Here is a 54,870-nt window from a genome sequence, read left to right on the forward strand (position 1 = left end):
GCCACAGCCAGATCATCAGCGGCAGCAGCCACACCCAGTGGTGGGTCCACGAGATCGGTGACAGCAGCAGGCCGAACAGCTGCACGATCACGATGGCGCCCAAGCGGTCCGCGCTGCCCCCGATCGCCCGCCACGCCAGCAGCGCCAGGATCGCGGTGACGACGATGGCCGCGACGACCACCGGGCCGTATCCGGCGTCGTACCCGACGATGCGGGAGATGCCCCCGCGCCAGGACTGGTTGAACGACGTGCCGATCGGGCCGACGCGGTCGGCGTCGCCGAGCAGATCGGTGAAGTAGTACCGCGCCTGCTGGCCCACCACGGCCACGGAGACCGCGACGGTGCCGGCGAACACCACCGCCGAGAAGACCGCGGCCTTCCAGCGCCGCGCGCCGACGAAGTACAGGCCCGACACCGCGGGCGTGAGCTTGACCCCGGCCGCCAGGCCGACCAGCAGGCCCGACCACCACCACCGGGAACTGTGGACGGCGGCCAGCACCGCCAGCACGAGCAGCACGTTGACCTGCCCGTAGTCGAAGGTGCTGCGCAGCGGCTCCAGCCAGATGCCGATCGCGGTCCACAGCATCGCGGTGCGGCGGTCACCGCCGTCGGCGAGCAACCGTTGACTGAGGCGGACCACGCCGTACAGCGCGGCGATGATGCCGATCTGCCACGCGAACGCGACGAATCCGAACGGCAGCAGGTGCAGCGGATAGAAGATCACCGCGGCGAACGGCGGGTAGGTGAACGGCAGCGGGAAGTCGGGTGTCTGGTCGGCGTAGACGTAGTCGTAGAGCGTCCCCGGCTGGTCGAGCGCCCCGGCTCCGCCGACGTAGACGTGCAGATCGACGAAGTTCGCGCCGTTGGCGGCGAGGTAGGTCCACGCCAGCCGCGCCGCAATGCTCAGCATCAGCAGCACGGGCGCCGCCGCAGCCAGTCGGCTCGGCAGTCGGGTGGGGGTCGCCGCGTCGGCGGTGGGGGCGGTGGAGTCGGTTATCCGCCCGACTCTACTGATCCGGTAACCGATTCCCGTCACCTCCGTAACGGTTGAATAAATGCCACACATGTCACTTGAGTAACACCAGTAACTGCGTAGCGTCGGGCGCAGACGTGCTGTCAACGGATTGGGAGATCCATGAAACTCACCAGAAAAACCCTCGTGACCAGCGTGATTGCTGCGGCCGGAGCGGTTCCGATCGCTCTTGCGCTCAGTGCGCCCGCCGCCGCCCAGCCGGCAGCGCCCGCACCGCCCGCGCCGGGCATTCCGTTCCTCGATCAGCTGGGCAACGCGCCGCAGTTGCTGCAGACGTTCGCCTCGGCCCTGGCCGGCACCGGCATGCCCGCCTCGACCCCCGCGACCCCCGCAGCGCCGGCCGCCGCACCGGGCGCGACGGCGTCGATCACGCTGCCGCAGACCCCGGCGCTGCCCGGCGCGGCGTCGGCGTTGCCGGGCACCCCGGCCGCCACCTCACCGCTGCCCGGGGTGAACGTGCCGACCGGCCTGGCCTCGCTGATGCCGGCGGGCTCACCGCTGACCAGTCTGCTGCCCGCGGCGACGCCGGCCGCACCGGCTGTCGGCGCACCGCCCGCGGGAGGAGCGGCCGCCCCGGCCACTCCGCCGATCTTCCCGGTCTCAGCCCTGCCCTGATCACCGCCCGATCGACCGTGCCCTGACCGAAACTCGCGAGGAGTGACATGTCACCGACTCGAACTCTGTTGACGACCGCGGCCGGGCTCGGCGCGTCCGTCGCGCTGCTTCTCAGCAGTGCGACGGCCACCGCCGAGCCCGCTCCCGGGCTTCCGATCGACGCGCTGCAGGCGCCCGGTCTGCCCGCGATGGAAAGCCTCGGTCCGGTCATCCAGCAGGCGGCGTCCGACCCGAACAACGCCGCCTCGATGCTGATGGCCGCAGCCGCCGTGTTCGCCGGAGATGCGGCGGCGCCCGCCTCGTCACGCGACGTGGCCTCGGCGGTCAACCAGTTCGTGGCCGATCCGGCAGCGCACAACCCGGCTCCGGGCGCCGTCCCGGGGACTCAGGCGCACCTGCCCGCAGGGGTCAACCCGGCCCACGCGGTCGGTCCCCTGCCGGCGGGCGCCACCCCGCCCGCACCGGGTCCGGACGCCGCCGCACCGGTGGTCGATCCGGTCGCGGTGCCCGCGGCCGCACCGGCACCGGCACCCGCGGCGGCTCCGGTCGGGGCGCCCGTCGCTGCCCCGGTTGCTGCTCCGGTCGCCGAGGCCGCCGGAGCGCTGCCCGGGCCCGCGCCTGCGCCCGCGCCGGCACCCACACCGGGTCCGCCGGGATTCGGCCCGGACGCCCCGCCGACGCAGGACTTCATGTATCCGTCGATCAGCAACGGGTGCCTGAAGGACGGCGGAAACGTCCTGGCGACCGCGATCTCGGTGGCCGGGCCGGCCAAGATCCCGGCACCCGGGCCGGGGCCCGGCCAGACCGCGTACGTGTTCACCGCGGTGGGCACGCCGGGGCCCGCGGCCGAGCAGAAGCTGCCGCTGAACGTGACGTGGGTGAACCTGACCACCGGCAAGTCCGGCAGCGCGACGCTCAAACCGCGTTCGGACATCAACCCGGAGGGCCCGACGACGCTGACCGCCATCGTCGACACCGGATCGGGCAGCATCATGTCGACGATCTTCGGTCAGGTCACCACCACCGAGAAGCAGTGCCAGTTCATGCCGACCATCGGTTCGACGGTCGTGCCCTGACGCCTCGCGCGCTGACGTAGAGACGACGAATCCCCGGTCGCGATCGCGGCCGGGGATTCCTCATCGAGGGGCTTGGGCGGAATTGGCCTAGTAGGCCATGAACAGGATCGCGTCGCGGTCGTACTCGCGGCCGGGATGGGCCTCGGACAGATGCTTCTGCGCCTTCTCGACCAGGTCCTCTTCGTCCTTACCGGTGATGGCCTCACCACACGGACAGTTCAAGTGTGTCTTCATGTGCCTCAGCCTATTCGCCTTTCGGCATATGAGTCACGAGACGGCGCACTAACCTTTCGCCGCGTCGGCCCGATCCTTCGCGGCGGCCTTCGCCTGCTTCTTGTAGGAGCGCACCTTCTCCAGCGCACCGGGGTCGGTCACATCGGCGATCGACATGTAGGTGCCGGCCTTGCCGTAGTCGCCCGCGGCCTCACGCCAGCCCTGCGGTGTCACGCCGTACTGCTTGCCCAGCAGCGCGAGGAAGATCTTCGCCTTCTGCTCGCCGAACCCCGGCAGCGCCTTGAGCCGGCGAAGCACCTCGGCCCCGTCGGGGTCGCCGGAGGTCCACAGCGCGGCGGCGTCACCGTCGTAGCGGTCGACGACCAGTTGCGCCAAGGCCTGGATGCGCTTGGCCATCGACCCGGGAAAGCGGTGCACCGCAGGAGTTGTCGAGCACAGCGCGGCGAACGCCTCCGGGTCGTGGTCGGCGATCTCGCGGGGGTCGACGCCGCCCATCCGGTCGGCGATCTTCTTCGGCCCCGCGAACGCCGCCTCCATCGGGTACTGCTGGTCGAGCAGCATGCCGACCAGCAGCGCGAACGGATTGGCCTCGAGGAGCGCGTCGGCCGCCGGATCCTGAACAAGCTGCAGTTTCGCCACGGGAGCCAGTTTAGGACGCCTCGTCGCCCGAGTAGTCGGAGCCGACCGGCACTTCTCGTGCCTCGGTCAGGTCGGTTCGGGGGTGAGTGTCGCTCGGGTGTGCAATCGTGAAGGCCATACCGGTGGATGCGTCCCTAGGAGACGGACATGAGACGGGTCATTGCACCCCTTGTTGCGGCGGTCGCCACCGCCATCGCGTTGGCCGGCACAGCGCACGCAGTGCCGGACCAGGGCACACCGGAATTCGACGCCTACCTGCAGGGCCTGCAACGCAACGGCTACTTCTTGAATCCCGATACTGCGTGGCGTGTTGCTCACCAGGCCTGTGTGGGTGGAATACCGGGATACATCGGCTTGGAACTGGCAGCTCAAGGCGTCGTGGGCCCCGGAGCACAGCAGCGGGTGATGGACGTGGCCAGAAAGTACGCTTGCCCCGTCCAGTAGGTGCGACCACCGCGCATCGCGTTACGTGTGAACCTGAATGCCCTATGCCGCAATGGTATTGACGTTTCACAGGGGCAGATCGAGGTGAGATGTCCGGCGAACTCGCGATAGTCCTGGCGGCGGTACTGATCGTGGCAGCCGTGGCCGCCGCGGTGGTCGTCGTGCGCACCCGGCGCGTGGTGGCCACCCCGACCGAACGCGCCGTCCACGCCGCGCTGCACACGGCGTCGCAGGCCGCGCGCGCGTTGCGCCAGGGTCTCGACACCACCTCCGCGGAGTCGGCGGCGCCCTTCCTTCGCGAACTCACCGGCACCGACGGGATCGCGCTGTTCGACGGCGACGGCGAGCTGCTCGCCCGCGAACCCGAGGACGGCGCGATCTGGACGTCCGACGTGGCCGACGACGCGGCCCGCACCGTCCGCGAGTCGATCGCCGGCGAGCGCCGCGTACTCACCTCCGTGCGCGCCGCGACGGTCATCGCCCAACCCCTGCTGACCGATGCCGGCGACCTGCTCGGGGTGCTGGCGGTCGTCACCACCCGCGATCCGGGCCCCGGCATGCTCGGCGCGGTCGGGGAGGTCGCCCGCTACGCCGCGGGACAGCTCGAACTCGCCGAACTCGACGCCTCACGGGCCCGCCTCGACCGTGCCGAAGTGCTCGCCCTGCGGGCGCAGATCAGCCCGCACTTCATCTACAACGCGCTCAACACCATCGCCTCGTTCGTGCGCACCGACCCCGACCGGGCCCGCGAACTGATCCTCGAGTTCGCCGACTTCACCCGCTACTCGTTCCGCGCCGCGGGGCAGTACACGACGCTGGCCGAGGAGTTGCGCAACATCGACCGCTACCTGACGCTCGAGCGCGCCCGCTTCGGGACGTCGCTGGACGTGCGCCTGCAGGTGGCCCCCGAGGTCCTCGGCGTCGTGGTGCCGTTCCTGGCGCTGCAACCGCTCGTCGAGAACGCCGTGCGGCACGGGCTGGCCGGCCGCGGCGGCGGCTCGATCGAGATCGTCGCGCGCGACGAGGGCTCCGACTGTGTCATCACCGTCGAGGACGACGGCGTCGGGATGGACCCCGCCGCGCTGCGCACCGGGACCGGCGATGCGTTGGGTGGCGACGGTTCGGCGGCGCACGTGGGCCTGACCAATGTCGACCATCGCCTGCGGGCGTCGTTCGGCAACGATTACGGTCTGGTGGTCGAGACGGCGATGGGGGCGGGCACGAAGGTCATCATGCGGGTACCGAAGTTCCGGTCCGGGGTGCGGGCATGAGTGCCGGCCTGACCGTGCTCGCCGTCGACGACGAGATGCCCGCGCTCGACGAACTGGCCTACCTGCTGGGCCGCCACCCCGACATCGGCGAGGTGTTCCGCGTCAACGACGCCACCTCCGCGCTGCGTGAGCTCAACCAGCGCACCATCGACGCGATCTTCCTCGACATCAACATGCCCGGGCTGTCCGGCATCGAATTGGCCGGTGTGCTGGCCAACTTCGCGCAGCGGCCGGCCATCGTGTTCGTCACCGCCCACGACGACAAGGCGGTCGCCGCCTTCGACGTCGGGGCGATCGACTACCTGCTCAAACCGATCCGGCAGGACCGCCTCGACGAAGCCGTCCGGCGGGTGGTCGCGGTGCGCAGCGCCGAATCGGCCGCCGCCGACGAGGAGCCCGACTCCGACGTCGTGCCTGCCGAACTCGGCGGGATCACCCACCTCGTCCCCCGCGACAGCATCGGCTGGGTCGAGGCCGAGGGCGACTACGCCCGGCTGCACTCGGCGTCGGGGTCGCATCTGGTGCGCATCCCGCTCAGCACCCTCGAAATCCGCTGGCGGGACCGCGGATTCCAGCGGATCCACCGCTCGTACCTGGTGGCGCTGCGACTGGTGACGGGGTTGCGTACCAGCGACGGTGCGGTCCTCGTGCGGTTGCGCGCCAACGGTTCCTCGCCGGCCGTCGAATTGCCGGTGAGCCGCCGCCAGGCCCGCGAACTGCGGGACAGGTTGGTACGAGACCCGCTGCGGCACCTGCGACCCGCCGGCGGCGATGACTGAGCCGGGCCGCCCGCAGCGCGAGCGGGTCGTGCTGGCCCACCGCCGCGGCGCGCGCATGGTGCGCACCAGGGTCGAGGTGCAGGAGCAGACCCAGGTGGGTGACGCGCTCGTACGGGGCCTGGTGCGGGCGCAATTGGGCCTGGCGTTGCGGCTGGCGACCGTGGTGGTGTGCGTCGTCGCGGCGGTCCCGTTGGCGTCGGCGGTGTTCCCTGGCTGGACGGCGCTCACCGTCGCGGGCGTCCGGCTCAACTGGCTGGTGCTCGGACTGCTGGCGTATCCCCTGCTGTACGGGGTGGGCCGGTTGTACGTCCGGCTGGCCGAACAGGCCGAGCGCGACTTCGTCCGCGTCATCGACAGCGAGCCATGACCGGATCGGCGTTGACGGCGGCCGCGCTGCTCGCCGCGGCGGTGGCGACCATTGCGATCGGCGCCTACGGCGTCCGGTTCTCCCGCACCACGTCCGATTTCCTGGTCGCCTCCCGCACCGTCGGGCCGCAGTGGAACGCCGCCGCGATCTCCGGCGAATACCTCTCTGCGGCATCGTTTCTCGGGGTCGCCGGGCTGATCGCGAAATACGGCGCCGACGCACTCTGGTACCCCGTCGGCTTCACCGCGGGTTATCTGGGCCTGCTGCTGTTCGTGGCCGCGCCGCTGCGCCGTTCGGGGGCCTACACCGTGCCCGACTTCGCCGAGTTCCGGCTCGGGTCACCGCGGTTGCGCAAGGTCGCGATGCTGGTCGTCATCGTGATCTGCGTGGTGTACCTGGTACCGCAGTACCAGGGGGCCGGCCTCGCGCTGAAGACGCTGCTGGGCATGCCGGTGTGGATCGGCCCACTCGTGGTCGGCGGCATCGTGATCGCCAACGTGGTGGCAGGCGGCATGCGCTCGATCACGTTCGTGCAGGCCTTCCAGTACTGGCTCAAGCTGACCGCCATCGCGATCCCGGCGCTCGCGCTGCTGGGTCTGTTCTTCACCGACCGCGGTGAACTGGGCGGTCCGCTGCCGCCGGTCGTCACGCAGGAGACCACCGTGGCCGTCGAGACCGCCGTCGTCGTCCAGGTCACCGAACCGGCCGGCATCACGGTGACCGGCACCCTCGACGGCAGGCCCGTCACCGCCGCTCCCATCGGCGCGCCCGGCGAACACGAACTCGGCGCGAACACGACGCTGATGCTGGCCGACGGCACGGCCACCCCCGTGCTGGCCGGCACACCGGCGGCGGGCGGCGACTGGTTGGCCTCCGGCGGTGGCCTGGGCGGTGCGCATCCGCTCTACCAGGTGGTGTCGATCATCGTGGCGACGTTCCTCGGCACGATGGGACTCCCGCACGTGCTGGTGCGCTTCTACACCAACCCCGACGGCCGGGTCGCCCGCCGCACCGCGCTGGCGGTGATCGCGCTGCTCGGCCTGTTCTACCTGTTCCCCACCCTGATCGGCGTCTTCTCCCGGCTCTACGTGCCGCAACTGCTCATCACCGGCGCCGCCGCCGCCGCGGTGCTGCTGGCGCCCGGCGCCGCGATCGGTGGGGTGTTCGGCCAGTTGCTCGCCGCGCTCGTCGCCGCAGGCGCGATCGCGGCCTTCCTCGCGACGTCGTCGGGCCTGCTGGTGAGCATCGCCGGCGCGCTGGCCACCGATGTGCTGCGCGGACGGGTCCGCGACTTCCGGATCGCCGCGCTCGTCGGCGGGCTGATCCCGATTCCGTTGTCGCTCATCACTTCCGGGCTGGAGCTGTCACGCAGCGTCGGGCTGGCGTTCGCGGTGGCCGCGTCCACGCTGTGCCCGCTGCTGGTGCTCGGCATCTGGTGGCGCGGGCTGACCGCGATCGGCGCGTCGTGCGGCCTGGTGGTCGGCGGGCTGGCCGCGGGTTCGGCGGTGGCTCTCGCGATCGCCGGTGCGGTCGACGAGCAGGCGCTCGGCGGGTGGGCCGCGGTGGTCGTCGGCTACCCCGCCGCGGTCACCGTCCCGCTGGCCTTCGCGACGATGATCGCCGTCAGCCGGCTCACCCGGCGCAGCGTTCCGCCGGACGTCGCGCAGATCTTCGCGCGGATGCACGTGCCCGAACGGCTGGGCATGGGCGTCGAACGCCTCCCCGGGGGTTGACCCCGGCGCCGTTCGTCGCCGTCAGGCGACCGCTCACCGCACCGCTGCCGGTGTTCACCGTGTGACCGGGCGAAGGTGCGGGTATGTGACCTGCATCTCATCTAGTTTCAGCCGAGAACTGGTTCACACGACGAGGTCAGGAGTCACGGTGTCCGAAACGGATCTTCCACCGCGGGAGGCAGCGATGCCCAGCGGTGACCAGTATCTGGCCATGCAGGCCAGCCCTGAGTTCCAGGAGTTGCGGAACAGGCTGCGCCGCTTCGTGTTCCCGATGAGCGCGGCGTTCCTCATCTGGTACACCACGTACGTCCTGCTGAGCACCTTCGCCACCGACTTCATGGCGATCCGGGTGTTCGGCAACATCAACGTCGGCCTGCTGATCGGCATCGGCCAGTTCGTCACCACCTTCCTGATCACGGGTATCTACGTCCGCTACGCCAACAAGGTGATCGATCCGCGCGCCGCGGAGATCCGCGCAGAACTGGAAGGCCACGCACCGTGACCGTGCTCGCCGCCGAGACCATCGGCAACCCCGTTGCCAACATGGCGATCTTCGCGCTGTTCGTCCTCGTGACGCTCTTCATCGTCATCCGGGCCAGCAAGAAGAACGCCACCGCCACCGAGTTCTTCACCGCGGGCCGCGCTTTCACCGGCCCGCAGAACGGCATCGCGATCAGCGGTGACTACCTGTCGGCCGCGAGCTTCCTCGGCATCGCCGGCGCCATCGCCGTCTACGGATACGACGGGTTCCTGTACTCGATCGGCTTCCTCGTCGCCTGGCTGGTGGCGCTGCTGCTGGTTGCCGAATTGCTGCGCAACACCGGCAAGTTCACCATGGCCGACGTCCTGAGCTTCCGGCTCAAGCAGCGTCCGGTGCGTCTCGCGGCGGCCACCAACACCCTGGCCGTGTCGCTGTTCTACCTGCTTGCGCAGATGGCAGGCGCGGGCGTGCTGGTCGCGCTGCTGCTCAACATCGAAAGCGGCCTCGGGCAGTCGATCGTGATCGCCGTCGTCGGCGTGCTGATGATCGTCTACGTCCTGGTCGGCGGGATGAAGGGCACCACGTGGGTGCAGATCATCAAGGCGGTGCTGCTGATCGGCGGCGCCGGCATCATGACCGTGATGGTGCTGGCCAAGTTCGGTTTCAACCTCTCCGAGATCCTCGGCGCCGCACAGTCGATGGTCAGTGGCAGCGAGGACACCAAGGTCGCCTCGCGCGACGTGCTGGCTCCCGGCGCACAGTACGGCGCCTCGCTCACCACACAGGTCAACTTCATCTCGCTGGCGCTCGCCCTGGTGCTCGGCACCGCGGGTCTGCCGCACGTGCTCATGCGCTTCTACACGGTGCCCACCGCCAAGGAGGCACGCCGGTCGGTGGTCTGGGCGATCGCGCTGATCGGCGCCTTCTACCTGTTCACGCTGATCCTCGGCTACGGCGCCGCGGCGTTGGTCGGTCCCGACCGCATCCTGGCCGCACCCGGCGGCGTGAACTCCGCTGCGCCCCAACTGGCGTTCGAACTCGGCGGCGTCGTGCTACTGGGCGTGATCTCGGCGGTGGCGTTCGCGACCATCCTCGCGGTGGTCGCCGGTCTGACCATCACCGCGTCGGCGTCCTTCGCGCACGACATCTACGCCAGCGTCATGAAGAGCCATCAGGTGACCGAGAGCGAACAGGTCAAGATCTCGCGGATCACCGCGGTGGTGCTGGGGACGCTCGCGATCGGGCTCGGCATCCTGGCCCGCGAACAGAATGTCGCATTCCTGGTGGCGCTCGCGTTCGCGGTGGCGGCGGCGGCGAACCTGCCGACCATCCTCTACTCGCTGTACTGGCGGCGCTTCAACACCCGCGGTGCGCTGTGGAGCATGTACGGCGGGCTGACCTCCACGATCGTGCTGATCGTGTTCTCACCGGCGGTCTCCGGCACCGCGACCTCGATGATCAAGAGCGTCGACTTCGCGTGGTTCCCGTTGGCCAACCCCGGGATCGTGTCGATCCCGCTGGCGTTCCTCCTCGGCATCGTCGGGACGCTGACCTCGCCGGACGACGAGGATCCGGCGATCGCCGCCGAGATGGAGGTCCGCTCGCTGACCGGCGTGGGTGCGGAGAAGGCCGTCGCACACTGACGGGCCCGCCGAGCCGACGCGATGCCGTTGTCGACCGTCCCCTACCGTCGGATGCCGTGCCGCGTCCCCTGAGCCGGTTCGCCTTCGCCCTGCTGGCCTACGCGTTCGCGGTGACCATGCTCGGCACCACGGTGCCCACTCCGCTCTACGCCCTCTACGCCGAGCGGATGGACTTCGCGTTGTTCACCACCACGGTGATCTACGCGGCGTATGCGGGCGGTGTGCTGGTGGCGCTGCTGGCGTTCGGCCGGTGGTCCGACGCCGTCGGCCGGCGGCCCATGTTGCTGGCCGGCGTCGGGTTCGCGATCGCCAGTGCCGCGGTGTTCCTGGTCGCCGATTCGGTGGCCGCACTACTGGTCGGGCGTGTGCTGTCGGGTCTGTCGGCCGGCCTGTTCACCGGGACGGGGACCGCGGCGGTCATCGAGGCCGCCCCGGACCGCTGGCGCTCCCGGGCGGCCGCGGTGGCGACGGTCGCGAACATCGGCGGGCTGGGGGCCGGACCGTTGTTGGCCGGGCTCCTCGTCCAGTACGCCCCGCAGCCCCTGGATCTGGTGTTCACCGTCCACATCGCGATGGCGGTCCTGGCCGGTGTCGCCGTGCTCGTCGTTCCCGAGACCTCGCCGCGCAGCGGCCGCATCGGGTTTCAGCGGCTCTCCGTTCCGCCCGAGGCGCGGCCGGTGTTCGTGATCGCGGCCCTGGCGGCCTTCGCCGGATTCGCCGTCACCGGGCTGTTCACCGCGGTGGCGCCGTCGTTCCTCGACGAGGTCGTCGGCATCGAGAATCACGCGCTGGCCGGCGCGATCGTCTGCTCGATCTTCGCCGCCTCCGCGGTCACCCAGGTCGCGGCCAACCGGGTCCCGCCGCCGCGGGCGGTGGCCGTCGGTTGCGCGGTCCTCGTGGTCGGGATGACGGTTCTCGCTGTGGCGCTGCGCTTCTCGTCGCTGCCCGGGCTGATCGCCGCGGCGGTGATCGCCGGCGCCGGTCAGGGGATGAGCTTCAGCCGCGGGTTGGCCGCGGTCGCCGAACGCACACCGCCCGAACGGCGCGCCGAGGTCAGCTCCACGTACTTCGTCGTCGCCTACGTGGCGATCGCGCTGCCGGTGATCGGTGAGGGCCTGGCCGCGCAGGCGGTCGGGTTGCAGACCGCGGGTGTCGGGTTCGCGATCGCCGTCGCCGTTCTCGCCACGGTGTGCCTGATCGCCATCCTGGCGCGGGAGCGGACCCGGGTGCGTTAGCCGCTCTTGCGGCGGAATTCGCGGCGGTTCTCGACCGGACCGTGCGCCTTGGGTTGTTTCGGTCCGCCGTTGCGCTGTCCGGCGGCACCACCCGAATTGGCCTTCTTGCGTTCGAGGGCCTCCCGGAACCTGCGCTTGGTGTCGTCGTCCGGTTGCTCAGCCATGCCGGCAGCGTATCGCGTGCCCGCACCCGCCGTCGTCTCGTTTTCCCGCCGCGCTCACCTCATGCCAGGGGGCATCCCGTACAGATGGCTGATCGGCAGGGTGAGCAGCACCCGACGGTCGTCCACCATCGCCCGCCGGTAGTCGTCCCAGTCCGGATGTTCTCCGGCGATGTTGCGGTACAACGTGATCAGCGCTTCGACGGTGTCGTCGTCGGGTGAGGCGGCGGGCGCTGTGAGGATCGCGTCGCCCTCGGCGACCGCGTAGGACCATCCGTCGTCGGAGCTGACGTGGATCGACGCCCGCGGATCGCGGCGCAGGTTGCGGGTCTTGGCCCTGGGCTCGGTGATCGACACCTCGAGCGCGACCGCCCTGGCGTCGAAGTGGTACGAGACGTTCGACAGTTGGGGGCGGCCGTCGCGTTTGATCGTCGCGAGCACGCCCAGCGAGTTACCGCTGATCACGGCCAACAGTTTGTCGTCGAACACCTGGCGCACCATGCTGCGAGCCTACGTTCCATACTCGGCACATGACGGCTATCGACGGCAGCATTCTGCAGGGCGTCTCGGCGACCACGTTGTGGACGCTGCACAACCGGGCCACGGAGGCGAAGCGCTCCGACGGGACGATCCGCGACCCGTGGGCCGTCACGCTGCTCGACGCGATCGACTACGACTACCTCAAGTTCGGCAAGCCGAACCAGTCGCACGCGCTGCGGGCGCGTGCCTTCGACACGGCCACCGCCGAATACCTCGCCGCGCACCCGAAGGCGTCGGTGGTCGCGCTCGCCGAAGGGTTGCAGACCAGCCTCTGGCGGCTGGACCGGATGGGGGTGGCCGACGAGTTGACCTGGTACTCAGTCGATCTCCCACCGGTGATGGCGTTGCGTGACAGGCTCCTGCCCGCCGACGACCGCATCGTCGCGCTGGCGCAGTCCGCGCTGGACCTCACGTGGACCGGCCGGGTCGAGACCGGGCAGGGGGTGTTCATCACCGCCGAGGGGCTCCTGATGTACCTCGAACCCGAGCAGGTGGTGTCACTGATCACCGCATGTGCCGCGCGCTTCCCCGGCGGCCGGATGATGTTCGACTCGATCCCGCACTGGCTGAGCCGGCGCACCCGCAGGGGCCTCAGACTGTCCGACCGGTATGTGACGCCGCCGATGCCGTTCGCCCTCACCGCCGACGAGGGCCTCGCCCTGCCCGGCCGGATCCCCGGCGTCGCGGCCGCCCACGACATTCCGATGCCGCGCGGGCGCGGGCTGTTCAACGCGCTGTCCTGGCCGCCGCTGGACCGGGTGCCCGTGCACCGCCGCGGCAGACCGAGCATCACCCTGCTGGAGTTCGCGTCATGACCCGCTACGTGGCCTTCCTGCGAGGGGTCAACGTCGGGGGCGTCAACCTCAAGATGGCCGACGTGGCGGCCGCGTTCGAAGACGCCGGCTTCACCGCCGTCAAGACCATCCTCGCCAGCGGCAACGTCCTGCTCGACAGCGACACCGACGTGGCGGCCGTGCGCCGCACCGCCGAGCAGGCGCTGCGCGAGCGGTTCGGCTACGACGCCTGGGTGCTGGCCTACGACGTCGCCACCGTGGCGGCCGTCTCGGGGGCGTACCCGTTCGAGCGCGACGTCGAGGGCCACCACTCCTACGTCACGTTCGTCACCGACGAGCAGGTGCTCGACGAACTCGCGGCGCTGGCGGACGCCGCCCGCGCCGAGGAGAAGATCGCGCGCGGCGACGGCGTCGTCTACTGGCAGGTGCCGAAGTCGGGCACGCTCGAGACCACCATCGGCAAGACGATGGGCAAGAAGCGCTACAGGTCCTCGACCACCACCCGCAATCTGCGCACCCTGGACAAGGTGCTGCGTTCGGTAGATTCGGCGAAGTGACGAACACACCGCCGAAGGTGGACGGCAGCGCGCTGACCGGGGTCTCGGAGACGGCGCTGCTCACCCTGCAGGTCCGCGCCAACGAGGCGCGCCGCCCCGACGGACTCATCGACGACCCGATGGCGATCCGTTTGGTCGAGTCGATCGACGTCGACTTCGGCAAGTTCGGTCCGAGCCGCCGCCAGGACATGGCGTTGCGGGCCAAGGGGTTCGACGAGTACACACGGCGCTATCTGCGCACCCACCCGCGAGCGACGGTCGTCGCGCTCGCCGAGGGGTTGCAGACCAGCTTCCACCGGCTGGACGCGTCGGGCGCGGGTCACGAGTTCCGCTGGCTGACCGTCGACCTCCCGCCGATCGTCGAGCTGCGGCAGAAGCTGCTGCCGCCGTCGGACCGGGTGGAGGTCTGCGCCCAGTCGGCGCTGGACTTCACCTGGATGGACCGGGTCGACGACTCCGAGGGCGTGTTCGTCACCGCCGAGGGACTGCTGATGTACCTGCAGCCCGAGGAGGCCATGTCGCTCATCAGCGCGTGCGCGCAGCGGTTCCCGGGCGGCCAGATGATGTTCGACCTGCCGCCGTCGTGGTTCGCCTGGTGGGCCCGCAACGGTATGCGGACGTCGTTGCGCTACAGGGTGCCCCCGATGCCGTTCAGCCTCAGCGCCGGTGGGGCCGCCGCGCTGGTGGACAGCGTGCCCGGTATTCGCGCGGTGCACGACGTGCCGCTACCGGAGGGCCGGGGACGGGTGCTCAACGCGCTGCTGTGGACGGTCCAGCGGCTCCCGGTCTTCGACCCCGTGCGACCGGTCTGGACGCTGCTCGAGTTCGGCTGACCGCCCGGCCTCAGTCGAACGCCGACTCGACGTAGCGCAACGCCTCGGACTTCTCCACGCCGAGCGCCCTGGCCGTGTCGACGAAGCTCTGCGCGGCGGTCGCCATCGCGGCGTCCGCGGGGTCCACGCGCGAGACGAAGGTGCCGAACCGTCCGCGGGTCTCGAGGACACCCGCGCTCTCCAGTTCGCGGTATGCCCGCGCCACCGTGTTGACCGCGAGGCCCATCTGTCCGGCGAGTTCACGCACCGTCGGCAGCCGGGTTCCGGGCAGGAGTCGGCCGTCGCGGACGGCGTCGATGATCTGCGTCCGCAACTGGTCGAACAGGGGCCGGGCCGCTCTCGCGTCGACCGACAACCACTCCCCCAAACCGGCCACGTGCCCAGTATCTCGCACACCGGTTAAGTTGGACATGTGCAGGTGACGGTGCTCAGTGGGGCCGGCATCTCCGCCGAGAGCGGGGTGCCGACCTTCCGTGATGTCGAGACGGGTCTGTGGGCCAAGGTCGATCCGTACGAGATCTCCAGCGCCGAGGGGTGGCGGGCGAACCCCGAGAAGGTCTGGGCCTGGTACCTGTGGCGCCACTACATGATGGATGCGGTGCAGCCCAACAACGGCCACCGCGCCGTCGCGGCGTGGCAGGACCACGCCGACGTGCACGTGGTCACCCAGAACGTCGACGATCTGCACGAGCGGGCGGGCAGCCGGAACGTGTATCACCTGCACGGCAGCCTGTTCGAGTTCCAGTGCGACGCCTGCGGCTCACGCTTCGAGGGCACGCTGCCGACCATGCCCGAACCCGTCGAGGCGGTCGACCCGCCGCAGTGCCCGTGCGGTGGGCTGATCCGCCCCAATGTGGTGTGGTTCGGCGAGGCGCTGCCCGAAGCCGCCTGGCAGCGCTCGGTCCACGCGGTCCTCACCGCCGACGTGGTGGTCGTCGTGGGCACATCCTCGATCGTCTACCCGGCCGCGGGCCTGCCCGAGATGGCGCTGGCCCGAGGGACGGCGGTCGTCGAGATCAACCCGGAGCGCACACCGCTGTCCGACAGCGCGACGGTGTCGCTACGAGAGACCGCCGTGGGCGCACTGCCGACGCTGCTGCAACGCCTCCCCGAGCTGCTGCCGTAGCCCGCGGCCGCTCAGGCGGGCCGCACCGCCCGGCCGATCGCCACTTCCGACACCGGCAGCGGCACCCAGGACGGGAACATCCGTTCCCGTCGGGCGGCCTCGACTCCGAAGCCCGCCGTGGTGATCGCCGTTTCGGTGTGGCGGTGGGTGTGGCAGTTGCCCAGCATCCTCGGCCACACCGTCGCGTCGGCGAACTTCTGCAGTCCGGCCCGCGCGCCGGTCCCGGCGATGTGCTCGAGGTAGCGCAGTTCGCCACCGGGCCGCAGCAGTGAGAACAGTTGTCGCAGAACGCTGTCCGGATCGTCGACCGAGCACAGCACCAACGAGCACACGACGGCGTCGAAGGGCTGCGCGGGGCTGAAGTCCTCGATGCTCTCCATGGTCACGGTCACGGGCACGGGCGCATGCGACGCGGCGTCGCGGGCGTGCGCGGCCAGACGGCGCTCCGGTTCGATGGCGACCACCTCGGTCACCGACGGCGGATAGTGCGCGAAGTTGGTTCCGGTGCCCGCGCCGACCTCCAGCACCCGGCCGGTGAGTCCGGCGAGGTTGTCGCGGCGCATTCGCCGCATCTGTTCGGTCTCGTGACCGGACATGGCCGTCCACAGGCGGGCGAAGAACGGGTTGTCGACGTCGGCGCTCACCGGTCCCATCCTCTACTCAGGCCGGGCGCGCCGCCACCGGTTCGGGGTGCTCGGTCTGCTCGGATTCGCTGATGCCGAACCGTTCGTGCAGTCGGGCCAGCGGCTTCGGCGCCCACCAGTTCCAGCGCCCCATCAGGTGCATGAAGGCCGGCACCAGCAGCATGCGGATCAGCGTCGCGTCGGCGAGCACCGCCAGCGTGAACCCGACCCCGAACATCCGCATGAACGACACCTGCGCGGCGATCAGCGCGGCGAACGAGATCGTCATCAACAACGCCGCGGCGGTGACCACGCGACCGGTCCGGGCCAGGCCCAGCGCAACGCTCTCGTCATTCCGGACGCGGGGGGCGGGTACGGTCCCGTCCGCGCCGGGGCGGCCCGACTTCAGCCAGAACTCCCTGATCCGCGACATCAGGAAGACCTCGTAGTCCATCGACAGACCGAACGCGATGCAGAACAGCAGCACCGGCATGTTGGCGACCAATGTCCCCGTCGGCGTGGTGCCGAGCGCCCCGAGGTGGCCCTCCTGGAAGACCCACACCAGCGCGCCGAACGCCGCCGACAGCGACAACACGTTGAGCAGCAGGGCCTTCAACGGGAGCACGACGCTACCGGTCAGCAGGAACAACAGCACGAAGCTGATCCCGGCGATGATGCCGAGCACCAGCGGCAGCCGGGACGTGATCGACTGCGAACTGTCGCGGTTGGTCTGCGCGGTGCCGGTGAACTGCACGTCCTGCCCGCCGGGAGTCGCGACGGCATGGAGGGCGTCGAGTTGGCGTTCCGAGGCGTCGGAGAACAGTTCGGTGTTGGTGGCGACGGTCAGGTAGGCGCTTCCGGCGTTCAGCCCGCCGGCCGCCGAGGGCGGGCCGACCCGGGCCCCGGTGACGTAGGTGCCGCCCGGTGCGGCGACGCTGAGCACATCGGGGACCCGGGAGAGGTCCGCGGCGTACCCGTCGATGTCGGCCGGCGTCAGACCGCCGGTGTCCGGGACGCCGACGGTGACGTCGGTGGCGGTGTCGACGGCGAAGTCGTTGCGCAGTTGGTCGCCGACCTGGCGTGCCGACGACGACTGCGGCAGCACCCGGTCGTCAGGGAAACCCCACTTGATGCCGAGGAACGGTGCACCGAGCACGAGGAGCAGCGCCACGATCGCCACGCCGATCGGAATGGACCGGCGCTGGACGTACTTCGTCGACCGGTACCAGAACGTCTGCTCCACGGCCTTGGGCGTGGGTTCGGGTCTGCCCCGCAGGCGTCGCAGCAACCGGCGCACGTCGAAGGCGTCGAGGCGGTCCCCGAGCAGCACGATCGCCGCCGGAGCGACCACGATCGCGGCCGTCGCGGCGAACCCCACGACCGCGAGGCCGGCGTAGGCGAACGATTTGAGGAAGTACATCGGGAACAGCACCATCGTCGCCATCGACAGCGCCACGGTCAGCGCCGAGAACAGCACGGTGCGGCCGGCGGTGGCCATGGTCCGGATGAGCGCGCGTTCGCGGTCGGCGCCGTCGGCCAGTTCGTCGCGGAACCGGCTCACGATGAGCAGGGTGTAGTCGATCGCGAGGGCCAGACCCATCGCGATCGACAGGTTGAGCGCGAAGATCGACACATCGGTGACCATCGTGAGCAGCCGCAGCACGGCCATCGTCCCGACGATCGCGATCAACCCGACCACCACCGGCAACGCGGCGGCGAGCAGCCCGCCGAAGACCCACACCAGCACCGCGAAGCTGAGCGGGATCGCGATCAGCTCCATGGTCAGCAGGTCCTTCTCGGTCTGCCGGTTGATCTCGACGTAGGTCATCGCCTCACCGCCGGCGCGGACGGTCACGCCGTCGCGGTCGTAGACCAGCCGGTCGGTGAGCTCCTTGGCGTGCTTCTGCGCACCGCTCTCGCCACCGGTGATCCCGGCGATGATAAGACCGGTCCTGCGGTCCTGGCTGAGCAGGGCCGGGACCGCTTCTCGCGGGGCGGTCCAGGTGGAGGCCACCCCCGCGACGTGCGGGGAGGCTTCGAGTTCGGCGGCGATGGCGGTGCCGACGGCCGTGGCCGCCGGACCCTGGGCGCCGGCGTCGGACGTCACGCTGATGATCAGGTCCATATCGCCCTGGTCGAACTTGTCGACGAGCGTCTGGGTGGCGCGTGCCGACTCCGAGGTGGGGTCCTGGAATCCGCCCGCGGACAGGCTCTGGCTCACCGACAGCCCGAAGAGGCCGGCCGCCGTCACCACCAGGGCGGCGATGACCAGGATCCGTTTCGGCGAGGCGATCGCCGACCTGGCAATTCGTGACAGCACTGCGCGCGTCCTCTCGCCCGAACCGATTGGCTACTTGTAACCACGGAAACGGTTGGCGAATCTTTCAAACCCGTGACGCCGACCCGGCGATGAGAAGTGACGCGCCGGCCGGTCTAGACGATGATGGGAACGGCTCCCAGTAGCAGTCGACACACAAGGTACGGAGACCATGGCCAGCACAGATGTGGACACCACCGTCACCACTCAGACCTCCACCGGCACCGACATCGCGTTGGTGGTGCTACGTCTCGGCGTCGGCGCGACGATGCTGCAGGCGGGCCTGATCAAGGCGTTCGATTTCAGCACCACCGCCGGTTTCATGGAGGCCGGCGGATGGCGCCTGCCCGACCTGGCGGCGTTCATGGTCACCGCGGCGGAGACGCTCGGCGGTATCGGACTGCTGCTGGGGGTGCTGACCCCGCTGGCGGCGACGGCGGTGGTCGCCGCGATGCTCGACGCCTGGGCGGTCAACGTGTCCGGCGCGGCGTTCTGGTCCGAGCCGTTCAACGTGCCGTTCCTGGTGGCGATCGGGGCGACGGCGCTGCTGTTCGCGGGGGCCGGCGCCTACTCCGTCGACGCCCGGGTGGCGACCAGTATCCGCTGGTCGACGCGTACGGCGTGGATTCTCCTGGGGGTGGCGGTCGTGGCCGCCGTCGTCACCTGGATCGCGCTGAACGGGACCAATCCCCTGCACGTCACGGCACCTACTGGCTAGAAACCTACCCAAAAGTAGTATTGCCACCATTTTCCGAACCGTGACTCAATGAATCCTTAAAAGTGACTCATACGCTCAGTGTCATGTGGATCGACGACACCAGTGCCGATGTCATCAAAGTTGATTTCGAGGCCCTCTACCACGGCGATTTCCTCGTCGAGGGAGACACCTCCGAGCAGCTCGACGACTGGAGCCCACTCGCTCAAGCCGGGTGAACACGTGCGCCCGATCGGGCGCACGTGTCCATCAGCAGTTTGCTGACCCTTGCGGGGTCAACTGTTGACCAGCGTCAGACCGCGACCGGCTCCTCAGCGGGCTTAACCAGCCCGGCCAGTCGACCGGTGATGAGCTCTTCGGCCTCCTCGACCATCCGACTCACCAGATCACCCACCGTCGGGATGTCGTTGATCAATCCCATCGACGTGCCGACGCTCCAGATTCCGGCGTCCAGATCGCCGATCTCGTAGACCTTCACGCCGCGCTTGCCGGCGACCAGATCCTTCACGTCCTCGAACTGCCCGCCGCGGTTGAGAATTTCCACGACCTCCCGCGAGACGGCGTTGCTCGCCACCCGCGCGGTGTTGCGCAACGGCCGGAAGATCAACTCCGTGTCGAGCTCGGTGCCCGCCACGATCGCTTCCTTGACCTTCTGGTGGATGGCCGACTCCTCGGTGCACATGAACCGGGACCCCATGTTGATGCCGTCCGCCCCGAGCGCCAGCGCCGCGACCAGGCCGCGGGCGTCGGCGAAGCCACCGGACGCGATCATCGGGATGTCGATCTTCGACGCCGCCGCCGGGATCAGCACCAGCCCCGGGATGTCGTCCTCGCCCGGGTGACCGGCGCACTCGAAGCCGTCGATGCTGATGCCGTCGACACCGAGGCTCTGCGCCTTGACCGCATGGCGCACCGAGGTGCACTTGTGCAGCACCTTGATGCCGTTGTCGTGGAACATCGGCAGGTGCGGCGCCGGATTGGAGCCCGCCGTCTCGACGATCTTGATGCCGGCGTCGACGATGACCTGGCGGTACTCGTCGTACGGCGGCGGGTTGATCGTCGGCAGGATCGTCAGGTTCACCCCGAACGGCTTGTCCGTCAGGTCCCGGCAGCGGGCGATCTCGTTGGCCAGATCGGCAGGCGTCGGCTGGGTCAGCGCGGTGATGAACCCGAGCGCGCCCGCATTGGCCACGGCCGCGACCAGCTCGGCACGGCCGACCCACTGCATACCGCCCTGGACGATGGGGTGCTCGACACCGAACGTCTCGGTGAACTTGGTGTGCAGCGCCATCAGCGGTCTCCTCGGCTCTTCGCGCAAGCGCTCATCGCGGAGCCATCCGGATCGCGCCGTCCAGGCGGATCACCTCGCCGTTGAGCATCGGGTTCTCGATGATGTGGGTCGCCAGCGCGCCGTATTCGTCGGGATCGCCGAGCCGTGCCGGGTGGGGCACCTGCTGGCCGAGCGAGCGCTGCGCCTCTTCGGGCAGCGAACCCAGCAGCGGGGTCTTGAACAGACCGGGCGCGATGGTGCAGACGCGGATCAGCTCACGCGACAGGTCCCGCGCGATCGGCAGGGTCATGCCGACCACGCCGCCCTTGGACGCCGAGTAGGCCGCCTGACCGATCTGACCCTCGAACGCCGCGACCGAGGCGGTGTTGATGATGACGCCGCGCTCTTCGCCGACCGGTTCCGTCTTCGCGATGCGCTCGGCGGCGAGCCGCAGCACGTTGAAGGTGCCGACCAGGTTGACCTGGATGACCTTGTTGAATTCGTCGAGCGGGAAGGCGCCGTTCTTGCTCAGCGTCTTGATCGCGTTGCCGATACCGGCGCAGTTGACGTTGATCCGCAGCGGCCCCATCTGCTCCGCGGCGTCCAGCGCTGCGCTGACCTGCTCGGGATCGGTGACGTTGGCCTGCACGAACTTGGCGCGGTCGCCGAGCTCCTTGACGGCCTCCTCACCCTTGAGGTCGATGACCACGACGGAGGCACCCCGGTCGAGGAGCCGCTTCGTGGTGGCCAGGCCGAGACCCGATGCTCCGCCGGTGACGACGGCGGCGGCGTCTTTGATTTCCACTCGCACATACCTTTCTTTTGGTTCGTTCTGTTGGTTTCGGTCAGACCCAGTCGTTGAGCACTGCTTCGGTGTCGGCGCCCGGTGCGCCCGGAGGGGTGGGCGTGGCAGGCACGGTCCGGGAGAACCGCGGTGCCGGCGCCGGGAAGAGGAAGTCGCCCTCCCGGTAGAAGGTGTCGCGTTCGGTGTTGTGCGGTTCGCTCTCCACCTCGGCGAACGAGAGCACCGGGGTGCAGCAGGCGTCGCTGCCCGCGAACACCTTCGTCCAGTGGTCACGGTCGTGTTCGGCGAAGGCCTCGGTGAGGCGGGCACGCAATTCCGGCCAGCGGCTCATGTCGTTCTGATCGGGCAACCCGGCCGGGTCGAGGCCGAGCTTGTCGAGGAGTTCGGCGTAGAACTGCGGTTCGATCGCGCCGACCGCGACGTAGCGCCCGTCCGAGGTCTCGTAGGTGTCGTAGTAGGGAGCGCCGGTGTCGAGCATGTTGACCCCGCGCTCGTCGGACCACATGCCCATCGCGCGGAAGGCCCACATCATCTGCGCCAGAACGCTGGATCCGTCGACCATCGCGGCGTCGACGACCTGACCCTTACCGGAACGCTCCCGCTCCCACAGCGCCGACAGGATGCCGACGAGCAGGAACATCGACCCGCCGCCGAAGTCACCGGCGAGGTTCAGCGGCGGCACCGGACGTTCGCCGGCGCGGCCCACGGCGTGCAGCACACCGTTGAGCGAGATGTAGTTGATGTCGTGTCCGGCCTGCTGGCTGCGCGGACCGGTCTGGCCCCAGCCCGTCATCCGCCCGTAGATCAGCCGCTCGTTGACCTTGGCGCAGTCCTCCGGGCCGAGCCCGAGCCGCTCGGTGACGCCCGGCCGGAAGCCCTCGATGAGCACGTCGGCCTTGGCGATCAGCCGCAGCACCAGTTCGCGGCCTTCGTCGGTCTTGAGGTTGGCGCCGACCGATCTCCGGTTGCGGAGGAGGTGGTCGCTTCCCTTGGTCGGAATCCCGGGGCCCTTGCCGGGGCGCTCGATGCGGACGACGTCCGCACCCAGGTCACCGAGGATCATCGCCGCGTGCGGACCGGGGCCGATACCGGCCAATTCCACGACACGCAGGCCTTGCAGTGGTCCCGCCATTTCTACCGCCCCTTCGGAGTAGTTGACCGCCGACATAGCTTACTTGTATAACCTTCTCGACCGGCCACGGGCCAACGGCCCCGCTCATGCGAAGGTGTAGCCATGACGACCACCGACTCCGATACCGGCACATACGTCAGCATCGACGACCTCGCCGTGACGCTCGACGACGGGGTGCTGTCGGTGAGGCTGAACCGGCCGGACAGCCTCAACTCGCTGACCGCCGAGATGCTCAACGGGATCGCCGACGCGCTGGACCGGGCCGCCGACGACCCGGCGGTGAAGGTGGTGCGGCTCGGCGGCGCCGGGCGCGGCTTCAGTTCGGGCGCGGGCATCAGCGAAGAGGACCAGACGAAGAAGGCGGAGGTCGGGATCAACGCCGTGCTCGACGCGGCCAACCGTGCGGTGCGCGCGATCGTCGCGGCGCCCAAGCCGGTGGTCGCGGTGGTACAGGGGCCGGCGGCCGGCGTCGGGGCTTCGCTGGCGCTGGCGGCCGACGTCGTGATCGCTTCGGAGAAGGCGTTTTTCATGCTGGCGTTCACCAAAATCGGGTTGATGCCCGACGGTGGCGCGTCGGCGCTGTTCGCCGCGGCGGTGGGGCGGATCCGCGCGATGCGGATGGCGTTGCTGGCGGAGCGGATCACGGCGGCCGAGGCCTACGACTGGGGTCTGGTGACCGCGGTGCATCCCGCCGAGGAGTTCGACGCGGAAGTCGACAAGGTGCTGGGACTGCTGAAGTCGGGTCCGGCCGTGGCGCTGCGGAAGACGAAGCAGGCCATCAACGCGTCGACTCTCACCGAACTCGAGGGTGCGCTGGGGCGCGAGACCGAGGGACAGCTCGAACTGCTGGCCTCGCACGATTTCCGCGAGGGCACCCGGGCGTTCCAGGAGCGCCGCAGCGCCTCGTTCACCGATCACTGACGCGGGAGCGCGCCGACCTGTTCTGACCCGAAAATCGTTGGACTGAGGCGCAGCTCGTCGACGACCATCGAGTGGTGAGTACGCCGACCCTCGATCGGAAGCCAGCGCGCGACGCCGGCCGATGGCGCGTGCTCGCCCCCTTCGCCTTCCGCGAGTACCGGCTCCTGATGGCCGCGGTCTCGCTGTCGATCTTCGCCGAAGGCATCTGGACGGTCGTGATGGCGCTGCAGGTCATCGCGCTCGACAACGATCCTGCGGCGCTGTCGCTGGTCGCCACATGTCTCGGCGTCGGCCTGGTGGCGTTCGTCCTCGTCGGTGGAATCGCCGCGGACCGGTTCGATCGGCGCGCCATCATCATCGTCGTCGAAGCGGTGAACTTCCTGGCGGTCGGCGTCGTCGCCGCTCTGGGAATGGTTGGCGCCCTGCGTATCTGGCACCTCGCCGTCGCGGCGGCCGTCCTCGGTGTCGCGGCCGCGTTCTTCTTCCCCGCCTACAGCGCCATCCTGCCCCGCATCCTGCCCGCCGATCAGCTGCTGGCCGCCAACGGCGTCGAGGGTGTGGTGCGCCCGGTGTTCCAGCGGTCCGTGGGGCCCGCGGTGGCCGGCATGGTGGTCGGCGCAACGCTGCCGTCGGTCGGGGCGGTCGTGGTCGCGGCGCTGTTCGGCCTCGGCCTCCTGCTGTTGGTCGCCACCCGTCCGGCGCACGCCCCGCAGGAGGCCGCGCGAACCCGCGCCCTCCACGACCTGCGCGACGGGTTCCGGTTCATGCTGCGCACGCCGTGGCTGTTGTCGACGCTGTTGTTCGCCAGCATGTTCGTGCTGGTGGTGCTGGGCCCGATCGAGGTGCTGCTGCCGTTCATCGCCCAGCAACGGTTCGCCGACGGAGCCCGCGCCTACGGTTTCATCCTCGCGTTCTTCGGTGTGGGCAGTGCGCTCGGCGCCCTGGCCGTCTCGTCGGTGCGGATGCCGCGGCGCTACCTCACGGTGATGATGACGATGTGGGGTGCGGGTTCGATCCCGCTCGTCGTCGTCGGCACGACATCGTCGTTCCCGCTGATGGCCGCCGCCACTTTCGTGATCGGGGTGACCGACGGCGCCGGCATGGTCATCTGGGGGACGCTGCTGCAGCGGCGCGTGCCGACCGACATGCTCGGCCGGGTGTCGAGCCTGGACTTCTTCGTCTCGCTGGCGTTCATGCCGGTGTCGTTCGCGATCGTCGGCCCGCTGTCGAAGGTGATCTCGATGGAGACCATCTTCGTGGTGGCCGGCCTCGCCCCGGCCCTGCTGGCGGCGGTCGCGCTGACGGCGGCGCGGATGCCGCGCGACGAGTTGGCTAATCCGCTGCGTTAGACGCCGAAGATCGGGGGCAGTGCCAGCACCATGACCAGACCCCAGAAGAAGTGGGTGAGCATGGGGGCGAGCACTCCCCCGGTCGCGCGGCGTTCGAGGGCGCACACGGTGCCGAGCACGATCGCGGCGATGGCCAGCATGAAGTTCTGGGTGCTCACGCCGGTGACGACCACATAGATGGCCGTGGACCAGAGCACCGCCCACCAGCCGTTCCAGCGGTTGCCCAGCGAGGTGTACAGCGCGCCCCGGAAGAACAGTTCCTCGGCCAGACCGTTGACGACGGTGATGATGACGACCAGCCACAGCGCGCCCACGTTGGCGTGTTCGAGCACCCGCACGGCGTACTCCCGCATCAGCGGGATCTCCCGGGCCACCAGCCCGGCGAGCAGAAACGCGCCGCCGAGGGCCAGTCCGACGGCGGTGCCGGTGATCACCGGCCGTTGGTTGCGGCTGCGAAAACAGATGCGGCCCAGATGAAGTGGGCCGGAGACGAAGGCGCCGAGGGTCCACCAGACGGCCAGTCCGGCGGTGAACCAGTAGAAGTCGGGGTCACCCGGTGGGATCGACAGCGAGTAGCCGAGCAGGCCGAACCCGATGACGACGAAGATCCCGACGATGATCCTGCGGCGGCGGATCACCGCGGGCCACTCGGCGGCCGGGGCGGCGACGCTCAGGACGACACCGCGGGCCTCCCGGAGGAAACCGGTCCGTTCGTCGCACGGCGCGGGGGTCGGTGACGACTGGTCGGTTTGGGTCATGCCGGCTTCCCTTTCGGTACCAGGTTCACGAGGGTGTCCAGACCGGTGCGCATCGCGGCCGCCACCGGTCCGGGGACCAGGCCGAGCAGCCCGAGCGCGGGCCGGGCGATCGACGGGGTGACGGGGCGGACCAGCCGGGTGATGCGTTCGTTGTCGCCGCCGGCCCACACCGGGTCGGTGTCGGCGAGGTGGTGCACGTCGACGAGCCTGTTGACCGGTCGCGGACGCTGCGGGGACAGCGAGCGCCGGATCGCCTCGTCCACTCCGGTCAACCCGCCCGCCGGGTCGTCGACGAGATCCCGCAACCCGTCCTTGGACGCGGTCATCGGATGGTCGAGGCTCTCGATGAGATCGCCCGCCAGGCCGCCGGGGACCGGCAGCACCAGCCCGCTCAGCTGGGAGACCAGCGAGGTGTCGATGCCGCGCACGGGCAGCGGGGCACGTTTCCGCCCGGCCAGCCGGGCGTACTTCTGCAGCAGTTCGCCGTACGTGGTGGTCTCCGGACCGTGGATGTCGTAGGCGCCCGCGGGCACCTTCTCGGTGTCGGCGGCGGCGACCAGATAGTGCAGCGCGTCGCGGATGGAGATCGGGTCGATCGGGTTGGCCGCCCACTTCGGCATCGGCAGCACCAGGAACCGGTCGGCGACGTACCGCAGCATCTCGAACGAGGTGGACCCCGCGCCGATGATGATCGCGGCCCCCAGCCACACGACGTCGGGCCCGTCGGGGACGGTGAGCGCCTCGGCGACCTCCGCGCGGCCCGCCAGATGCTCGGAGAGCGTCTCGTCGGTGGGGACGAAACCGCCGAGGTAGACGATCCGGGCGACGCCGGCCTCACGAGCGGCCTCGGCGACGTTGGTGGCGGCCCGGTTGTCGGTGTCGCGGAAGTCCGGCTGGCCGATCGCGTGCACCAGGTAGTAGATGACGTCGACCGAACCCGCCTCGGCGAGCGCCTGCCTGACCGACTGCGGTTGCTGGGCGTCGAGTGCGACCGAGGTCACATCGTCGTACCACCCGAAGGTGCGCAGCCGATCGGGCGTGCGGCTCGCCACCACCACGTCGGCTCCGGCGTCCACGAGGGCGCTGACCAGCCGCGATCCGACGTATCCGGTGGCGCCGGTGACCAGGACTCGCACATTTTTCACCGTAGGTAGGTACCCGGGCACACCGGATGGGAACCGTCGTGACGCCGTTTGCTACGCCACATTCGCCGTCACGGCCGGCGGTGCATGTCCACCAGATGCTGGTAGAGCAGCGCGTTCGTACGGTTGCCGTCGACCTCCTGCTCGCTCAGTTCACGGCGGACCTTGCCGGGCACCCCGGCGATCAGCGAACCGGGCGGGACCTCGACGCCCTGGGCGACCACCGCTCCGGCGGCGACCAACGAGCCGCGACCGATCCGGGCCCCGTTGAGGACCACCGCACCCATGCCGATCAGGCAGTCGTCCTCGATCGTGCAGCCGTGCAGCACGGCATTGTGCCCGACGCTGACGTTGGCGCCGATGGCGGCGGGGAAGCCCGGGTCCACGTGCACGGTCACGCCGTCCTGGATGTTGCTGCCCGCACCCACCTCGATGGGCTCGGCCTCGGCCCGCAGGGTGGCGCCGTACCAGACGCTGGCCTTCGCGGACAGAGTCACCCGACCGATCACGGCGGCGTTCGGCGCCACCCACGCGGTGTCGTGCAGATCAGGTGCGTGCTCGCCCAGGGCGACAATCAGCGGTTCCGGCATGGCGTCATCGTAGGCGGCCCCCGCGAGTGTGAGACAACCAACGTAACAAACCACATCGCCGCAGGCCAGACCCCTTCATGCCGCCGCGGAGGCCCGGGACGAGTTGGCCGTGACCAATTCGTGCCCTTACGATCCGAAGCGGCGCCGCATAGGTAGCCGGCCCGACGCCGCCCATCGGCAGGCGTCCTGACGAGCTGAGGAGCCGATCGTGAACACCCGTACCAGGACACTGGGCGCCGCTGTGGGCGTCGCCGCCATCGCCGTGTCCCTGCCCCTCTCGGCGACTGCATACGCCCAACCGGCGGAACCGTCGTCGGTGGAGACCCCGCTGCCCAACCTCGAGGGCGACTGCGATCCGTTCCGGGCCGCCGTGCCGACCTGGAAGAACTTCATCAACCAGCCGGTGAGCCAGGTGCTCTCTCAGATCCCGGACATCAGCACCTTCAGCGCCGCGATCTCCGGCGGACTCAACCCCGCCGTCAACGTCGCCTCCGTGCTCGACAACGGCCCGTACGTGGTGTTCGCGCCGACCGACGAGGCGTTCGCGAAGCTGCCGCCGCAGCAGCTCGAGGCGCTCAAGGCCAACCCGGCGGCGCTGACCGACCTGGACTACTACCACGTCTTCCTCGGCCTTCTCGGGCCCGCCGACGTCAAGGGGCAGCGCGCCACCCAGCAGGGCGCCGAGATCAAGGTCGTGGGCACCAACGGCGACATCAAGGTCAACGACACCGCCAAGGTGATCTGCGGCGGCATCCCGGCCGCCAACGCCCGCATCTACCTGATCGACACCGTGCTCGATCCGGCCGCGGCGCCCGAGGCCCTCACCCCGTCGGGCACCTCGCCCGCGTCGTCGGGCTCCGCCGAGTCGGCGGACTCGGCACCGCTGCCGGCCGAGGCGACCCCGGCCGCGGCGGCGGACATCCCGGCCGCGGACGCTCCGATCGGCTGACACCCGAGTCGCGACCAGACACAGAATCGCCCCCTTTCCGAGGAAAGGGGGCGATTCTGTGTCTGGTGGCGGGCTCAGACGCCGACTCAGACGCCACGTCGGCGAGCCGACTCAAACACCCAAGTCGCGGCCGATGATCTCCTTCATGATCTCGGTGGTGCCACCGAAGATCGTCTGGATGCGACCGTCGACGTAGGCCCGCGCCACGCGGTACTCGAGCATGTAGCCGTAGCCGCCGTGCAGCTGCACGCACTGGTCGACGACCTTCTTGGCGACCTCGGTGGCCCACCACTTGGCCTTGGCCGCCTCGACCGCGGTCAGCTCACCGTCGACCACACCCTGCAGGCAGCGGTCGATGTAGTTCTCGGTGACCTCGAGTTCGGTCTCCATCTCGGCGAGCAGGAAGCGGTTGTGCTGGAAGCTGCCGATCGGCTGGCCGAAGGCCTTGCGGTCCTTGGTGTACTGCAGGGTCTCGTCGAACACCGCGCGCGCCCCGGCGATCGCCGAGATCGCGATCGAGAGCCGCTCCGAGGGCAGGTTGGTCATCAGGTGGTAGAAGCCGCGACCCTCCTTGCCGAGCAGGTTGGCGCTGGGCACCCGCACGTTCTCGAAGTGCAGTTCGGAGGTGTCCTGGCTGTGCAGGCCCATCTTGTCGAGCTTGCGGCCGCGGGTGAAGCCCTCCATGTCGCGCTCGACCACGAACAGCGAGAAGCCCTTGTGCCCGGCCTCCGGATCGGTGCGGGCGACCACGACACACAGGTCGCAGTTGATACCCGACGAGATGAAGGTCTTGGAGCCGTTGATGATCCAGTCGTCACCGTCACGCACCGCGGAGGTGCGGATGCCGGCGAGGTCGCTGCCTGCGCCGGGTTCGGTCATCGCGACCGCGATGATCGTCTCGCCGCTGGTGATGCCGGGCAGCCAGCGCTTCTTTTGCTCGTCGTTGGTCAGGTCCTTGAAGTACGGCCCGACGACGTCGTTGTGCAGGCTCAGCGCGGGTCCGTGCACACCGGCCTTGGCGATCTCCTCGTCGATGATCGCGTTGAACCGGAAGTCGTCCGAACCGCCGCCGCCGTACTCCTCGGGCATGTTGAACCCGATGAGCCCGTACTTGCCCGCCGCGGTGTACGCCGACCGGTCCACGATGCGCTCGGTCTCCCACTTCTCGTGGTGCGGGACGAGCTCACGCTCGATGTACTCCTTGACGGTCTCGCGGAACGCCTCGTGCTCGGCGTCGTAGATCGTTCGCTTCATCGTTGATTCCCCACTTCGCTTACTGTGCCTTCCATACGGGTTGACGCTTCTCGGCGAAGGCCAGCGGCCCCTCCTTGGCGTCCTCTGACTTGAGCACCGCGCGCATCTCCTGCGCGGTGCGGGCCCATGACGGTTCCTCACCGGCGATCACGCCGCCCTCGGCGCCGTAGGCCACCCGCTTGCTCGCCCACACCGCGAGCGGCGCGTTGACGGTGATGCGCTCGGCCAGCGCGAGCGCCGCGTCCAGCACGGTGCCGTCGGGTACGACCTGGTTGATCAAGCCCCACCGCAGCGCGTCGGCCGAGGTCATCGGCTCACCGGTGAAGATCATCTCCATCGCGACCTTGCGCGGCAGGTGGTCGACGATGCGGAAGACTCCGCCCGCCGCGGCCATCAGACCCCGCTTGACCTCGGGCAGACCGAATTTCGCCCGTTCCTCGGCCACCACCAGATCGCTGGCCAGCGCCAGTTCCGAACCACCACCGAGCGCGGTGCCGTTCACGGCGGCGATCGTCGGCTTGTCGATGAAGTGGTGGACATAGCCGGCGAATCCCCATTCCGGATGCTCGGAGTGGTAGAGACTCTCGCGGCGGTAGATCGCCTTGAGATCCGCACCCGCACAGAAGGACTGACCGTTGCCGGTCAGCACCACCGCGCGCACCTCGGGATCGTCCTGCGCCTGCTGCAGCGCATCGCCGACCGCCGTGCTCACCGCACCGTTGACGGCGTTACGCGCCTCGGGCCGGTTGAGTGTGATGATCAGGACGTTCCCCCGCCGCTCGGTCAGAGCGGCGGGCGCCTGTGTCGTCTCGGTCGTTTCGGTCACAGCAGTTCGAGGATGGTGGCGTTGGCCTGGCCGCCGCCCTCGCACATGGTCTGCAGGCCGTACTGAATGTTGTTGTCGCGCATGTGGTACAGCAGCGTGGTCAGGATGCGCGCACCCGAACCGCCGAGCGGGTGGCCGAGCGCGATGGCGCCGCCGTTGGGGTTCAGCTTGGCCTCGTCGGCGCCGATGTCCTTGAGCCACGCCATCGGAACCGGGGCGAAGGCCTCGTTGACCTCGAACGCGCCGATCTGGTCGAGGCTCAGACCCGACTTCTTCAGCGCCTTCTGGGTGGCGGGGATCGGCGCGGTCAGCATGATGACCGGGTCGGCGCCCGCGAGCACCGCGGTGTGCACCTTGGCCAGCGGCTTGAGGCCCAGATCCTTGGCTTTGTCCGCAGACATGATCAGCAGTGCGGCCGAACCGTCGGAGATCTGGCTGGAGTTACCGGCGTGGATCACCCCGTCCTCGCGGAAGGCCGGCTTGATCTTGGCCATCGACTCGACGGTGCCACCGCGGCGGATGCCGCCGTCTTCGAGCACGACCGTGTCGTTGCCGTCCGCGTCCTTGGTCTCGATGCCGACGATCTGGTCCTTGAAGGCGCCGGAATCCTGTGCGGCGGCTGCCTTCTCATGCGAGCGCAGGGAGAACTCGTCGAGCTCGGTGCGGCTCAGGCCCCACTGCTCGGCGATCATCTCGGCGCCGACGCCCTGGTTCGGGGTCTTGTCGTAGCGGGCCTTGAACGACTCGCCGTAGGGGTTGCCGCCGTTGGCCAGCGAGGAGCCCATCGGGGTGCGCGTCATCGACTCGACGCCGCCGGCGACCACCACGTCGTAATGACCGGCCACCACACCGGCGACGGCGAAGTGCAGCGACTGCTGGCTGGAACCGCACTGGCGGTCCACGGTCACGCCCGGGACGGTCTCGGGCCAGCCGGCGGACAGCACCGCGGTGCGCGCGATGTCGAGAGCCTGCTCACCGGCCTGCATGACGCAGCCCCAGATGACATCGTCGACCAGCGCCGGGTCGACGCCCGCCCGCTGCACGAGGCCGTTGAGGACCTGCGCGGACAGCTCGGCCGGGTGCACTCCCGCCAGTGCCCCGTTGCGCTTGCCGACGGGCGACCGCACAGCCTCGACGATGACGGCTTCAGCCATGACACTTCTCCTTCGAAGTCGGATATCGATCCACACGCTTGGACACGACGGTAGAGGACAAGGTTTACTAGGTCAACCTACTGGTTGGTGGGGTCGGCCTGCCGCTGTACGCCCTGTCCAGATGGTTTACTGAGTTGTATAGCTGGCCCGTCGGCCGGCGTGGCGCGGACCCGGGAGATCAGGTGGCTCGAACGACACCGCTGGCCCCCATGATCGGGGCGAGCCCTTCGACGACCGCTGTGCGCTCTCCGAAGACGGCGGAGCTGGTCGCAGGCACCCTGCGCCGCATGGTCGTCGACGGCAAGCTCAAGGAGGGCGACTTCCTGCCCAACGAGGCCGAGTTGATGGCCCACTTCGGCGTGAGCAGGCCGACTCTGCGCGAGGCGGTGCGGGTGCTCGAATCCGAGCGCCTCGTGGAGGTCCGGCGCGGTTCGCGCACCGGCGCCCGGGTACGGGTGCCCGGTCCGGAGATCGTCGCGCGCCCGGCCGGGCTGCTGCTGGAGTTGTCCGGTGCGACGATCGCCGACGTGATGACCGCCCGTTCCGGCATCGAACCGATGGCCGTCCGGCTGCTCACCGAATCAGGCGACACCGCCGCCTTCGACGAACTCGAGCGGACGCTCGACGAGCACGTCGCGCACAGCTGGCAGTCCGGACGGCTGGCCGAGACGACCGGCGACTTCCACCGCCGCATGGTCGAGCTGTCCGGCAACGCCACGCTGACCATCATGGCGGGCATGCTCCACGAGATCACGGTGCGCCACACGGCGTTCGCGATGAAGGAGAGCAACCCACCGTCGAAGGCGGACTACGAGAAGCTGATGCGCTCCTACCGCAGGCTGCTGCAGCTGATGCGGTCCGGTGACGGCGCGGCGGCCGAGGCGCACTGGCGCAAACACCTCGACACCGCACGCGCGCTGCTGCTCCAGGGTCTGGAGACGGTCAAGGTCCGCGACGTCATGGGCTGAGCGGTGTCGCCTCGGCGTCCTCCCGCCACGTCACGTGCACCGGGATGTCGTCGGACCACGGCTGTCCGGTCACCATGTCGGACACGTTGACGTAGCCGCGCTCGAATTCCCCGGTGGCGGCGTCGACCAGGCGGTACTCCTGACGCTGCCGGTGGATGGGTTGTGCGTCGAGCAGGATGACGCGCACCTCTCCGGGTTCGAAGTGACAGCGCTTGTGCATGGCCGCGATCAACTGCTCGTTGTGCATGTGGCCGTCGCCGAAGTTCCAGCCGACCGCGGTGCTGCACAACCGTTCGCCCTCGGTGATGACGTAGTCGTCCTGGTTGCGGCCGGCCAGCGCGTTGTGCACCAGCGTCAGCAACGCCTTGCCGTGAGAGTTGAAGCCGCGGAACGCATATCCCTTGTAGAGATAGATCATCGCCTGTTCCGGGCTGCCGTAGACCTTCTCCAGCTGGGAGGCGGGCATGCTGGCGATGGCCACGAGGCCGCGCTCGATCTTCTCGTTCGCCGACGGTTTGATGCACCACCACGACGTGTCCCAGTTACCCGCGTAGTACCGCATCCCGGGTAGGAACGAGATCTTGCGGGGGAACAGGTTGCCGAGCGCCACGGTGAGCGCCAACACGGCGAACAACACCACGGGCAGCGGCGTGCTCAGCTCGGACAGGCCGAGTTCGGCGTGGCCGACGAACAACGTGACCACACAGAACATCATGAAGACGTTCCACTCCAGCGGCACGCCCATCGGAATCGCCGACAGGATGCCGAAGTGGAAGACCAGCATCACGAACGCGGCGATCGCCGTCGGCCAGCCGCCGTGGCTGAACAGCAACACCAGGGGGACCAACATCTCGATCGCGGTGCTGAAGTGGGCGATCACCCTCGAGATCCGGCCGGGCCGCAGGTCGTCGGGGAACTTCTCGAAGAACGCGCGCTTCAACCGCTTCGTCCGGATCAGCGGGTTGTTCGACATCATCGTCGAGATCACGAACGGGAAGTGCTTGTTGAGTTTCGACGTCGCCGCGCCCATCCAGATCGCGACGCAGACGAGCTTCGCCGCCAGCAGCATGTCCACGCCGTAGCCGACGAACAGGAACGCCACGGTGAACGAGCCGTAGACCTCTCCGCGCGCGGCCAGGAAGATCACCTTGTCGCGCAGTCCGAGCACTGCCAGCAGCCCCAGGATGGTCCAGATCTGCCAGAGCGGCAGCACACCGACCGTCGTCCCCAACGCGGGCACCGGTCCGGTGCCGTCGGAGAACAACGCGATCAACAGCACGACGAGCAGCGCCCCGTACAGCACGACGTCGACCGGGGTGCGGGTGTCGCCCTTGGTCAGCGGCACCCGGTCCGGCCACGGAGGCAGGCGGATGGTGCCGGGGCGCAGCCAGTACAGGATCGACCCCATCGGGGGGAAGAACCGGTTGTTGAGCGGACCGAACCCGCAGCCGAGGCCGACGACCTCGAACAGCATCGTGTACAGCACGACCTTCTGGAACACGATCGGTTCGGTCCACCACTGCGCCACGTCGGTGAACCCGTCGACACCGGCGGTGGCGAGCGCGAACAGATAGCCGCCGAGGATGTAGAGCAGGATCTTCACGACGTAGAACAGATGCATCACCACGGGCGTGCCGAACCCGACCTCGGCCCAATGCCGGGCCATCGGCCGGATCTTCTCCGAGCGCGTGCCCTTGCTCCATTCGGCGAAGTCGACGACGGGCATGTCGGGCTTCAGAAATCCCATGCCCCAAAGACTAGAACGCGTTCTAGTTCGGCGGAAAGGGTTGCGTCATCTCCCCGCGCCGGGGGGAAGTCAGGCGCCCGTCTTGGCAGGCGGGCGGTAGAAGATCGCCAACTGGCCGATGCCACCGGCGAGGCCGAGGACCAGCGCGATCACCAGACCCCACCAGCCCTGCACCAGATCCCACACCGCGGTGCCGTGGAAGAGGGCGTGGTCGAGGCTGAGCCTGCCCGGCCCGATCGCCGGGATGGCGATCGCCGCCGCGGCGAGGACGAGGTTGTACTCCCAGCCCTCCTTGACGATGAAGAACCCGTTGGCGCGGTGCACGGTCCACGCGGCGACCAGCATCAGCGCGACGAAGCCTGCGGCAGGCACCGGGGTGAGCAGGCCGACGGCCAGGCCGATACCCGCGGCCATCTCCGTGGTGGCGGCGACCCGGGCGTGGAACATGCCCGGCTTCATGCCGATGCTGTCGAACCACCCGGCGGTGCCGGGAATCCGGCCGCCGCCGAAGAATTTGTTGTAGCCGTGCGCAGCCATGGTCAGGCCGAGCACCACTCGCAGGATCAGAACGCCGACGTCGTAGGCAGTCATGTAACAGAATCTAGGCCATGTGTTAAGCCGGCGACCACCCCACCGGTGCCTACGTGCGTCGGTCCAGCGCGGCCGACAACCGGGACACGTACGCCTCGATGTCCCCCACGGCCGATTCGGCGGCGTGCACGCTGAGCGCGACGGTGTCGCCGATGCCGTGGACGCCGTGGGTGAGGCCCATCATCGGCGACAGCGACGGACACCCGGTTGTCAGCACCACGGGCGCACCGCCGAAGTGCAGGTCGGCGGCGCCGCGGTGGACGCTGGAGACGACGGTGTTGCCGGTCGCCGTCGGTGACCGCACCGACGGGTCGAAGGCCGACACGCCCCATCGGACCAGCGGGGCCGGTACGGCGGCCGACGCCAGGGCGGCGGCGCGCATGCCCGGGTGTGCGGCCCGCTGTCTGCGCTGTGCCAGTTCCCTGGCGATGCGGGCGCTGCGCTCGGGGTACGGCAGGTCGGGGTGCAGCCCGATCCCGACGTTGCCGAAGTGGTTGTTGGCCAGCCGCGGCCCCGGGCCGGCCATCGGCACCTCGGCGCCGAGCGAGGACGGGTCGTCGCCGAGTTCGCGCAGGTGGTCGGCCAGGGCCCGCGAGATGGCCGCCAGCGCCCCGACCGTGACGGTGGTGTCGGCCATCTCGGCGCGGCGGCGGATCAGGATGCGCAGCCCCCGTTCTCCGGCGGGGCGGGCATTGCTGCGTAGCGCGGGGCGCGGATCGGCTTGCGCCGCAACCACTCCGGCGTTCACATCACGCATCAGCTGCCGGTGCCCGCGCGCCGCGCGGACCGCGCGCACCGGAAGCGTCGCGGTCTCCCACCGAGCGACCGGCACGGCTTCGACCGGCGTGGGTCTTCCGAACAGCCACGCCGCCAATTCGGCGGACCGCCTCCCGTCTGCCAGCGCGTGCGACATCTGCACCACGGCCACGGTGCCGGCGCCCTCGACTCCGGGCACTCCCCGCACGGCGGCGAACACGTGCAGGCGCCAGGCGGCCGCCCGCGCGTCGAGCTGGTCGGCGGTCAGCGCGGAGACCGCGGCCAGGCACTCCGTCCAGTCGGCAACGGTGTGCGTGCGCACCTGCCCGTCGTCGACGCCGCCGTCCACCCACTCCGGATATTCCAGCCTGCCTCGGTCGCGCACCCGCAGCCGCAGTTCCGCGCAGGCCCGGGCCCGGTCGAGCACCGAGGCCAGCGTGCCGGTCAGATCCGGCGGCGTCCCGGCGAAGCCGTAGATCAGGAACTGGTCGCTCGGCATCGTGGCCGACATCCAGTGATTCTGGGCGTCGACCGCCGCGAGCCGCCGCGCCGTCATAGCGTCCGAGGTTAGGCTTCGCCGCATGCTTCCGGCCAGCAGCAGCACCGGGGTGGCGCTCGTCACCGGCGCGTCGTCCGGCATCGGCGAGCAGATCGCCCGCGAATTGGCAAGGCGCGGATACGGTCTCGCACTCGTCGCGCGCCGCGGGGACCGGTTGCGGGCGCTCGCCGACGAGCTCGGCCCCGCCGCGCACACGCTGCCCACCGACCTGTCGCGCCAGGAGGAGCGCGCCGCCCTGCCGGACCGGCTCGGCGCCCTCGGCGTCGAGGTGGACATCCTGGTCAACAACGCCGGGATGGCGAACCTGGGTCCGGTCGCGGCGGCCGATCCGGCGGCCGAGTTGAGGCTGGTCGAACTCGACGTCGCCGCGGTGGTCGACCTGTGCAGCCGGTTCGTCCCCGCTATGGTCGCGCGTGGCCGGGGCGCGGTGCTCAACGTCGCGTCCGTCGGCGCGTTCGGCCCGGTCCCCGGCCAGGCGACCTACGGTGCGGCCAAGGCGTTCGTGCTGTCCTACACCCACGCGATGCGTGAGGAGTTGCGCGGGACCGGCGTCTCGGCGGCGACCCTGTGTCCGGGACCGGTTCGGACCGCGTTCGGCGAGCAGGCCGGTATCCCCGACGACGAGGCGGAGAAGATGCTGCCGAAGTTTCTCTGGCGCGGGGCCGACGAGGTGGCCAGGGCGGGGGTCGACGGGCTGGCGGCGGGCCGGGCGGTCATCGTGCCCGGAACACCGAACCGGGTCGCTGCGGCGCTCAACCACCTGGCACCGCGGCGGTTGCTGCTGCCCATGCTGGGTCGCGCCCACCCCGGTGTGGAGCGCTCCTAGCGCGCGACCCCGATGAAGTCGACGATGTGGCGGCCGACCACCTCGGGTTGTTCGAGTGCCAGGAAGTGCCCGGCGTCGTCGACGACCGCTGTCGCGCTCCCCTCGGGCAGCACCCGCTGCACCCAGGGCGTGAAATCCGCTGTGGCGCAACCGTCCTTGCGGCCGTGCAGGTACAGCGTCGGCAGTGTCGGCGCCGACAGCCAGTGCCGGTGCAGCTCGGCGTACTGGGCGGGTGGCCGCGTGTTGCGGACGGTGGCGCGGTAGTAGCCCAGCGCGGCCCGCCACCGCCTGCGCGCGCCGATGGCCGCGTCGACGTGGCGCACGTCCTCGGCAGCGTGATAGCCAGGTGACCACTGCCGCCACAACCGGGGCACCACCCACGCCGCGGACCGGTCGGGCAGCCAGGGCAGCTGGAAGTAGAAGATGTACCAGCTGCGCAGCATCTGCCGGGGCAGTTGGGCGGCCAGCCGCAGACCGTTCGGCACCTTGCCGAGCGGCCGGAACGCGGCGGCAGGCGGCACCGACATGAGGACGGCCCGCTCGAACGGGCTGTGCGGCATCGCCGCCAGTCCGGTCCCGGCGATGGCGCCCCAATCGTGTCCGATGACGACGTCGCGGCCCGTCGGCCCCGCCGCGGCGAGCACGCGCAGCGCGTCGTCCATCAACGCCCCGACGTGATAGCTGCGGTCGGACGGCACCGACGACGGCACGTATCCGCGCATGAACGGCGCCACCACCCGCCAGCCGGCCCCGGCCAGTGCGGGGGCCAGTTTCCGCCATCCGTAGGCGGTGTCGGGGAAACCGTGCAGGCACAGGGCGATCGGCGCGTCCCGCGGCCCCCAGTCCAGCGCGCGCAACTGCCCCGCGGGGGTGGTCACCTCCAGCCAGCGCGGCGTCATCAGATCGGCTGGAATTCGGAGATCCGCCACTGGTCGCCGACCTTGTCGAGGGTCACCCGCACGCTCGAGGCGGTGTTGCTCGGCTGTTCGGCCCCGACGGTCACCGTCTGGTTGACGAACAGCAGGACCACTGCGTGGTCGGCGTCGGCGCTGACCGAGGCGGCGGCGGGGACGTCGGTGACGGCCGAGATCTGCTTGTCCTTGGCGCCCGGTACGACGACCGTGTCGATCAGCGAGCTGTAGGTGTCGCGGAAGTCGCCGGTGAGCTGCTCCTTGGCGGCCCCGAGTTGTTGTTCGACGGTCTGCGGCTCGTAGGTGAGCATCGAGATGGCGATGCTGCGGGCCGCGGCGACCGAGTCCTCGCGCGCCCGGTCCACGTCCTCGGCCGTGGAATTCCGCCAGAAGAGGTACCCCGCGGCGACCGCGAGCACCAACGCGAGCACGGGTACGACACCGAAGGCGGCGATCCGCGCCCACGACCTCGAGCGCCGCTTCGCGGTCGGTGTGGCGGCCGCGTCATCGTCGGCGTCGTCGTCCGGCGTCTCGGCAGTGGTCTCCTCGATCGCGGTCGTCTCGGGCTCGAGCTGCTCGACCGTCGTCTCCTCGTCCTTGGGGGTGCCGGTCACTGCACGAACTCCACCTGAGAGACCTTGGCGCCGTCGTCGACCCGCTGGACGGTGAGCCGCATCCGCCACGCGCGCGGCGCCTGCTCGGGTGCGCCGGCGTTCGACGACTGCACCGTGACCGCCACCAGCACCTCCGCCTCGTCGCCGGAGATCGACTCCACTCCGGCGTCGCCGAGGGTGCCCACGGACTTCGACTTCGCCTCCTTGACCACTTCGAGGAACGGTTGGGCGCGCTTCTGGAAGTCGTCGTAGAAGGTGCCGGTCGCCACGTCGAGGACCCGCTGCACGTCGGCCTCGGCGCGCTCCCAGTCGATGGTCGTCAGGTTCTGCGCGGCCTGACGGCCCACCTCGAGGAACAGGTCACGCTGCTTCTGGTCCTGGTTGTTCTGGTAGGCCTGATACCCGAACCAGCCGGTCAACGCGGCCAGCGCGACCACGAGCGCGAGTCCCCCGACGAGCACCTTCCGCACCGCGGAGGCACCGCCGGGCCCGGTTTCGTCGGGTCCGGCCTCCTCGGCCGGTTCGGTTGGTTCGGCTGATTCCACGGCGGGGTCGACCGCGGTCTCGTCGTCGACACCCGCGGTCGGTTCGCCGTCGGGGGCGGGGGCATCGTCTGCCATGTCTGCTCCTCTGCGGCACCCGGGATCACCTCATCCCGGCCTTCCGCCAAACGTTACGTGGCGGGCCGCGGGTGTCAGTCGGCGACGTGCCGCACCGCTCAGGCGGCGACGACGGCCTCCTCGAGCTCGGCGACGATGATCTTGCGCATCCCCAGCATCGCCTTCGACGCGGCCGCCGCCCGCGCCGGGTCGGGGTCGTCGAGCAGTTCGGTCAGACGGTCGGGCACGATCTGCCAGCTCACTCCGAAGCGGTCCTTGAGCCACCCGCACATCGACTCCTCACCGCCGTCGACGAGCCGGTCCCAGTAGTAGTCGACCTCGTCCTGGTCCTTGCAGGCCACCGTGAACGACACCGCCTCGGTGAACGGGAACTGCGGTCCGCCGTTGATGCCGATGAACCGGGTGCCGTCCAGCACGAAGGTGCCGGACACCACCTCACCGGTGGGCCCGGGACATGCCTCGGTGAAGCGGCTGAAGCTCTCGACTGCGGAATGGGGGAAGACCGACGTGTAGAAGGCGACGGCCTCCTCCAGGTTGTCGTCGAACCAGAGTGACGGGGTGATCTGCGGCATCGGGGGTCTCCTTGCTCGTCGGGATACGCCGATATCGACCGCCCGCGATGCCGGAACTCATCGCGGGCGGCCCGGCCGGCCGCGAGTAACGTGACGCAACGTGTCCGTGAGTACCGCAGAGACCGTGTCGTTCCGGGGTGCAGAGGGGCTCACACTCGTGGGCGACGAATGGAACCGCGGCGCGGAGTCGGCCGCCGCGCGGCCCACTGTGCTGATGCTCCACGGCGGTGGTCAGAACCGGTTCTCGTGGAAGAACACCGGACAGGTACTGGCCGACGCCGGCCTGCACGTGGTGGCGCTGGACAGCCGCGGCCACGGCGACAGCGACCGCTCCCCCGATGCGCGGTACTCGGTGGACGTGATGTGCGCCGACGTCCTCGAGGTGCTCGACCAGATCGCCAGGCCGGTGGCGCTCATCGGCGCCAGCATGGGCGGGTTGACCGGCATCCTCGTGGCGCGTGAGGCCGGCCCGCAGCGGGTCACCCAGCTGGTGCTCGTCGACGTGGTGCCGCGGTTCGAGAAGGACGGCAGCGCCCGGATCCGCGACTTCATGTTCAACCACGTGCACGGGTTCGACACGCTCGAGGAGGCCGCGGATGCGGTGGCCGCTTACCTTCCGCACCGCACCCGGCCCAGGAACCACGACGGCCTGAAGAAGAACCTGCGCCGTCGCGACGGCCGGTGGTACTGGCACTGGGATCCGGCGTTCCTGACCGCGCCCGGCGACGACCCGTTCGTCCGCGCCGACAAGCTCGAGCAGGCCGCGGTGGAATTGACCGTTCCGATCCTGCTCATCCGTGGCAAGCTCTCCGACGTGGTCAGTTCCGAAGGGGTGCAGGAGTTCCTGCGCATGGTTCCCGCCGCCGAGTTCGTCGAGCTGTCCGACGCCGGTCACACCGCCGCCGGTGACGACAACGACGCGTTCACCGAGGCCGTCGTCGGTTTCGTCAGCCGGTGACCGCCGGTCGTCGCACCGCCGGGTTCGACTTCCTCGAACAACCGGCGCTCCCCGCCCCGCGCGTCGGCGAAGCACAAGCGCGCCGCATCCTCGCCACGCACTACGGCATCGACGGCGATGCCGTCTCCCTGGGCAGTCAGCAGGACCAGAACTTCCTGGTGCGCCGCGCCGACACCGGTGAGGTGGCGGGCGTGCTGAAGGTGGCCAACCCCGCCTTCAACGCGGTCGAGATCGCGGCACAGGACGCGGCGGCGGCACTGATCGCCGACGCCGAACCCGCGCTGCGGATCGCGGTGCCGCTGCCCAACTCCGACGGCTCCGAGGTGACGACGGTGGACGGGCTGCTGGTCCGGTTGCTGCGGTACCTGCCCGGCGGCACGCTGATCGACGCCGGCCATCTCGGTCCGGCCGCGGTCGCGGGGCTCGGCGAGGTGGCGGCCCGCGTCAGCCGGGCGCTGGCGGGCTTCGCGCACGAGGGCCTCGACCGGGTACTGCAGTGGGATCTGCGCCACGGCGCCGCCGTGGTCTCGGCGCTGAGCGGCCATGTCCGCGACCCGGCGCAGCGCGAGCGGCTGTCGACCGCCGCCGGCGAGGCCGCGGAGCGGATCGGCCGCGTGGCCGACGCACTCCCCCGTCAGGCCGTGCACCTCGACATCACCGACGCGAACGTCGTCGTGTCACCCGCGGCCGACGGCACCCGCCGTCCCGACGGGGTGATCGATTTCGGCGACCTCACCGAGAGCTGGGCGGTCTCGGAGCTGGCGATCGCCGCATCGTCGGTGCTGGGGCATCCCGGGACCGAACCCGTGTCCATCCTGCCCGCGGTGCGCGCGTTCCACGGCATCCGGCCGCTGACGGACGCGGAGATCGACGCGCTGTGGCCGATGGTGGTGCTGCGCACGGCGGTGCTCATCGTCAGCGGCGCCCAGCAGGCCGAACTCGACCCGGACAACGCATATGTCACCGCGCAGTCCGACGGTGAGCGGCGGATGTTCGACCAGGCGACGTCGGTGCCGATGGAGGTGATGACCGCTCTGCTGCGGGCCGAGCTCGGGGTCGCCGCGCCACGTGCCGAGGTCACCGCCACCGTGCCGATGGTGAATGCGGATAACGTTGTCACGCTGGATCTTTCGACGACATCGGACGTGTACGACCACGCCTTCGTCCCCGGCGGCTGGTTGTCCGCCGACATCGAGGACCGGCTCGCCGCGGACGCGGTCGCACGCGGGGCGACGCTGGTGCTCACCCGGTTCGGGGAACCGCGCCTGACGCTGGCGCCCGCACTGAGCCAGCGCAGCGCCGACGTCGTGCCGACCGGGATAGGGCTGTGGCCGGCGGAGGCGCTCACGCTCGTCGCGCCCTGGGACGGTGAGGTGACAGCCAGCGACGACGACGGGGTGACGCTGCGCGGTAGTGACTTCGAGGTGACGGTGACCGGCGTGCGTCCCGGCCTCGTGACCACGGTCATCCGGGCCGGTGATCCCCTCGGCCACGCCGACGCCGGGCAGTGGGCCGAGGTCGCCGTGCGCCCGGTCGGTGCGGCGCCCGCACCCGCGCTGGTGCGTCCCGAGGTCGCCTCGGGGTGGTTGGCGCAGGTGTGCGACCCGCGGCCGCTGCTGAGTCTGCCGCCGGAGGCGCCGGCCTCCCCCGGCGCCGGTGAACTGGTCGCCCGGCGCGACCGCAGTTTCGCGCCCGTGCAGGAGCACTACTACCGCAGGCCCCCGCAGATCGAACGCGGCTGGCGGCACTACCTGATGTCGACCGCGGGCCGCTGCTACCTCGACATGGTCAACAACGTCACGGTGCTCGGGCACGCCCATCCCCGCGTCGCCGACACCGCGGCCAGGCAACTGCGCAGACTGAACACCAACTCACGGTTCAACTACAGCGCTGTCGTGGAGTACAGCGAGCGCCTCGCCGCCGAACTGCCCGATCCGCTCGACACCGTCTTTCTCGTCAACTCCGGTTCGGAGGCAAGCGATCTGGCGATCCGGCTGGCGCTAGCCGCCACGGGACGCCGGGACGTCGTCGCGATGCGCGAGGCGTACCACGGGTGGACGTACGGCACCGACGCGGTGTCCACCTCGACCGCCGACAATCCCAACGCGCCGGCCACCCGGCCGGACTGGGTGCACACCGTCGAATCGCCGAACAGCTTCCGCGGCAAGTACCGCGGCGCCGACGTCGGCCGCTACGCAGAAGAGGCCGTCGCGCAGATCGGGCAACTCGTCGCCGAGGGTCGCGCGCCGGCCGGGTTCATCTGCGAGTCGGTGTACGGCAACGCAGGCGGGATGGCGCTGCCCGACGGCTATCTGCGGCAGGTGTACGCGGCGGTGCGCGGTGCGGGCGGCCTCGCGATCGCCGACGAGGTCCAGGTCGGGTACGGCCGTCTCGGACACTGGTTCTGGGGGTTCGAGCAGCAGGGCGTGGTGCCCGACATCGTCTCGATGGCGAAGTCGACGGGCAACGGCTATCCGCTCGGCGCGGTCATCACCAGCCGTGCGGTCGCCGAGGCGTTCCGCTCCCAGGGCTACTTCTTCTCCTCGACCGGCGGGAGCCCGCTGTCGTGTGCGATCGGGTCGACCGTGCTCGATGTGCTGCGCTCAGAAGATCTGCAGGGCAACGCGGTTCGAGTGGGTGGGCATCTCAAGGCGCGGTTGGAGGCGCTGGGCGACAAGCATCCGATCATCGGCACGGTGCACGGGGTCGGGCTGTATCTCGGGGTCGAGATGGTGCGGGACCGCGAGACGCTGGAGCCGGCGACCGAGGAGACCGCGGCGATCTGCGAACGCATGCTCGAACTCGGCGTCGTCATCCAGCCGACCGGCGACCATTCGAACATCCTCAAGACCAAACCACCGCTGTGCATCGACACCGAGTCCGCCGACTTCTACGTCGACGCGCTCGACCGGGTGCTCACCGAGGGGTGGTGATCGCATGACCGGACCCGAGATCGCCGCCGTGGTACTCGCCGTCGTCGCCGCGGCCGAGGCGGTCGGCCTGGTCACGCTGTGGGTGCTGTTCACCCGCGCCCGCGACGAGGCCGACGAACTGCGCGCCCGCGTCGACACCAGGAACATGCTGCTCAGCGGCGGGCGGGAAGCGGTCAAACACGTCTGGCAGACGGCGAACCTGGTGCGGGAGAGGGGGTTCGGCGGCGCGATCAGTTCGTCGATCGAGGACCTCGCCGACTGGTTCGCGGTCGAGCGCCCCGATCTGGCGCGGCTGGCGCCCAACGGCAGGGTGACGATCCTGTTCTCAGACATCGAGGATTCGACGGCGCTGAACAACCGCATCGGCGACCGGGCGTGGGCGCGGCTGATCGGCCGGCACGCCCGCTCGGTGGAGCGGCACGTGAAGGACCACGAGGGGCACGTGGTGAAGAGTCAGGGCGACGGGTTCATGGTGGCGTTCGCCTCACCCGAGAACGCGGTGCGGTGCGCGATCGCCCTGCAGCACTCGCTGCGGCGCCGGCCGAACGGCATCCGGGTGCGCATCGGGATCCACACCGGCAAGTCGGTCCGGCGCGGCGAGGACCTGTTCGGCCGCAACGTCGCGCTGGCGGCGCGGGTGGCCGCCGAGGCCGACGGCGGCGAGATCCTGGTCAGCGAGGCGGTGCGCGATGCGGTCGCCGACGCGGACGGGATGGCGATCGGCGACGGTCGGGAGGTTTCGTTGAAGGGATTCTCGGGCAAGCACCACGTGTACGCGGTGACCGGTCAGCGCGGCGGTTCGGACTCGTCGAGCCGCTGATGCAGCCGCGCCCGGATGTCGTCCGGCGTGTAGGCCCGGCGCCGGCGCTGGTCACGCGCCACGAGGGCGCCGCCGGCCACGACACCGGCGACACCGGCCAACCCGACCCACTTCCAGACGCTGCGCATGCCATGAGTGTGCCTAAGCTGCGCTGGTGAACGCCAAGACCGTGTCGCTGGCCCGGGCGCTCGACGACACCCGCACCGGGGACGTCTGGCTGTTCCGGGGTGCGTCGGGACCCGACCGGGCGATTCGGGCGATGACGAACGCGCCGGTCAATCACGTCGGCATGACGGTCGCGATCGACGACCTCCCGCCGTTGATCTGGCACGCCGAACTCGGCGACAAGCTGCTCGATCTGTGGACCGGCACGCACCACCGCGGCGTACAGCTCAACGACGCCCGCGAGGCCGTCGAGCGGTGGACGCAGATCTACGGTCAGCGGTGCTGGCTGCGACAGCTGACGCCGGAGGTGACCCGCGCACAGGAGGACCGGATGCTGAGGGTGATCGCCCGCATGGACGGCACCCCGTTCCCCAGCACCGCGCGGCTGACCGGCCGATGGCTGCGCGGCCGCCTGCCCGTCGTCAGCGACTTCACCCGCGGACTCCCGTACGTGCACCGCAGGGTCCGTGAGTCGGCCGAACGCGCCAAGGCCCGCAAGCGCACGACGCTGCAGACGGCGTACTGCGCCGAGACGGTGGCGATCACCTTCGAGGAGATGGGGTTGCTGGCCACCGAGAAGCACGACAACTGGTTCGACCCGGGATCGTTCTGGAGCGGTGACGAGCTGCCGCTGGCAGGCCCGTACCGCCTCGGCGCCGAGATCGCGGTCGTCGGCTAACGGCGTCGCGCGGCGAGCACGAGCGGCAGCCGCACCACCGCGAGTATCTGGTTCATCCGCCGGCGTCTGGCGCGCAGCTTGATCATCAGCCGCACCCCGATGCCGAGCGCGGCGACCACCACGACGATCCACAGCGTCGCCGCCACCAGATAGATCATCTCGACCGCCGTCACGGGATCGAGCGTTCACGGTTCCCGTCGCGATCAGGTCACGGCCGCGACACACGTCGGCGGCTGATGCTCATCCGAGCGACAAGCCGGCGTAGATCTCGTCGAGCATCGGGGCGAGCATCGCCTGCGCGGTGGTCCTGCCGTCCGGCGACAGCGTGAGGTTCGTCCAGATCACCAGGGTGACGTCGTTGTCCGGGTCGTACCCCATGAACGAGTTGAAGCCGGGCAGTTCCCCGCCGTGGTAGAACATCGCCGCGTTCGGGCCGAACCGCTGATAGGAGATCCCGTACCCGTACTGCTGACCGTCGGGAGCCTCGGGGTCCTCGGGTCGCAGGCTGGCCGTCCACTGACGGTGGTGGTCGGCGTCGAAGACCTTCCCGGTGACGAGCGCCTTCATCCAGGTGGACAGGTCGGCGGCAGTGGAGATCGCCCCACCCGCCGCGGTGGCGTACGAGGGGTTCTGGTCGGTGTAGTCCACAGGTCGCAGGGTCCCTGCGCGGGCGGCGGCCTGCATGTCGGCCGGATACGGGTCGTCGGCGAGCGCGTAGAAGCTGCCGCCGTACATGTAGCCGTGCGAGTAGGGCGCGGGCATGGTGGTGTCGTCCGCGGCGGGCAGGGACGTCTGGGTGAGTCCGGCGGGGGTGAACAGCCGGTCGCGGAACTGCTCGGCCAGTGGTCGGCCGCCGGCCTGCTCGGCGATCAGCCCGAGCAGCGCGAAGTTGGTGTTGCTGTACTCGTAGGCGGAGTCGGGCGCGAACTGCGGTGGATGCTCAAAGGCGATGGCGAGCACTTCCGCAGGCGTCCAGGACTTCTGGGGCTCGGCGTCCATGACGGCCGCCAGCGCGGGGTCGGCGGTGTACCCGTAGAGGCCGCTGCGCATGGTGAGAAGCTGTGCGACGGTGATGTTCTCACCGTTCGGCACGTCCGGCACGTAGGCGGTGACCGGGTCCGTGAACGCCACCTTGCCGTCCTGGGCGAGCAGCACGATCAGCGCCGCCGTCATGGTCTTGGTGTTGGACGCGATCCGGAAGTGGGTGGCGTCCGTGGGCGGATCCTGGGTGCCGAGTTCGGTGGTGCCCGCCGCGGCGGTGAATTGCCCCTGGGGCGTGTGGATCAGGACGAACGCACCGGGCACGGTCAGCTCGTCGGCGAGCCGGCCGACCACCTGCTGAAGGCGCTGCGGGTCGATGGTGCGCAGCGCGGAGGTCTGCGGTGCGGAGGGGGACGAGCAGCCGAGCAGCAGCGCCGCCACCCCGGCCACGATGCGCAGCGCCGTCCGGGTTCTGCCGTACTGGGGAACGATCGTCGTCGCGCCACCGCCTCTGAGCCGGGCCCTCGGCGGGACGTTACCTCCGGCGGACGCTCACCGTCGGGTTTCGACCCAGGCGGCGAGGTTGGCGAGCGATGAGGTCATCCCGTCCGCATGGTCACGCGCCGAGATGCCGGGCGGGACGTCGTCGGCGCGCATGTCGACCCGGGTGCCGGAGCCGACGGCGGTCACCGACCACGTCATGGTCATGGTTCCCGCGAAGCGCGCCTCGTCGGACTCGAAGTCGACGGCCTGAACGATGCGCTCGCCCGAGACGATGTCGACGAAACGAGCTTCCACCACATCGGTTTCCGCATCCGACTTGCCGCCCTCTGCGGGCGCCTCGAGGTATCTCAACCTCATCCGGTAGGAGCCGCCGGGGCGGGCGTCGAAATGGTCGAATTCACCCGTCATGCCCTGTGGGGGCAACCATTCGACCAGGGCGTCGGGGTCGATCAGGGCGGCGAACACCTGGGCGGGCGGCGCCTCGATGACGCGGGACGCCCGGTCGGTGCGCCGTGCGTACTGCGCGCCGATGGCCTCCTTGTCGATGAGCGACCGGACCTCGACGATCCGCTCGTCGGCGAACCGGTAGAAGACGTGCTCGGCGAACGTGATCCGCGCACCGGTCGGCTCGAAACCGAGGAACTCGTGCTGCGGGGTGCACTCGAAGCGCAGCCGGCAGGACACCATGTCGCCGTCGGCCAACAGGATCTCGGGCACGAACAGCAGGTCGGGTATCGCCCGGGTGTCGGCCTCTAGCATCGAGCGATAGCCGTTGAGCCCCAGTGGTTCTCCGTTGTAGGTGACGCCGTCGGCCACGAACCGGCCGAGGTCGTCCCAGCGGCGCTCGTTGAGGCAGGCCAAATAGGCGCGGTAGACCGCCCGCAGATCGCCGTCACTGGTCATCGTCGCGCCAACCCTTCCGCGACACGCTTGATTCGCCGAACGGTTTCCTCTACGCCTTGCTGAACCTGCCGCCCACGCGGGACGAACAATTCGACCCCGCGAACCATGGGCGAGCACCAGAGGAATTGGAAGGACTCGGTCAGCAGGGTGCCCTGCGGTGAGGGCTTCAGGAGAAACCGCCACTGGGTCTCCCTGCGGCCGGTGCGATCGTTGACCGTGGCGAACGCGAACTCGCGACCGCGGTCGGCGGAGGTCACGACGGCGGTACGTTCCCATCGCATCAGGCCGCGCCTGTTGTGGCCCCGGAACCGCGCACCCACGTGCGGCGCGCCGGCCTGCAGCCATTCGCACCGGTAGCACTCCGGGCTCCATTCACCCATCCGCGTGACATCCGCGATGAGGTCGTACACCAGGTCCGGAGGTGCGGCGATGTCCACGCCGGCACGTCCGCTCTGCGCCGTCGGCATATCCGGATTATCGCCCGACAAGCTCGTTCAACTGCTTATTCACGGACTATCGTGAATACGTGAACGCACCCACGGCCGCGTCCAAGCGGACTTTCAAGGACCGCCTGTACGCGGAGTTCGCCCGGATCGGCAAAGCGGTCGCCAGCCCCCATCGACTCGAGCTGCTCGAGGTTCTGGCACAAGGCGAACGCAGCGTCGAGTCGCTGGCCGGTGAGACCGGCTTGTCGGTCGCCGGCACGTCGCGCCACCTCCAGCAACTCCGGCAGGCCCAACTGGTCGCGACCCGTCGAGAGGGCCTCTTCGTCCACTACCGCGTGGCGGGTCCGGAGGTCGTCGCTTTGGTGGTCGCGTTGCGCCGCGCCGCCGAACAGCACCTGGCCGAGGTGGACCGCGTCGTGCACGACTTCTTCGGCGAACGCGACGGGTTCGAGCCCGTCACACCCGACGAGTTGTCGCGCCGCATGAGAAGCGGAGAAGTCGTGCTGCTCGATGTGCGGCCGGAACAGGAGTACCTGTCGGGGCATATTGCAGGAGCCTTGTCCATCCCGGTTGCCAACATCGATGCCCGCATCGACGAACTGCCCGGCGACGGCGAATACGTCGCCTACTGTCGCGGCCCGTACTGCGTGTACGCCGACGAGGCTGTCGCAGTGCTGCGGGCCAACGGCCGCAGCGCCGCCCGCCTCTCCGACGGCTACCCCGAGTGGTGGTTGTCCGGACGCCCGGTGCACACCGGCAGCGCCGGCGACCACGAACCTGTCCTGGCCGGGAGGGCGCAATGTCGAACGTCGAAGTGATTCCGCTCGTCGACGAAGGTTTGGGCAACTCGGCGTATCTGGTCGACCTGGGCGACGGACGCGGGCTCGCGGTCGACGTCAGCCGTGATCTGAGGGCGGTCTACGCCGCTGCAGCGCGCAGGAAGTTGGCTGTGGCGTTCGCAGCCGACACCCATCTGCACGCCGACTTCCTCTCTGGTGCGTGCCAACTCGCCGCGACGCAGGACGCCGAGGTACTGGCCTCAGCGGTCGGTCGCCGCGGGTTCGCCCACACCGGTCTGCACGACGGAGACGAGGTCGACCTCGGTGGACTGCGGCTGAGGACCTGGTCGACGCCCGGCCACACCCACGAGCACGTGGCATTCCTGCTGCTCGACGGCGACCGGGAAGTCGGTGTGTTCACCGGGGGGTCATTGATCGTGGGCTCGGCGGCGCGCACCGACCTCCTCTCCGATGACCGCACCGAAGACCTGACCCGCCACCAGTACAGGTCACTGCACCGACTGGCCGCCCTGCCAAGAGACGTTCAGGTATGGCCGACCCATGGCGCCGGTTCGTTCTGCTCGGCGCCTCCCGGCTCCGAGCGCACCAGCACGATCGGGCACGAGCTCGCCACCAATCCCCTCCTCCGGGTGGCCGACGAGGACACGTTCGTGTCGGAACTTCTCGGATCGCTCGGCACGTACCCGCCGTACTTCCGTCGGCTGGGTGAGGTCAATCGCCTCGGTCCGCCGGTGATGGCCGGCGAACCCGTCCTGACGCCGATGGATGCGTCGTCGCTCTCGGCCCGGTTGGCCGACGGCGCGATGGTCGTCGACGTCCGGCCCCTGCCTCGGTTCGCCGAAGCGCACGTGCGCGGCGCCATCTCGATTCCGCTGCGGCCGGTGTTCGCCAGCTGGCTGGGTTGGCTGGTGCCGCCGGACCGGCCCGTGATCATCGTGCGTGACGCCGATCAGGATGCTGCCGAGATCGCCTGGCAGGCAACCAAGATCGGATACGACAACGTCGTCGGCGAACTCGAAGGCGGATTGGCCGCCTGGACGGCGGACGGCAACGACGTCGTCGGCATCCCGCTGGTCCCGGCGCGACACCTCGACGGACGCCGAGTGCTCGATATCCGCCAAGATTCCGAGTACCGGTCGGGGCACCTCCCCGGCGCCGAGCATGTCGAACTGGGTCGGCTCACCCGCTGCACTGACGACATCGCCGATAAGCCCACCGTGGTGATGTGCGGTCACGGGGAACGTGCGATGAGCGCGGCGAGCCTGCTCCAGGCGGCCGGTCATCACGACCTCACCGTCCTCGACGGCGGCCCCCGCGACTGGGTGCGCGCGACCGGCGGACGCCTGGAGACCGGCGGACGCCTGGAGACCGGCGGGTGAGCACCACCGATCACCCTCGACTCGGGCTGCGCGCCAACCTCGCCCAGTTCTCGCTGCTGGTCGCGGTGAACGCTCTGGTCGGCGGGATGGTCGGTCAGGAGCAGACGGTCCTGCCCCTGCTGGCGGAACAGCAGTTCCGCCTCGAGGGGTACACGTTCCTGCTGACCTACGTGTTCGCCTTCGGGGTCACCAAGGCCGCGACCAATTATTTCGCGGGCACCTGGTCGGACCGGTTCGGACGGAAACCGGTGCTGATGGCCGGCTGGCTGCTCGCGATTCCGGTTCCGCTGCTGCTGATCTGGGCACCGTCGTGGACCTGGGTGATCGTCGCCAACATCCTCCTGGGCGTCAACCAGGGCCTGACGTGGTCGACCACCGTCATCATGAAGATCGATCTCGTGGGTCCCCGCCAACGCGGCCTCGCCATGGGTTTCAACGAAGCCGCCGGTTACGTCGCCGTGGCTCTGACCGCGCTTCTCGCCGGCCATCTGGCGGCCCGGTTCGGTCTGCGGCCGGCGCCGTTTCTGCTCGGCCTGTCCTACGCCCTGATCGCCGTCGGCATCACCGCGGTGTTCGTGCGTGAGACCCGCGGACATGCGGAGCTCGAAGCCGATTCCCACCGCGAGGGTCATGTGCCGCTGAGCAACCGGCAGATTTTCGTGCGCACGAGTTTCACCGAACCGGCACTGTCGTCGGCCAGCCAGGCGGGTCTGGTCAACAACCTCAACTTCGGTCTGTCCTGGGGGCTGTTCCCGATCTTGTTCGCCACCACCGGTATGCCGGTGGACCGCATCGGAATTCTGATGGCCGCATACCCGGCGGTGTGGGGCGTCGGGCAGCTGGCCACCGGTGCGCTGTCCGACCGGTGGGGTCGCAAGCATTTGATCACCGCGGGGATGTTCACCCAGGCCGGTGGGCTGGCCTTGATCGCGACCGGCGACACGTTCCTGTGGTGGCTTGCCGCGGCCGGGCTGCTGGGCGCGGGCACCGCCATGGTCTATCCCACGCTGTTGGCCGCGGTCGGCGATGTCGCCCATCCGCTCTGGCGGGCGCGCGCAGTCGGTGTCTACCGGCTGTGGCGCGACGGCGGATACGCCGCCGGAGCCGTAGTCGGCGGCGTCACCGCCGATCTGTGGGGCCTGCGAGCGGCGGTCTGGGCCGCCGCCGTCATCACCGTGGTCTCGGGTCTGCTGGTCGCCGCGCGCATGTACGAAACCCACACGGGCCGCACCGCCGAGTCGGGCGCTACACGTTGAAGCCGAATTTCACCGCGTCGCAACGGGTTGCACGGCGGTAACACCGGGTCACTCGATCGCGGCGCGGACAATCTCGGCGACACGTTCTTCGGTAACCCCGTCCAGGTCGTCGAAGAACCAGGCGGCAGGAATCAACTGTCCGTCCCTGCCCCCGGCGGGCGTCAGTGTCGCCTTCTCGCTCAACCCCAGGCTCATCAGGTCGTCGTTCCGGACGAAGACGACGACAGGGGCGCTCGCGGATGTGGCATAGCCCGGCATGCCGTACCAGATTCGGGGCTTCAATTCGGGCGCCGCAGCGAGGATCACGTCATGCATGCGCTGCAGGACACCTCTCCTCGGCTCGTCCATTGCTGCGATCTTGTCGAGGACCTGCTGGAGGTTCTTGTCGTCCTTGCTGACCACTGTCATGTCCTTCCGTAAGCCGATGTCGACTATCGGCGAGATGGAATCGGCGCACCAAAGGTGCAGCACCCCATCCGGACATGTTCTGAGTGAGAACTCTCCGCGACGATTCAGGCGATCGACACCTGGAAGCGCGCACGCACGTTAACACGCTCCAGACCGAAGGGCTCACTGCTTCGTCTGAGACTCGAAGCGGCGCTCCACCGCGTCTGTTGGCAGTGTTTCCGCAGGATGCACCGTCGCGTGGGTCGGCGTACGTTGAGCTATGCCCGACGTCACGGCATCAATAATCATCGCTCATCCCGCTCAGGTCGTATGGGACTACATCATCCACCCGGACCATCTGCGAAACGTTCTGCCCGGAATCGTGTCCGTCGACCCCGGCAAGGAGCCGCCGTACGCCCCCGGCGATGTCTGGCACGGGGTGAGCCGATCGTTGGGCGTCACGAACCCGTGGACCGGGGTCTTCGAGAGGGTCGATGCTCCCACGATGATGCAGTTTCGAATCACTGAGTCCAGGTTTCCGGTGACCACCATCGATACGTTGGATGAGGTCGAGGGCGGCACCCGCTACACCTGTCGCATCACCGGCGAGCCCATACTGGGCGGCGCTGTAGGACGCCTCTTTGACGCCGTCGTGTCTCGTGTCATGCAGCGGGCGATGGCGAGCCAGCAGGCGAAGCTCCCCGCTCATGTAGATGCGTGGGCGCGGCAGAAGGGCTGAGAGCGGAACAGCCGGCACGGTGAGGCTTTCGACGTCGTCTTACACGTTGAAGCGGAACTCGACCACGTTCCAACGCGGATAATCGTCTGGCGCGGACCGCCTAATCTGATTCCGTGCCGACCTCGGACCTCCTGCCACTCGCCGATGCCGTGGCTGTTCTCCGGGACGCGGCCCGGACGCGACACTTATGCCTGGGTGCCGAAGGCTTCTGGCTGGGCGTCGACGGCCACCGTCGAAGCCTCGAGCACATCCTCGATCTGTCGGACGTCTCACCACGTAACGCACGAACGAACGCCTCCATCGCGCTCTCCGTGATCGAGCAGTGGCCCGACGATCCTTCGCGATTCGCAGTCGAGCTCGTGCTCATCTCGGCTGCGTACCCGTGCCCGTGCTGCGGTCACCGAACGCTCGGAGAACCACCTGGGTCGTACGAGATCTGCGCGGTCTGCTTCTGGGAGGACGACGCAGTGCAGCTCCGCTGGCCGACGTATGAAGGCGGTGCGAACCGCCCGAGCCTGCTCGCTTCTCAACGCGCCTACGCGGCGCTTGGAGCGATGGAGCATCGGTTCACTGGACTCGTACGAGCTGCCGCTGATACGGAGCCCCTCGACTTCGGCTGGCGACCGGTTGATCTCGACCTCGATTCATTCGAGGATCGCGGCGATCGCGAGGCCGACTGGCCCGACGACCTGACGACTCTCTACTGGTGGAGGCCCACGTTTTGGCGCTCGAAGTTGCCGCGAACCTGACGTTGAACCGGAACGCGACTACACATTGAATCTGAATTCGACCACGTCCCCGTCGGCCATGACGTAGTCCTTGCCCTCCATGCGGACCTTGCCCGCCGCCTTCGCCGCGGCCATCGAACCCGCCTCGACCAGATCGTCGAACGACACGATCTCGGCCTTGATGAAGCCCTTCTCGAAGTCGCTGTGGATCACGCCGGCGGCCTTCGGCGCGGTGTCGCCCTGGTGAATGGTCCACGCGCGCGCCTCCTTCGGGCCCGCCGTGAGGTAGGTCTGCAGTTTCAGCGTGTGGAAGCCCGCCCGCGCCAGTGCGTCGAGTCCGCGTTCGGTCTGCCCGATCGACTCGAGCAATTCGGCGGCCGACTCGTCGTCGAGCTCCTGCAGTTCCGCTTCGATCTTCGCGTCGAGGAACACGCAGTCGGCCGGCGCCACCAGCTCGCGCAGCTCGGACTTGCGCCCCTCGTCGGTCAGCACGGTCTCGTCGGCGTTGAACACGTACAGGAACGGTTTGGTGGTCATCAGATTCAGCTCGCGCAGCGGCGTCGCATCGAAGCGCGCGCCGAACAGCGTCTTGCCTGAGTTCAGCACCTCCTGCGCCGCGACCGCCGCGTCGAGGACGGGCTTGCGGTCCTTGTGCGTGCGGGCTTCCTTCTCCAGCCGCGGCACGGCCTTTTCCAACGTCTGCATGTCGGCGAGGATCAACTCGGTCTCGATCACCTCGATGTCGGACTTCGGATCCACCTTGCCGTCGACGTGGACGACGTCGTCGTCGGCGAAGACCCGCACGACCTGGCAGATCGCGTCACATTCGCGGATGTTGGCGAGGAACTTGTTGCCCAGTCCCGCACCCTCCGAGGCGCCCTTCACGATGCCGGCGATGTCGACGAACGTCACCGGCGCAGGCACAATCTTGTCGGAATGGAACATCTTCGCGAGCGCGCCGAGCCGGGGGTCCGGCAGCGCGACCACACCTTCGTTGGGCTCGATCGTCGCGAACGGGTAGTTCGCCGCGAGCACGTTGTTGCGCGTCAGCGCGTTGAACAGAGTCGACTTTCCGACATTCGGCAGTCCGACGATTCCCAGGTTGAGCCCCACAGGGACCACAGTCTGCCAGAGCTCGACGGGCACGCCCGCGCGCGCTGGACGCGCGCACTCCGATCGAGCCGGTACGGTCTACCTGTGTCCGGACAGCGCGCACGGTCGGCAGTGCCGGCCGACCACCGCTCTGTACACCCACTTTTCCCGGGCCTGCCGTGGTGGGGTGCGGTGGTGCTGGCGTTCACCGTCACCGCGGTCGGCTTCGCGTTCGACGCGGGTTCCGGCAGCCGCGAACTGGGTTCCGTCTTCTCGGCCTGCTATGTGCTGGGCTGCTTGCTCGCCGTCCTCGCCGTACGCCAGTCGGGCATCTTCACCGCGGTCATCCAACCGCCGCTGCTTCTGTTCGTCACCGTGCCCGGCGCGTACTTCCTGTTCCACGGCTCGGAGATCGCCGGCCTCAAGGATCTGGCGATCAACTGCGGCTATCCGCTCATCGAGCGGTTCCCGCTGATGTTCTTCACCTCCGCGGCGGTCCTGCTCATCGGCATGGCCCGGTGGTATCTGGGAATGTCGTCGCGCCGCGCGGCGGCACCCGCGGAGACAGCG

At 69.4% G+C, this 54,870-nt stretch carries 62 protein-coding genes (2 of these 62 only partly in view); 31 read left to right on the forward strand and 31 right to left on the reverse strand.

Annotated features, from left to right (window positions below; all coding sequences use genetic code 11):
* Positions 1 to 1,066, reverse strand: the 5' portion of a protein-coding gene (locus tag AU196_RS06665; protein WP_059094314.1) for a mannosyltransferase. It extends 257 nt beyond the left edge of the window; the window shows 1,066 of its 1,323 coding nt (coding positions 1-1,066); the start codon lies at positions 1,064 to 1,066; the stop codon falls past the left edge of the window.
* 69 nt (positions 1,067 to 1,135) lie between these two features.
* On the opposite strand from AU196_RS06665, the gene AU196_RS25040 reads away from it, so the two are divergent.
* Both AU196_RS25040 and AU196_RS06675 read left to right on the forward strand, forming a co-directional pair.
* Positions 1,136 to 1,648, forward strand: coding sequence for a hypothetical protein (locus AU196_RS25040; protein ID WP_082695639.1), 513 nt, complete (start codon positions 1,136 to 1,138; stop codon positions 1,646 to 1,648).
* Between the two features lie 47 nt (positions 1,649 to 1,695).
* Complete coding sequence (locus AU196_RS06675; protein ID WP_059094316.1) at positions 1,696 to 2,724, forward strand: Rv1157c family protein; 1,029 nt, start codon at positions 1,696 to 1,698, stop codon at positions 2,722 to 2,724.
* 87 nt (positions 2,725 to 2,811) lie between these two features.
* Here the strand turns inward: AU196_RS06675 and AU196_RS25045 are convergent, their stop codons facing one another.
* Positions 2,812 to 2,958 (reverse strand): DUF1059 domain-containing protein, encoded by a 147-nt coding sequence (locus tag AU196_RS25045; RefSeq protein WP_011561426.1) that lies wholly within the window; start codon positions 2,956 to 2,958, stop codon positions 2,812 to 2,814.
* A gap of 48 nt (positions 2,959 to 3,006) precedes the next feature.
* On the reverse strand, positions 3,007 to 3,597 hold the full coding sequence (locus AU196_RS06680) for an HhH-GPD-type base excision DNA repair protein (RefSeq protein ID WP_059094317.1): 591 nt from the start codon (positions 3,595 to 3,597) through the stop codon (positions 3,007 to 3,009).
* 147 nt (positions 3,598 to 3,744) lie between these two features.
* Here AU196_RS06680 and AU196_RS25050 point away from each other — a divergent pair, with 147 nt between their 5' ends.
* From AU196_RS25050 to AU196_RS06715, 8 genes are all read left to right on the forward strand, one after another.
* Positions 3,745 to 4,041, forward strand: coding sequence for a DUF732 domain-containing protein (locus tag AU196_RS25050; RefSeq protein WP_082695640.1), 297 nt, complete (start codon positions 3,745 to 3,747; stop codon positions 4,039 to 4,041).
* Between the two features lie 89 nt (positions 4,042 to 4,130).
* Positions 4,131 to 5,312: a sensor histidine kinase gene (locus tag AU196_RS06685; protein ID WP_059094318.1), complete on the forward strand. Its 1,182-nt coding sequence runs from the start codon at positions 4,131 to 4,133 to the stop codon at positions 5,310 to 5,312.
* Positions 5,309 to 6,091 (forward strand): LytR/AlgR family response regulator transcription factor, encoded by a 783-nt coding sequence (locus AU196_RS06690; protein WP_059094319.1) that lies wholly within the window; start codon positions 5,309 to 5,311, stop codon positions 6,089 to 6,091. The genes AU196_RS06685 and AU196_RS06690 overlap by 4 nt, the downstream gene beginning before the upstream one ends.
* The gene (locus tag AU196_RS06695) at positions 6,084 to 6,458 is read left to right on the forward strand and encodes a hypothetical protein (RefSeq protein WP_059094320.1); all 375 of its coding nucleotides are present in this window, start codon (positions 6,084 to 6,086) and stop codon (positions 6,456 to 6,458) included. The genes AU196_RS06690 and AU196_RS06695 overlap by 8 nt, the downstream gene beginning before the upstream one ends.
* Positions 6,455 to 8,191, forward strand: coding sequence for a sodium/solute symporter (locus AU196_RS06700; protein ID WP_059094321.1), 1,737 nt, complete (start codon positions 6,455 to 6,457; stop codon positions 8,189 to 8,191). The genes AU196_RS06695 and AU196_RS06700 overlap by 4 nt, the downstream gene beginning before the upstream one ends.
* Before the next feature lie 148 nt (positions 8,192 to 8,339).
* Complete coding sequence (locus AU196_RS06705) at positions 8,340 to 8,693, forward strand: DUF485 domain-containing protein (protein WP_353647239.1); 354 nt, start codon at positions 8,340 to 8,342, stop codon at positions 8,691 to 8,693.
* Positions 8,690 to 10,315: a monocarboxylic acid transporter gene (locus AU196_RS06710; RefSeq protein WP_502687221.1), complete on the forward strand. Its 1,626-nt coding sequence runs from the start codon at positions 8,690 to 8,692 to the stop codon at positions 10,313 to 10,315. The genes AU196_RS06705 and AU196_RS06710 overlap by 4 nt, the downstream gene beginning before the upstream one ends.
* Before the next feature lie 56 nt (positions 10,316 to 10,371).
* Positions 10,372 to 11,550, forward strand: a complete 1,179-nt coding sequence (locus AU196_RS06715) for an MFS transporter (RefSeq protein ID WP_197415721.1) — start codon at positions 10,372 to 10,374, stop codon at positions 11,548 to 11,550.
* Here the strand turns inward: AU196_RS06715 and AU196_RS25780 are convergent.
* Positions 11,547 to 11,714: a DUF5302 domain-containing protein gene (locus tag AU196_RS25780; protein ID WP_197415722.1), complete on the reverse strand. Its 168-nt coding sequence runs from the start codon at positions 11,712 to 11,714 to the stop codon at positions 11,547 to 11,549. The two genes, AU196_RS06715 and AU196_RS25780, sit on opposite strands and share 4 nt — an antisense overlap.
* A 54-nt stretch (positions 11,715 to 11,768) precedes the next feature.
* Positions 11,769 to 12,212: a PPOX class F420-dependent oxidoreductase gene (locus tag AU196_RS06720; protein WP_059094323.1), complete on the reverse strand. Its 444-nt coding sequence runs from the start codon at positions 12,210 to 12,212 to the stop codon at positions 11,769 to 11,771.
* A 29-nt stretch (positions 12,213 to 12,241) separates the two neighbouring features.
* Between AU196_RS06720 and AU196_RS06725 the strand changes: the two genes are divergently transcribed.
* From AU196_RS06725 to AU196_RS06735, 3 genes are read left to right on the forward strand one after another with little or no spacing between them, the layout of a single operon-like run.
* Positions 12,242 to 13,066 (forward strand): class I SAM-dependent methyltransferase, encoded by an 825-nt coding sequence (locus AU196_RS06725; RefSeq protein WP_059094324.1) that lies wholly within the window; start codon positions 12,242 to 12,244, stop codon positions 13,064 to 13,066.
* Entirely contained in the window at positions 13,063 to 13,602 is a 540-nt protein-coding gene (locus AU196_RS06730; RefSeq protein ID WP_059094325.1) for a DUF1697 domain-containing protein, read from the forward strand. The genes AU196_RS06725 and AU196_RS06730 overlap by 4 nt, the downstream gene beginning before the upstream one ends.
* Positions 13,599 to 14,435, forward strand: a complete 837-nt coding sequence (locus AU196_RS06735) for a class I SAM-dependent methyltransferase (RefSeq protein WP_059094326.1) — start codon at positions 13,599 to 13,601, stop codon at positions 14,433 to 14,435. The genes AU196_RS06730 and AU196_RS06735 overlap by 4 nt, the downstream gene beginning before the upstream one ends.
* Positions 14,436 to 14,445: 10 nt before the next feature.
* On the opposite strand, the gene AU196_RS06740 is transcribed toward AU196_RS06735, so the two are convergent.
* Positions 14,446 to 14,811 (reverse strand): Rv1152 family transcriptional regulator, encoded by a 366-nt coding sequence (locus AU196_RS06740; protein ID WP_157546102.1) that lies wholly within the window; start codon positions 14,809 to 14,811, stop codon positions 14,446 to 14,448.
* A 36-nt stretch (positions 14,812 to 14,847) separates the two neighbouring features.
* Here AU196_RS06740 and AU196_RS06745 point away from each other — a divergent pair, with 36 nt between their 5' ends.
* Entirely contained in the window at positions 14,848 to 15,561 is a 714-nt protein-coding gene (locus tag AU196_RS06745) for an NAD-dependent deacylase (protein ID WP_059094328.1), read from the forward strand.
* Positions 15,562 to 15,572: 11 nt separating this feature from the next.
* Here AU196_RS06745 and AU196_RS06750 read toward each other — a convergent pair whose 3' ends face one another.
* Together AU196_RS06750 and AU196_RS06755 are read right to left on the reverse strand one after the other, a co-directional pair.
* Positions 15,573 to 16,205, reverse strand: a complete 633-nt coding sequence (locus AU196_RS06750) for a class I SAM-dependent methyltransferase (protein WP_059094383.1) — start codon at positions 16,203 to 16,205, stop codon at positions 15,573 to 15,575.
* 16 nt (positions 16,206 to 16,221) lie between these two features.
* A complete protein-coding gene (locus AU196_RS06755) occupies positions 16,222 to 18,504 on the reverse strand; it encodes an MMPL family transporter (protein ID WP_059094329.1) in 2,283 nt (760 codons plus the stop codon).
* A gap of 169 nt (positions 18,505 to 18,673) precedes the next feature.
* Here AU196_RS06755 and AU196_RS06760 point away from each other — a divergent pair, with 169 nt between their 5' ends.
* Both AU196_RS06760 and AU196_RS26265 read left to right on the forward strand, forming a co-directional pair.
* A complete protein-coding gene (locus tag AU196_RS06760; RefSeq protein WP_059094330.1) occupies positions 18,674 to 19,219 on the forward strand; it encodes a DoxX family protein in 546 nt (181 codons plus the stop codon).
* Between the two features lie 83 nt (positions 19,220 to 19,302).
* On the forward strand, positions 19,303 to 19,434 hold the full coding sequence (locus AU196_RS26265) for a hypothetical protein (RefSeq protein WP_011561444.1): 132 nt from the start codon (positions 19,303 to 19,305) through the stop codon (positions 19,432 to 19,434).
* Between the two features lie 74 nt (positions 19,435 to 19,508).
* Here the strand turns inward: AU196_RS26265 and AU196_RS06765 are convergent, their stop codons facing one another.
* Genes AU196_RS06765 through AU196_RS06775 form a run of 3 tightly spaced genes read right to left on the reverse strand, consistent with a single transcriptional unit; the run spans position 19,509 to position 22,423 of the window.
* Entirely contained in the window at positions 19,509 to 20,507 is a 999-nt protein-coding gene (locus AU196_RS06765; protein WP_059094331.1) for an NAD(P)H-dependent flavin oxidoreductase, read from the reverse strand.
* 31 nt (positions 20,508 to 20,538) lie between these two features.
* Positions 20,539 to 21,291, reverse strand: a complete 753-nt coding sequence (locus AU196_RS06770) for a 3-hydroxyacyl-CoA dehydrogenase (RefSeq protein WP_059094332.1) — start codon at positions 21,289 to 21,291, stop codon at positions 20,539 to 20,541.
* Positions 21,292 to 21,331: 40 nt separating this feature from the next.
* Positions 21,332 to 22,423: a CaiB/BaiF CoA transferase family protein gene (locus AU196_RS06775; protein ID WP_059094333.1), complete on the reverse strand. Its 1,092-nt coding sequence runs from the start codon at positions 22,421 to 22,423 to the stop codon at positions 21,332 to 21,334.
* Between the two features lie 102 nt (positions 22,424 to 22,525).
* Here AU196_RS06775 and AU196_RS06780 point away from each other — a divergent pair, with 102 nt between their 5' ends.
* Positions 22,526 to 23,344 (forward strand): enoyl-CoA hydratase, encoded by an 819-nt coding sequence (locus AU196_RS06780; protein WP_059094334.1) that lies wholly within the window; start codon positions 22,526 to 22,528, stop codon positions 23,342 to 23,344.
* Positions 23,345 to 23,418: 74 nt separating this feature from the next.
* A complete protein-coding gene (tet(V), locus tag AU196_RS06785; protein WP_059094384.1) occupies positions 23,419 to 24,693 on the forward strand; it encodes a tetracycline efflux MFS transporter Tet(V) in 1,275 nt (424 codons plus the stop codon).
* On the opposite strand, the gene AU196_RS06790 is transcribed toward tet(V), so the two are convergent.
* The 3 genes from AU196_RS06790 to AU196_RS06800 form a co-directional block, all read right to left on the reverse strand.
* On the reverse strand, positions 24,690 to 25,451 hold the full coding sequence (locus AU196_RS06790; RefSeq protein WP_059094335.1) for a CPBP family intramembrane glutamic endopeptidase: 762 nt from the start codon (positions 25,449 to 25,451) through the stop codon (positions 24,690 to 24,692). The genes tet(V) and AU196_RS06790 overlap by 4 nt on opposite strands.
* Positions 25,448 to 26,596, reverse strand: coding sequence for an NAD(P)H-binding protein (locus AU196_RS06795; protein ID WP_059094336.1), 1,149 nt, complete (start codon positions 26,594 to 26,596; stop codon positions 25,448 to 25,450). Before AU196_RS06795 ends, AU196_RS06790 begins: the two co-directional genes overlap by 4 nt.
* A 68-nt stretch (positions 26,597 to 26,664) precedes the next feature.
* Positions 26,665 to 27,183, reverse strand: a complete 519-nt coding sequence (locus AU196_RS06800; protein ID WP_059094337.1) for a gamma carbonic anhydrase family protein — start codon at positions 27,181 to 27,183, stop codon at positions 26,665 to 26,667.
* A gap of 208 nt (positions 27,184 to 27,391) precedes the next feature.
* Between AU196_RS06800 and AU196_RS06805 the strand changes: the two genes are divergently transcribed.
* A complete protein-coding gene (locus AU196_RS06805) occupies positions 27,392 to 28,132 on the forward strand; it encodes a fasciclin domain-containing protein (protein WP_059094338.1) in 741 nt (246 codons plus the stop codon).
* A 111-nt stretch (positions 28,133 to 28,243) separates the two neighbouring features.
* Here the strand turns inward: AU196_RS06805 and AU196_RS06810 are convergent, their stop codons facing one another.
* Genes AU196_RS06810 through AU196_RS06820 form a run of 3 tightly spaced genes read right to left on the reverse strand, consistent with a single transcriptional unit; the run spans position 28,244 to position 31,366 of the window.
* On the reverse strand, positions 28,244 to 29,386 hold the full coding sequence (locus AU196_RS06810) for an acyl-CoA dehydrogenase family protein (protein ID WP_059094339.1): 1,143 nt from the start codon (positions 29,384 to 29,386) through the stop codon (positions 28,244 to 28,246).
* A gap of 19 nt (positions 29,387 to 29,405) precedes the next feature.
* On the reverse strand, positions 29,406 to 30,212 hold the full coding sequence (locus AU196_RS06815) for a crotonase/enoyl-CoA hydratase family protein (protein WP_059094340.1): 807 nt from the start codon (positions 30,210 to 30,212) through the stop codon (positions 29,406 to 29,408).
* The gene (locus AU196_RS06820; RefSeq protein ID WP_059094341.1) at positions 30,209 to 31,366 is read right to left on the reverse strand and encodes a thiolase family protein; all 1,158 of its coding nucleotides are present in this window, start codon (positions 31,364 to 31,366) and stop codon (positions 30,209 to 30,211) included. Before AU196_RS06820 ends, AU196_RS06815 begins: the two co-directional genes overlap by 4 nt.
* A 182-nt stretch (positions 31,367 to 31,548) precedes the next feature.
* Here AU196_RS06820 and AU196_RS06825 point away from each other — a divergent pair, with 182 nt between their 5' ends.
* Positions 31,549 to 32,334 (forward strand): FadR/GntR family transcriptional regulator, encoded by a 786-nt coding sequence (locus AU196_RS06825; protein WP_059094342.1) that lies wholly within the window; start codon positions 31,549 to 31,551, stop codon positions 32,332 to 32,334.
* Here the strand turns inward: AU196_RS06825 and AU196_RS06830 are convergent.
* From AU196_RS06830 to AU196_RS06840, 3 genes are all read right to left on the reverse strand, one after another.
* Positions 32,324 to 34,081 carry a DUF3556 domain-containing protein gene (locus AU196_RS06830; RefSeq protein WP_059094343.1) on the reverse strand — a complete coding sequence of 586 codons (1,758 nt, stop codon included), beginning with the start codon at positions 34,079 to 34,081 and terminating at the stop codon, positions 32,324 to 32,326. The two genes, AU196_RS06825 and AU196_RS06830, sit on opposite strands and share 11 nt — an antisense overlap.
* A gap of 69 nt (positions 34,082 to 34,150) precedes the next feature.
* Positions 34,151 to 34,672 (reverse strand): DoxX family protein, encoded by a 522-nt coding sequence (locus tag AU196_RS06835; RefSeq protein ID WP_059094344.1) that lies wholly within the window; start codon positions 34,670 to 34,672, stop codon positions 34,151 to 34,153.
* A 49-nt stretch (positions 34,673 to 34,721) separates the two neighbouring features.
* Positions 34,722 to 35,984: a WS/DGAT domain-containing protein gene (locus AU196_RS06840; RefSeq protein WP_059094345.1), complete on the reverse strand. Its 1,263-nt coding sequence runs from the start codon at positions 35,982 to 35,984 to the stop codon at positions 34,722 to 34,724.
* Positions 35,985 to 36,009: 25 nt separating this feature from the next.
* Between AU196_RS06840 and AU196_RS06845 the strand changes: the two genes are divergently transcribed.
* Positions 36,010 to 36,813: an SDR family NAD(P)-dependent oxidoreductase gene (locus AU196_RS06845; RefSeq protein ID WP_059094346.1), complete on the forward strand. Its 804-nt coding sequence runs from the start codon at positions 36,010 to 36,012 to the stop codon at positions 36,811 to 36,813.
* On the opposite strand, the gene AU196_RS06850 is transcribed toward AU196_RS06845, so the two are convergent.
* The 4 genes from AU196_RS06850 to AU196_RS06865 form a co-directional block, all read right to left on the reverse strand.
* On the reverse strand, positions 36,810 to 37,712 hold the full coding sequence (locus tag AU196_RS06850) for an alpha/beta fold hydrolase (RefSeq protein ID WP_059094347.1): 903 nt from the start codon (positions 37,710 to 37,712) through the stop codon (positions 36,810 to 36,812). The genes AU196_RS06845 and AU196_RS06850 overlap by 4 nt on opposite strands.
* Positions 37,712 to 38,338, reverse strand: a complete 627-nt coding sequence (locus tag AU196_RS06855) for an Rv1363c family protein (protein ID WP_059094348.1) — start codon at positions 38,336 to 38,338, stop codon at positions 37,712 to 37,714. Before AU196_RS06855 ends, AU196_RS06850 begins: the two co-directional genes overlap by 1 nt.
* Positions 38,335 to 38,958, reverse strand: coding sequence for an Rv1363c family protein (locus AU196_RS06860; protein WP_059094349.1), 624 nt, complete (start codon positions 38,956 to 38,958; stop codon positions 38,335 to 38,337). The genes AU196_RS06855 and AU196_RS06860 overlap by 4 nt, the downstream gene beginning before the upstream one ends.
* 98 nt (positions 38,959 to 39,056) lie before the next feature.
* A complete protein-coding gene (locus AU196_RS06865; protein ID WP_059094350.1) occupies positions 39,057 to 39,530 on the reverse strand; it encodes a VOC family protein in 474 nt (157 codons plus the stop codon).
* A 106-nt stretch (positions 39,531 to 39,636) separates the two neighbouring features.
* Here AU196_RS06865 and AU196_RS06870 point away from each other — a divergent pair, with 106 nt between their 5' ends.
* From AU196_RS06870 to AU196_RS06880, 3 genes are read left to right on the forward strand one after another with little or no spacing between them, the layout of a single operon-like run.
* Positions 39,637 to 40,488 (forward strand): alpha/beta fold hydrolase, encoded by an 852-nt coding sequence (locus tag AU196_RS06870; protein ID WP_502687223.1) that lies wholly within the window; start codon positions 39,637 to 39,639, stop codon positions 40,486 to 40,488.
* Positions 40,485 to 43,421 (forward strand): aminotransferase, encoded by a 2,937-nt coding sequence (locus AU196_RS06875; RefSeq protein WP_059094352.1) that lies wholly within the window; start codon positions 40,485 to 40,487, stop codon positions 43,419 to 43,421. Before AU196_RS06870 ends, AU196_RS06875 begins: the two co-directional genes overlap by 4 nt.
* 4 nt (positions 43,422 to 43,425) lie before the next feature.
* The gene (locus AU196_RS06880; protein ID WP_059094353.1) at positions 43,426 to 44,241 is read left to right on the forward strand and encodes an adenylate/guanylate cyclase domain-containing protein; all 816 of its coding nucleotides are present in this window, start codon (positions 43,426 to 43,428) and stop codon (positions 44,239 to 44,241) included.
* Here the strand turns inward: AU196_RS06880 and AU196_RS25485 are convergent.
* The gene (locus tag AU196_RS25485; RefSeq protein ID WP_157546105.1) at positions 44,208 to 44,369 is read right to left on the reverse strand and encodes a hypothetical protein; all 162 of its coding nucleotides are present in this window, start codon (positions 44,367 to 44,369) and stop codon (positions 44,208 to 44,210) included. The genes AU196_RS06880 and AU196_RS25485 overlap by 34 nt on opposite strands.
* Positions 44,370 to 44,410: 41 nt before the next feature.
* Here AU196_RS25485 and AU196_RS06885 point away from each other — a divergent pair, with 41 nt between their 5' ends.
* Positions 44,411 to 45,085 (forward strand): guanylate cyclase, encoded by a 675-nt coding sequence (locus AU196_RS06885; RefSeq protein WP_082695642.1) that lies wholly within the window; start codon positions 44,411 to 44,413, stop codon positions 45,083 to 45,085.
* On the opposite strand, the gene AU196_RS25490 is transcribed toward AU196_RS06885, so the two are convergent.
* The 4 genes from AU196_RS25490 to AU196_RS06900 form a co-directional block, all read right to left on the reverse strand.
* Positions 45,082 to 45,258, reverse strand: a complete 177-nt coding sequence (locus AU196_RS25490) for a hypothetical protein (protein WP_157546108.1) — start codon at positions 45,256 to 45,258, stop codon at positions 45,082 to 45,084. The two genes, AU196_RS06885 and AU196_RS25490, sit on opposite strands and share 4 nt — an antisense overlap.
* 67 nt (positions 45,259 to 45,325) lie before the next feature.
* Positions 45,326 to 46,519 carry a serine hydrolase domain-containing protein gene (locus AU196_RS06890; protein ID WP_059094355.1) on the reverse strand — a complete coding sequence of 398 codons (1,194 nt, stop codon included), beginning with the start codon at positions 46,517 to 46,519 and terminating at the stop codon, positions 45,326 to 45,328.
* A gap of 99 nt (positions 46,520 to 46,618) precedes the next feature.
* Positions 46,619 to 47,473: an ester cyclase gene (locus AU196_RS06895; protein ID WP_059094356.1), complete on the reverse strand. Its 855-nt coding sequence runs from the start codon at positions 47,471 to 47,473 to the stop codon at positions 46,619 to 46,621.
* Positions 47,470 to 47,910 carry an SRPBCC family protein gene (locus AU196_RS06900; protein ID WP_231737425.1) on the reverse strand — a complete coding sequence of 147 codons (441 nt, stop codon included), beginning with the start codon at positions 47,908 to 47,910 and terminating at the stop codon, positions 47,470 to 47,472. The genes AU196_RS06895 and AU196_RS06900 overlap by 4 nt, the downstream gene beginning before the upstream one ends.
* Before the next feature lie 89 nt (positions 47,911 to 47,999).
* Here AU196_RS06900 and AU196_RS06905 point away from each other — a divergent pair, with 89 nt between their 5' ends.
* From AU196_RS06905 to AU196_RS06915, 3 genes are read left to right on the forward strand one after another with little or no spacing between them, the layout of a single operon-like run.
* Positions 48,000 to 48,737, forward strand: a complete 738-nt coding sequence (locus AU196_RS06905) for an ArsR/SmtB family transcription factor (protein WP_059094358.1) — start codon at positions 48,000 to 48,002, stop codon at positions 48,735 to 48,737.
* The gene (locus tag AU196_RS06910) at positions 48,719 to 50,098 is read left to right on the forward strand and encodes a rhodanese-like domain-containing protein (protein ID WP_059094359.1); all 1,380 of its coding nucleotides are present in this window, start codon (positions 48,719 to 48,721) and stop codon (positions 50,096 to 50,098) included. Before AU196_RS06905 ends, AU196_RS06910 begins: the two co-directional genes overlap by 19 nt.
* A complete protein-coding gene (locus AU196_RS06915) occupies positions 50,095 to 51,354 on the forward strand; it encodes an MFS transporter (RefSeq protein WP_059094360.1) in 1,260 nt (419 codons plus the stop codon). Before AU196_RS06910 ends, AU196_RS06915 begins: the two co-directional genes overlap by 4 nt.
* A gap of 48 nt (positions 51,355 to 51,402) precedes the next feature.
* Here the strand turns inward: AU196_RS06915 and AU196_RS06920 are convergent, their stop codons facing one another.
* Positions 51,403 to 51,762, reverse strand: a complete 360-nt coding sequence (locus AU196_RS06920; RefSeq protein ID WP_059094385.1) for a DUF1801 domain-containing protein — start codon at positions 51,760 to 51,762, stop codon at positions 51,403 to 51,405.
* Positions 51,763 to 52,021: 259 nt separating this feature from the next.
* Between AU196_RS06920 and AU196_RS06925 the strand changes: the two genes are divergently transcribed.
* Positions 52,022 to 52,480 carry an SRPBCC family protein gene (locus AU196_RS06925; RefSeq protein ID WP_059094361.1) on the forward strand — a complete coding sequence of 153 codons (459 nt, stop codon included), beginning with the start codon at positions 52,022 to 52,024 and terminating at the stop codon, positions 52,478 to 52,480.
* Positions 52,481 to 52,593: 113 nt separating this feature from the next.
* Complete coding sequence (locus tag AU196_RS25785) at positions 52,594 to 53,229, forward strand: CPCC family cysteine-rich protein (RefSeq protein WP_197415723.1); 636 nt, start codon at positions 52,594 to 52,596, stop codon at positions 53,227 to 53,229.
* 18 nt (positions 53,230 to 53,247) lie between these two features.
* Here AU196_RS25785 and ychF read toward each other — a convergent pair whose 3' ends face one another.
* Positions 53,248 to 54,321 carry a redox-regulated ATPase YchF gene (gene ychF, locus AU196_RS06935; RefSeq protein ID WP_059094362.1) on the reverse strand — a complete coding sequence of 358 codons (1,074 nt, stop codon included), beginning with the start codon at positions 54,319 to 54,321 and terminating at the stop codon, positions 53,248 to 53,250.
* Positions 54,322 to 54,405: 84 nt separating this feature from the next.
* On the opposite strand from ychF, the gene AU196_RS06940 reads away from it, so the two are divergent.
* Positions 54,406 to 54,870 carry the beginning of a DUF6542 domain-containing protein gene (locus tag AU196_RS06940; protein ID WP_059094363.1) on the forward strand. Its footprint extends 732 nt past the window's final position, so only the first 465 of its 1,197 coding nucleotides appear in the window; its start codon is at positions 54,406 to 54,408; its stop codon lies off the right edge, out of view.

The sequence above is a fragment of the Mycobacterium sp. IS-1742 genome (assembly GCF_001500125.1).
Classification (GTDB): Bacteria; Actinomycetota; Actinomycetes; order Mycobacteriales; family Mycobacteriaceae; genus Mycobacterium.

Bases quoted from the DNA above. Each gene is read 5' to 3' on its own strand.
- AU196_RS06835 (WP_059094344.1), bottom strand. From the start codon at position 34,672: ATGACTGCCTACGACGTCGGCGTTCTGATCCTGCGAGTGGTGCTCGGC.
- AU196_RS06675 (WP_059094316.1), top strand. From the start codon at position 1,696: ATGTCACCGACTCGAACTCTGTTGACGACCGCGGCCGGGCTCGGCGCG.
- AU196_RS06695 (WP_059094320.1), top strand. From the start codon at position 6,084: ATGACTGAGCCGGGCCGCCCGCAGCGCGAGCGGGTCGTGCTGGCCCAC.
- AU196_RS25050 (WP_082695640.1), top strand. From the start codon at position 3,745: ATGAGACGGGTCATTGCACCCCTTGTTGCGGCGGTCGCCACCGCCATC.
- AU196_RS06775 (WP_059094333.1), bottom strand. From the start codon at position 22,423: ATGGCGGGACCACTGCAAGGCCTGCGTGTCGTGGAATTGGCCGGTATC.
- AU196_RS06725 (WP_059094324.1), top strand. From the start codon at position 12,242: ATGACGGCTATCGACGGCAGCATTCTGCAGGGCGTCTCGGCGACCACG.
- AU196_RS06880 (WP_059094353.1), top strand. From the start codon at position 43,426: ATGACCGGACCCGAGATCGCCGCCGTGGTACTCGCCGTCGTCGCCGCG.
- AU196_RS06830 (WP_059094343.1), bottom strand. From the start codon at position 34,081: ATGGGATTTCTGAAGCCCGACATGCCCGTCGTCGACTTCGCCGAATGG.
- AU196_RS06685 (WP_059094318.1), top strand. From the start codon at position 4,131: ATGTCCGGCGAACTCGCGATAGTCCTGGCGGCGGTACTGATCGTGGCA.
- AU196_RS06895 (WP_059094356.1), bottom strand. From the start codon at position 47,473: ATGACCAGTGACGGCGATCTGCGGGCGGTCTACCGCGCCTATTTGGCC.
- AU196_RS06920 (WP_059094385.1), bottom strand. From the start codon at position 51,762: ATGACAGTGGTCAGCAAGGACGACAAGAACCTCCAGCAGGTCCTCGAC.
- AU196_RS06820 (WP_059094341.1), bottom strand. From the start codon at position 31,366: ATGGCTGAAGCCGTCATCGTCGAGGCTGTGCGGTCGCCCGTCGGCAAG.
- AU196_RS06850 (WP_059094347.1), bottom strand. From the start codon at position 37,712: ATGACGCCGCGCTGGCTGGAGGTGACCACCCCCGCGGGGCAGTTGCGC.
- AU196_RS06690 (WP_059094319.1), top strand. From the start codon at position 5,309: ATGAGTGCCGGCCTGACCGTGCTCGCCGTCGACGACGAGATGCCCGCG.
- AU196_RS25045 (WP_011561426.1), bottom strand. From the start codon at position 2,958: ATGAAGACACACTTGAACTGTCCGTGTGGTGAGGCCATCACCGGTAAG.
- AU196_RS06860 (WP_059094349.1), bottom strand. From the start codon at position 38,958: ATGGCAGACGATGCCCCCGCCCCCGACGGCGAACCGACCGCGGGTGTC.
- AU196_RS06810 (WP_059094339.1), bottom strand. From the start codon at position 29,386: ATGAAGCGAACGATCTACGACGCCGAGCACGAGGCGTTCCGCGAGACC.
- AU196_RS25485 (WP_157546105.1), bottom strand. From the start codon at position 44,369: ATGCGCAGCGTCTGGAAGTGGGTCGGGTTGGCCGGTGTCGCCGGTGTC.
- AU196_RS06700 (WP_059094321.1), top strand. From the start codon at position 6,455: ATGACCGGATCGGCGTTGACGGCGGCCGCGCTGCTCGCCGCGGCGGTG.
- AU196_RS06865 (WP_059094350.1), bottom strand. From the start codon at position 39,530: ATGCCGCAGATCACCCCGTCACTCTGGTTCGACGACAACCTGGAGGAG.
- AU196_RS06910 (WP_059094359.1), top strand. From the start codon at position 48,719: ATGTCGAACGTCGAAGTGATTCCGCTCGTCGACGAAGGTTTGGGCAAC.
- AU196_RS06840 (WP_059094345.1), bottom strand. From the start codon at position 35,984: ATGACGGCGCGGCGGCTCGCGGCGGTCGACGCCCAGAATCACTGGATG.
- AU196_RS06780 (WP_059094334.1), top strand. From the start codon at position 22,526: ATGACGACCACCGACTCCGATACCGGCACATACGTCAGCATCGACGAC.
- AU196_RS26265 (WP_011561444.1), top strand. From the start codon at position 19,303: ATGTGGATCGACGACACCAGTGCCGATGTCATCAAAGTTGATTTCGAG.
- AU196_RS25780 (WP_197415722.1), bottom strand. From the start codon at position 11,714: ATGGCTGAGCAACCGGACGACGACACCAAGCGCAGGTTCCGGGAGGCC.
- AU196_RS06765 (WP_059094331.1), bottom strand. From the start codon at position 20,507: ATGGCGCTGCACACCAAGTTCACCGAGACGTTCGGTGTCGAGCACCCC.
- AU196_RS06800 (WP_059094337.1), bottom strand. From the start codon at position 27,183: ATGCCGGAACCGCTGATTGTCGCCCTGGGCGAGCACGCACCTGATCTG.
- AU196_RS06925 (WP_059094361.1), top strand. From the start codon at position 52,022: ATGCCCGACGTCACGGCATCAATAATCATCGCTCATCCCGCTCAGGTC.
- AU196_RS06720 (WP_059094323.1), bottom strand. From the start codon at position 12,212: ATGGTGCGCCAGGTGTTCGACGACAAACTGTTGGCCGTGATCAGCGGT.
- AU196_RS06760 (WP_059094330.1), top strand. From the start codon at position 18,674: ATGGCCAGCACAGATGTGGACACCACCGTCACCACTCAGACCTCCACC.
- AU196_RS06730 (WP_059094325.1), top strand. From the start codon at position 13,063: ATGACCCGCTACGTGGCCTTCCTGCGAGGGGTCAACGTCGGGGGCGTC.
- AU196_RS06845 (WP_059094346.1), top strand. From the start codon at position 36,010: ATGCTTCCGGCCAGCAGCAGCACCGGGGTGGCGCTCGTCACCGGCGCG.
- AU196_RS06790 (WP_059094335.1), bottom strand. From the start codon at position 25,451: ATGACCCAAACCGACCAGTCGTCACCGACCCCCGCGCCGTGCGACGAA.
- AU196_RS25040 (WP_082695639.1), top strand. From the start codon at position 1,136: ATGAAACTCACCAGAAAAACCCTCGTGACCAGCGTGATTGCTGCGGCC.